The sequence below is a fragment of the Streptomyces sp. NPDC024632 genome, from assembly GCF_055559175.1.
In genome coordinates this window covers 20,575-76,993 of sequence record NZ_JBVHLD010000005.1, presented here as the reverse complement: position 1 = coordinate 76,993, position 56,419 = coordinate 20,575, and the positions used below count along the sequence as shown (strand labels likewise).

Genomic DNA, 56,419 nt, shown 5'->3' with positions numbered 1-56,419 from the left:
AGCCGCCGCTCGGGTGTGGGGACAATGGCTCCATGAGCGGGGACGAACCCACAGCGTCAGAGAACCTGATCATGAACGTCCAACTAGGCGGCCACCCCGTCGAATTGGCCGCCGAGGCAGACCGCAGAGACGCCGCGCAGCGGTACGGGCACTACATCGTCCGCGGCCCGCTCTTCGCCCTGGCGGCGTGCGCACCGGGCGACGTCGGATGGCGATTGCTGACCCCCATGACGGACGGCTTCCCCCAGGCGTCGCGCGACGCCCTCAACTCCCGCCTCTGGTTCCGGGCCAAGGAGGACACCGACGACCCGGCGCTGCGCCGGGAACTGCTGTCGGCGGTCGACCGCCTGGAGTCGGAACCCCTCGACGAGCTGACCGTGGCCGGGACCCGCTACCGGGTCGTCCGCGGCGACGAGTTCTTCTACACCCACGACGGCAAGGTCGAGCCGCCGCGCCCCACCGACCCCGATCCCGCGGTCCTGGACTGGGACGACCGCGCCGCGGACCCCGAGCTGGACGGCGACGTCGTCATCGACCACGCCGCCGCGACCGGGGTGATGGCGAGCGCCGAACGCCTCGCGCTGCGCGACCTGCACTACCGCAGCCTCCGCTACCCCGCCGACGTACGGGCCGACTCGCGGTCCGCGCTGCGGACGCATCCGGGAGTCGTCCTGCTCCCGGCGGCGTTCCGGGTGGTCGAGCGGACGGACGTCGGCTGGGAACCGGCCATCAACATCCTGGCCACCCCGCACGCCGCCCGCCGGGCCCTGGCCGACGCGCTGACCACCATGTGGCCCCGGATGTACGAGCTGGACGCGGACGAGGAGGCCGACTACGCCCGCGCCGCCGAGGAGTTCCGCGCCGCCGGCCGGGCGAACGAACTCGAGGTCGGCGGCCGGCAGTTCTCCGTGGCCCGCGTCGCGCGGCTGATCCGGGTCGGCGCCGACGGCCCCGAGCCGCCCCGCCCCTCCGACGTCGACCCGTACGGCCCGTCGAAGATCCACCCCACGATGGACGAGCACGGGAACATCACCTACGACGAGTGACCACCGGCCCGGTGCGGTGACGTGCCCACCGGGCCGCCGGGGATTCGTGTGACGGATGCGACGACCGCATTCCGTCTGTCTTGATCATGCTTCTCGCATGTCACGGGGGCGTCCCGGTGGGATTCCCCGCGCAACCGCCGCCCCTGCCGGGTGCCTCCATCAGCGCAGAAGGTCCGCGACGGGCGGGCCGGCACCCGACTTACGGAGTAGCAATGCGCAGCAGCAAGAGGCTCTCGGTTCTCGCCCTCGTCGTCGTGGCCGCCGGAATGTCGCTCACGGCCTGTGGCCCCGACGACTCCAGCGCCTCCGGTACGACGGCGTCGCCCAGTGCCCCCGGCGCCACGTCGTCGCCCAGTGCCGCGCCCGGCCAGGACAGCTCCTCCGGTGGTTCCGGTGACGGCTCCAGCAGCGGTTCCGACAGCGGCTCCAGCGGCGGTTCCGGCGGTACGACCGGAGGCTCCGGCTCGTCGAACGGCGGCTCCTCGAACGGCGGGTCGGCGGCCGGCGCCATGTGCACGACCTCGAACCTGGCCATCTCGGCCGAGCACGGCATCTCGGGCGAGGGCATGGAGCTGATCCACTTCAAGAACACCGGCTCCGGCTCCTGCACGATGCACGGCTTCGCGGGCATCGACCTGAAGAGCGGCACGGACACCGTGAACGTCGCCCGCCGCCCCGGCAGCGAGGTGCCCACCGTCACGCTGGCTCCCGGCGAGCGCACCGAAGCCGTCCTGTACTACCCGTTCAACAACAGCGGCGGCAGCGGCTACACCTTCACCACGATGACCGTCACGCCGCCCAACGAGACCCACTCCACGAGCGTCGGCGCGACCATCAACATCCCGCTCGACAACCCCGACGAGAACGTCCAGACCGCTCAGATCCACATGAACGCGGTCGGCGCGGGCAAGTGACCGCATGCTGTCTCCGGTTCAGCCCAGCGACGCGCTCGCCGCGCGCAGCTCATCGAGGGCCGTGACGAGGTGCCCGCCCAGGTCGTCCCCGGCGTCGCGGTCGCCCTCGGACCAGACCGCGTAACCCCGCTTGAAGGCGAGGAGGCCGAGTTCGCCCGCGAGGGCGGCGGTCGGACCGGGAATCCCGCGCGCCGCCAGGGCGCTGGTCATCGCGTTGGCGAGGCTGACGCTCTTGAGCGCGTCCCGTTCCTGGAGCTCGGCGCTGGCGGCGACGGCCGCCTTGAGGCGGGGGGCGAAGTCGCGGTTCATGGGGCCCATCGCGGTCGAGGCGCGCGCGAGACCGGCGGCGACCGCCTCCAGCGGGCTGGCGTCCGCGGGCGCCTCGGCGATTCCCTCGGCCAGCAGCCGGCTCAGCGTCTCCTGCCCCGCGACCAGCAGCTCGCGCTTGTCGGGGAAGTGCCGGAAGAAGGTGCTCTTGGTGACCCCGGCACGCTCGGCGATCTGCGTGACGGTCGTGGCGTCGTACCCCTGCTCGGTGAACAGGTCGACGGCGGCCACGACGAGGCGTTCGCGCGCCCCTGGTTCCCACCGGCTCATGAGGTCATCCTATCTGACGGGACTCTTGTCCCATCAGTCTGTTACGGTGATGGGACAAGAGTCCCGTCACTTGTGGGAGTGTTTCCATGCGCGTCTTCGTCACCGGCGGCACCGGTCTGATCGGCTCCGCCGTCGTCGCCGAACTGCTCGGCAACGGCCACACCGTCCTCGCACTCACCCGTTCCGACGCGTCCGCGCGAGCCGCGGAGGCGGCCGGGGCCGAGGCGATCAGGGGAGACCTCGCCGACCTGGACGCCCTGCGCACCGGCGCCGGGCGCGCCGACGGGGTGGTCCACCTGGCGTTCGCCAACGACTTCAGCAGCGCCGAAGCGGTCGCGAACGCGGTCGCCGAGGAGACCGCCGCCCTCGCGGCCCTCGGCGAGGCGCTGGTCGGCAGCGACCGCCCCTTCGTCACCGCCTCCGGCACGCCCTACGTGCCGGGCCGCGCCTCCGTCGAGAGCGACCCGGTCCCGACCGAGGGACCCGTCGGCGGTCGCGGTCGCGCGGTCACGGCGGTCCTGGACCTGGCCTCGCGCGGGGTCAGGAGTTCGGCCGTGCGCCTGCCGCGTACGGTCCACAACGAGGGCACGGGCGGCTTCGCCGGTCTGCTGACCCACATCGCGCGCCAGAGCGGCGTCTCCGGCTACCCGGGCGACGGCACCCAGCGCTGGCCCGCCGTGCACGCGCTCGACGCGGCGGTGCTCTTCCGGCTCGCGCTGGAAGGCGCGGAGGCCGGGACCGCCTGGCACGCCGTGGCCGACGAGGGCGACCAGGTCCGGGACATCGCCGCGGTCATCGGCCGCGGGCTGAACCTGCCGGTCGAGTCCGTGCCCGCCGAGACGTACGGCACTCTCGGCCCGATCTTCGCGGCCGACCAGCCCTCGTCCAGCGCCCACACCCGCAAGGTGCTCGGCTGGGAGCCGAAGCACCCCGGTCTCCTGGAGGACCTGGAGAACATCCAGCCCTGAGCGGGCGGCGCCCCGGTCGGCTTCCCGGTCCGAGGTACGCCAAGGCACTCAGCGACCTCGGCAGCCTCAGGGTTTCCGGGCTCAGGGTTTGCAGGTCTCGTCCCGGTTGGTGCCCGTCCCTACGCCTCGGCCGCTCCGAGCAGTCCCCGGACCTCCTCCGCGGTGGTCTCCTGGAGCTCGTCCGTGACGAGGAGCCAGCGCGTCACGCCGATCGACTCCAGGAACGGCAGATCGTGGCTGGCGACGAGCAGGGCGCCCTCGAAGGAGTCCAGGGCGCCGGTGAGTTGACGCAGGCTGGCCAGGTCGAGGTTGTTGGTGGGCTCGTCCAGCATGAGGAGTTGGGGCGCGGGAGCGGCGAGCATCGTCGCGGCGAGCGCGGCGCGGAAGCGTTCGCCGCCGGAGAGGGTGCCCGCGCGCTGCTCGGCCCGCGCGCCCTTGAAGAGGAACCGCGCGAGCTGGGAACGGATGTGGTTGTCGGTGACGCCGGGCGCCCGCCGGGCCACATTCGCCGCGACGCTCAACTCCTCGTCCAGCACGTCGAGTCGCTGCGGCAGGAACCGCAGCGGTACGTGACCGACCGCCTCGCCGGACAGCGGCGCCAGCTCACCGGCGAGGGTGCGCAGCAGCGTGGTCTTCCCCGCCCCGTTGCGTCCGACCAGCGCGACGCGCTCGGGGCCGCGTAGCTCGAAGGTGCCGTCGAGCAGCCGGCCGTACCGGGGGCGCAGCGCGCGCAGGCTCAGGACCGTACGGCCGGCGGGCACGGCGGTGTGGGGGAGGTCGACCCGGATCTCGGCGTCGTCACGGACCGCGTCCGCGGCCTCCTCGCGCCGCTCGCGCGCCTCGTCGAGCCGGTCCTCGTGCACGCCGCGGAGCCTGCCCGCCGACTCCTGCGCCGACCGCTTCTTCTCGCCCGCGACGATCCGCGGCGCCCGCCGCTGGGCGTCCAGCTTCTTGTCCTGCTTCTGGCGCCTGGCCACCTTGATCTGCGCCTCCTCCAACTCCCGCTTCTGCCGCCGCACATCGGCCTCCGCGGCCCGCAACGTCCGTCCGGCCGCCTCCTGTTGCGCGGCCAGTGCCTCCTGGTACGCCGACCAGCCGCCGCCGTACCAGTTCACGGAACCCGTCCGCAGTTCGGCGATCCGGTCCACGCGCTCCAGCAGTTCACGGTCGTGGCTGACCACGACCAGCACGCCGGAGCGCCAGGAGTCGACGGCCTCGTAGAGCCGCCGCCTGGCCACCAGGTCCAGATTGTTGGTGGGCTCGTCGAGCAGCAGCACATCGGGGCGCTCCAGCAGGAGCGCGGCCAGCCGCAGCAGTACGGTCTCGCCGCCGGACATCTCGCCGACGGCCCGGTCGAGGCCGATGCCGCCGAGACCGAGCGTGCCGAGCGTCGCCAGCGCCCGCTCCTCGACGTCCCAGTCGTCGCCGACCGTCTCGAAGTGCTCCTCGTCCACGTCCCCGGCCTCGATCGCGCGCAGGGCGGCCCGCCGCTCCGCGATGCCGAGCGCCTGGTCGACGCGGAGGCCGGTGTCGAGTGTGATGTTCTGCGGCAGGCAGGCGAGGGTGCCGCCGACGCTCACCGAGCCCCGCGCGGGGCGCAGTTCGCCGGAGAGCAGCCGCAGCAGCGTGGACTTGCCGGTGCCGTTGGCGCCGACGAGCCCGGTCCGGCCGCGGCCGATGGTCAGGGACAGGCCGTCGAACACGGGCGTGCCGTCCGGCCACTGGAAGGACAGCCCCGAGCAGGTCAGGGACGCGCCGGGCGGGGTGGCGGTGGGATGGGCCATGGTGGGTCTCGCAGTCGAAAGCGCGGTGGATGGGGGGCTTCGTATGCGAGCACCACGCGGCGACCTGGCCGGACAGCGGGAGGGTGCGGGCCTCCGTGAGGTGACGGACGGCCCGGGGCACCGAGGTCGCATCTGCGCGGACGTCACGGCGCGGCGGGAACGCCGACTGCCACGTGACGCGTATACGGCGAAGCGAAGGCCGTACCGCGCGATGATCGCGGACCTCAGATGCGCAACGTCCACCTCTATCGGAGACAACAGGACCTGATCACGGTACCGCAGAGGTCCGGCACGACGAACCCGATTTACGGCCCCCGGCCCCCCGCGCCTCCCAGCCCCCGCGCCTCCCGGCCCCCCGCGCCTCCCGGCCCCCGGCGGGCTCGGCCTCCCGGCGACGCTCGCCCCCCTCGGCCCCCGGCTTCCTCGGGCGCCCTCTACGGCGCCACGCCGCGCGCCCCCGTCACTTGGTGAGGGACAGCCTCATCTGCTCCTCCTCCACGATCCGCCGCGCGAGCGACTGCTCCGAGATGTCGACCGCGTCGGGAGTCGACTCCGCGAGGTCGCTGCGGCGCGCGTAGGCGTCGAAGAGCACCTGCTTGGTGCCGAGGATGTCGAGCATGCGCTGGTCGACGCTGTCGGCGATCAGCAGCCGGTGCACGCGCACGTGGCGGATCTGGCCCATGCGGTGGGCGCGACCGATGGCCTGGGCCTCCAGGGTCGGCTTGACCTGCGGCTCGCAGAGGATCACCACCGAGGCGGCCTGCATGTTCAGCCCGGTGCCGCCCGCCTGGATCTGGCTGAGCAGCACCGCGTGGCCGGGCACCGCCGCGAAGGCGTCGACCATCTCCTGGCGCTCGGTGGCGGCGACCGCGCCGGTCAGCGGGCCGAAGGCGGCCGGCCCGAGCGCGTCGTGCACGGTGGTCAGCACGTCGCGGAAGAAGGAGAAGACGACGACCTTCAGCTCGTTCTCCTCGGCCTCCTTCACCAGTTCGCGCAGCCGCTGGAGCTTCGCCGAACGATGGGGCGCCGCGTAGGCGGCGCGCCGCATCGCCATGAAGTTCCCCTCCGCGACCGCCGTCCGGTAGGCGGCCAGATCCGTACGGCTGAACTCCTCCCACTCGTCGGACTGCGCCAGCTCCGGCAGTTCGGTGAGCACGTCCTGCTGATTGCGGCGCAGATAGGCCGGGGCGACGGCCCTGCGGAACGCCTGCGAGCCCGCGACCGCGTCGCTGTGCCGGATGTGGGGGAGCAGATCGGGCTGGAGGTGGTGCACCAGACTGCGGAATTCCTCGACGCGGTTCTCCATCGGGGTGCCGGTAAGGAACAGCACGCGGTCGGTCCTGGCCGTCCACAGCGCGACGGTCCGCGACCTGCGCGTGTCCGGGTTCTTCACGTAGTGCGCCTCGTCCACGACGAGCATCCCCAGCGGCACCCCCTCGGGCACGTCCAGCGAACTCAGCGCGTCGTACGTGGTGACGGCGACGCCGCCGTCCCGCACCCAGTCCGCCAGCGCCGCTTTCCGGTACGGGCCGTGCAGCCGGTACGCGTCCAGGGCGCTGCGCGACTCGATCTCCCGCGACCAGTTGACCAGCACGCTCGCCGGGCAGACGACGAGGAAGTGCGTACGGCCCTCCGCCCGCAGGTGGGCCAGGGCCGCGATGGCCTGGATGGTCTTGCCCAGGCCCATCTCGTCGCCGATGATCACCCGCCGCTGGGCCAGAGCGAAGCGCGCGCCGAACGCCTGGTAGCCGCGCAGCGACACCCGGCGGTGCGTGTCGTCAAGTCGCTGTCCGCGCACCCGCTCGGAGACCGACGACGGCAGGAAGCCTTCCGCCGCGTCGATGTCCGGGGCGAGTTCGGCGATCTCCGCGAGCAGGACGGTGTACTCCGACGGCCTGACCTCGAAGTCCAGCCACGCCTCGGCGGCGGGCGCCGCCGGGCGCAGCAGGTCGGTGCTCGCCTGGGTCAGCAGCAGCCCGGTGCCGTCGGCGGTGTGCTCCGCCAGCAGCTCCTCGATCCGCCGCACGGCGTCCTGCGCGCGCAGCCGCCCGAGCCTGCCCGCCAGCAGCATCCGCAGCCGGGCGCCCGCCGGGCGGCCGGCGGCCAGCAGCGGTGTCAGCTCGGCGTCCACGCGCGCGGCGGTCTCCACGGCCCGCGGAATCTCGGGACCCGCGTTGACCAGCCGGTTGAGCGCCATCACCAGGGCGGTGGTGTCCGGGTCGTCCCGGTCGGCCGGATCGATACGGACGGCCACGTGCTCCTCGGCCGCCGACGCGATCTGGCGCGCCGCCGCTATGGCCTGGTCCGCGCTCTGCGCGCCCACGCCGGGGACCTGCCGCAGCTCGTACGACCGGGCGCCGTAGACCTTGCCGACCGTGTCGTACCCGGCCTGTTCCATGGCGCCGAGGCGCAGCCTGCCCTCGGTGACGTCCTTGAGCCGGGCGACCGGGATGCCGTCCAGCTCGCGGCGGACCCGTACCTCCCGCAGCGGGACCAGCGCGGCCCGCACGTCGGCGCGCACCCGTGTGTGGTCCGCGGTGACCGTACGAGCCGAGGCGACGAGCTTCGCGGCCTGGCCGGACACCTTCCGCGCCTGCTTGCCGACCGGCGCCTGCCGCGCACCCGCCTCTTCCTGTCCGACACCCCCGTCCGCGTCCATGGCTCCCCGTCTCCCGCCGATTCCGATTCCGATGCCGGTCCCGATGCGGCCGATGCGCGTGTCACCACGGATGCCGGGCCCGTCCGCTGCGGCACATGATTCCACCCCCCACCGACACCGCGACGGCCCCCGGCCAAATCTCCGGTGGCCGGGCTGCCCGGACTCCCGGACCGCCCGAGCCGCCCGCGCGGTCCGGGAGCCGAAAACGGGTGGGCCCGGGCCCCCGCGCCCCGGCAGACTCACCACCCATGAGCGCCCACATCACCCGCGTCAATCCTCCCGCCCTCCACCAGACCCCCGGCTACCACCACATCACCGTCGTCGAGGCCGGGCGGACCGCCTACCTCGCCGGTCAGTGCCCGCTCGACGCCGAGGGCCGGATCGTCGGCCGCGGCGACTACGCCGCCCAGGCCCGCCAGGTGGCCGCCAACGCCCTGACGGCGCTCGAAGCCGTCGGCGCCGGGCCGGGCGACGTCGTGCGCTCGGTCATCTACGTGGTGAGCGACGACCGCGAGACGCTGTCCACGGTGTGGGACGCGCTGAACGCCTCGCCGCTGGGCGGCGCCTTCGACACCGCGAGCACCCTGCTCGGGGTGGCACAGCTCGGCTTCACCGCGCAGTTGGTCGAGCTGGACCTGACGGCCGCGCTGGCCGGCTGACGGGCCTGTGTGCCGGAAGGGCGGGCGTGCCTAGGGTGAGGTCATGACGCAATCACCGTTCATCGAGATCGACGGCCGGGCCGCGACGGTGGAGGCCATCGCGCCCGCGCTCGGCGGCTACGGCCACTTCACGGCGATGCAGGTACGCGGCGGAAAGGTGCGCGGCCTGGCGTTCCACGTCGAACGCCTCGACGCCGCCACGCGGGAGCTGTTCGGCGCGGGCCTGGACGGCGGGCGCGTACGGGCGCACGTGCGGCACGCGCTGGCCGGGTCGGGGCGCGCGGACGCCTCCGTGCGGGTCAACGTCTTCCAGCCGGTGGAGGGCGCCGACGAGCCGGTCGCCGTCATGGTCGCCGTCCGCCCGCCCGCCGGTGTCGAACCCGGCCTCAAGCGCCTCAAGTCGGTGCCCTACCAGCGCCCGGCCGCCCACCTCAAGCACGTCGGCGGCTTCGGGCAGGCGTACTTCGGCCGCCAGGTGGCCGCCGCGGGGTACGACGAGGCGCTGTTGGCCGGTCCCGGCGGCGAGATCGCCGAGGGCGCCATCACCAACGTCGGCTTCATCGACGGCGACACCGTCGTCTGGCCGGACGCCGCCCCGCATCTGCGCGGCATCACCCTCCAGGTCCTGGAGCGTGAACTCGTACGGGCCGGTGTCCCGCAGGACCGCCGCCCGCTGCGGCTCACCGACGTGGGGTCGTACGACGGCGCCTTCCTGGCCAACTCGCGCGGCACGGCGGTCGTTTCGGAGATCGACGGCGTCCCGCTGCCCACGCGGGCCGAACTCCTGGCGCGGGTGGGGGAGTTGTACGAATCCGCGCCGTGGGACGCCATCTGACGGCGCCGGTCGGGCGCTCCGCGACGTGACGGCGGGGGCGCGGTCAGACGGCCCCCATTACGTCTCCGGCCGCCCGCCGACCACGGTCACCGCCTCCGCTCCGGTGCGGCAGCCCGCCGCGAGCGACGCGGCGAGGTCCGCGCCCGCGAGACGAGCGGCCAACAGGCCGCCGGTGAAGGCGTCTCCGGCGCCCGTGCTGTCCACCGCGACGGCCGGGACGCAGGGCACCCGTACCGTCACCTCGCCGTTCACGGCGGCCAGCGCGCCGCCCGCGCCGAGGGTGACCACGACCGTGCCGCCGCCGCGCGCCGCGCTCAACTCGGCCGCCGCGCGGGCCGGTTCGGGCGCACCGGACAGCAGCGCCGCCTCCGCGTCGTTGGGCAGCAGCAGATCCGTACCTGCCACGTCGGCCAGGAAACGGGCCACGCCGGCCTCGCGCAGGAAACCGGCGGAGGCCGGATCGACGCTCACCGGCAGCGCCCGGGCACGCGCCGCCTCGGTGACCACGGCCGCCAACTCGCGTCCCCACTCGGAGAAGTAGAGATAGCCGGAGAGGTGGACGTGCCCCATGCCGTCCAGCAGCGCCTCGTCCCAGTCGGCGGGGCCGAGCCGGAAGGCGGCGCCGCTGTCGGTGACCAGGGTCCGTTCGGCCGCCGCGTCGACCAGGGCGATCACCACGGCCGTCGGCGCCTCGTCGTCGACCCGCAGCGCCGGCTCCACGCCCGCGGCCTCAAGGGCGGCGCGGTGCCAGTCGGCGGAGTCGGCGCCCGCGCGGGCCAGCAGCCGCACCCGCGCGCCCCGACCGGCCGCCCAGCAGGCCACGTTGGCCCCCGCGCCGCCCGGCCGCACCGCGATCCGGGCGGCGGTGTCGGTGTCGGCGGCGAGGGGCCGCGCGTGCCGCGCCACCACGTCGGTGACGACATCGCCGACGACGAGGAGTCCGGGAGGCACCGGCTCCACGGCGGCGGCTCCGGCGCTGTCGGACGGTCTCGCGCCATCCGACCGTCCCGTGCCGTCCGACCGTCTCATGTCGTCCGCCGGTCCCGTCCCGTCGCCCGTCCCGTCGCCCGGTCCGGCGCTGTCGCCGGTCATGCGCGCTGCGACCAGCGCACCGCGATCCCGGCCGCGAGCCGGACATTGCCGCGTACGGCCGCGAGGTTGGACTCCAGGGACGCGCCGCCGGTGTGCTCGGTGAGGTAGCCCAGCAGGAACGGCGTGATCGCCTGTCCCGTGACACCCCCGGCCTCGGCGGCGGCGAGCGCGTCCGCCAGCACCCGGTCGTGCAGCTCCGGGTCGAGCTGAAGCTCCCGCGGCACCGGATTGGCGACGATCAGCGCCGAGTCGTGCCCGCCCAGCGCGTCCTGCGCGGCCATCACGTCCGCGACCTGCCGCGCGGACTCGACCGTCCAGTCCACGGGCTCACCGGAGTCGCTGAGGTAGAAACCGGGGAAGCGGTCGGTGCCGAAGCCGAGCACGCCGATGCCCAGGGTCTCCAGCCGCTGGAGCGTCGCGGGCACGTCCAGGATCGACTTCACGCCCGCGCACACCACCGTGATCCGCGTCCTGGCCAGCAGCCCCAGGTCGGCCGACTCGTCCTGCACGGTCACCCAGTCGCGGTGCACCCCGCCGAGGCCGCCCGTACCGAACACCCGGATTCCGGCCCGCGCGGCCAGGAACGCCGTCCCCGACACGGTCGTCGCCCCGCTCGCACCCGCCGCCAGCGCGGGCGCCAGGTCCCGGAACCCCAGCTTGCGCAGCGACGCGTCCTCGGCGACCCGCTCCACCTGCTCCTTGGTGAGCCCCACCCGTGGCACCCCGTCGAGTACCGCCACGGTCGCGGGCACCGCGCCCTGCTCCCGGACGATCTCCTCCAGCTCGCGTGCCACCCCCAAATTGCGCGGCCGCGGCAGGCCGTGCGCGATGATCGTCGACTCCAGCGCCACCACGGGCGCGCCGCTCGCGACGGCGTCCCGCACCTCGTCGGAGAGGGTGACGGCCGGGATTGCGTTCGCTGCCGTGTTCGGTCCTGATCCAGATGTGCTCATGATCCCTACCTGGCGCGGCGGCGCCCCCGCCAAACCTCCCGGCGCCCTGTGCGCGCGGCGGGCATCGCATCGATTTGGTGTGAGCGCCGGCACCCCGTAGGGTGGTGTTCATCGACGCGGGGTGGAGCAGCTCGGTAGCTCGCTGGGCTCATAACCCAGAGGTCGCAGGTTCAAATCCTGTCCCCGCTACTGAAGAGGAAGGGTCCGGCACTCAGGTGCCGGGCCCTTTCGCTTGTCCCGGGCGCGCGCCCGCGGTCGCCGGACCGGTTCTCAGTGCTTTCCCGCGTGCGGCGCCGCCGGGCGGTACGGCGGGGTCGTGCGGCTCGGCTGGTAGCGCGAGCCCTGCCGCATGCGGCGGACGACCAGGACGGCGTCGATCGCGGCCAGCAGCGCGACGGCGGCCAGCACCGCGGCCCAGACCGGCAGACCGGCGAGCGCGAAGCCCACGGCCGCCGCGGTGCCCCAGACCACACCGCACAGCGCGAGCCCCAGCCGCAGCCGCAGTGGGCTGCGCGCCTGGACGGGTTCGTATCCGCTTCTGCGCATCCGTGCCATCTCCCTCACCTCCAGCATCCACCTCGGACGGGCCCGGCGGGAGCCTCTGCCCAGGTGAGCCGGAAATTCGGGGGCGGTACGCGGCGGCGCCGCGTAGGGTGCGGGACCGTGAAGGTGATCATCAGACAGTACGGCCCGGCGGACGCCGAAGCCGTCGCCGCCGTGGGCCGCGAGACCGTCCCGTACATGGTGACGACCGCGCGGACCGTGCACGCGCAGGTCACCGACGCACCCGAGAAAACACGTTTCCTGATGCTCGTCGCGGAGACCGGCGACGGCCGGATCGTCGGCAGTGCGAGAGCCGGGCTCTTCGCGGACAACGACACCCCCGGAATGGCCTTCGTCAATCTGAACGTGCGCGCGGGGGAGCGCGGCCGGGGCATCGGCAGCGCCCTGCTGGCCGCCGCCGAGTCCCATGTCGCCGGCCTCGGGGCGAGCACCGTCTACGCGTGGGCGATCGACGAGCCCTCGGCGCACGCCTTCGCCGCCCGGCACGGCTACCGGCGCGGCCGGTCCGCGAGCTTCCTCCGCCTCGACCTCACCCCCGGCGCCCCGCTGCCCGGCGTGCCCCCGCTGCCGCCCGGCGTGCTGCTGCGCCCCGCGTCGGACTACGCCGCCGACCCGCGCCCGGTGTACGAGGCCGACGCCGAGACCATCGAGGACGAGCCGGGCGATGTCGCCACCGGCGTCCCCGGCTACGCGGACTGGCGCGCCACCTCCTGGGACCGGTCCGACTACGACCACGACCTGACGACGGTCGCCGTCGTGGACGGTGTGGTCGCCGCGGTCGTCAACGTCCAGACCGACGGCCACGACCGCTACTGGTCGGGGGGCACCGGCACCCGCCGGGCCTTCCGGGGCCGCGGACTGGCCAAGGCCGCCAAGGCCCACTCCCTGCACCGAGCCCGCGCCGCGGGCTACACCGAGGCGTTCACCAGCAACGACGACGGCAACGCCGCGATGCTGGCCGTCAACCGGTGGCTCGGCTATCGACCCTGTGGCAACGAATGGCGGTACTTCCGTGACCTCTCCGATCGACCATGACATCCCCTGGTCCGACGCGACCTGGCTCAACCCGCCCGCCGAGGCCGTCGCCGACAGCACCGGTCTGCACGTCACCGCCAACGAGGGCAGCGACTTCTGGCGCACCACCAGCTACGGCTTCGTCCGCGACGACGGCCATGCGCTGCTCACCCCCTTCCCGTCCGGCACCGCCATCGAGGTCACCTTCGTCGCCGACTTCACCGAGCTGTACGACCAGGCCGGTGTCCTGGTGCGCGTCGACGCCGAGTCCTGGATCAAGGCGGGCGTCGAGATCTCCGACGGTTCGCCCCAGGTCGGCGCCGTCGTCACCCACGGCACCTCCGACTGGTCCCTCGCCCCGGTCCCGGACTGGGCGGGCCAGGAGGTGACCGTCCGGGTCAGCCGCTCGGGCGACGCCGTGACCGTCCGCGCCCGCCGCGCCGACGACCCCTGGCGCACCATCCGCCTGGCCTGGCTCGACCCCGCCGCCGACGCCCGCGCGGGTCTGTTCTGCTGCGCACCCCAACGCCCCGGCCTGCGCGTCCACTTCACCCGCCTCTCCTCGGGGCCCGCCGACACCTCCCTGCACTGATCCCTGCCCCCATCCGCAAGCCGGGCGCCGACTCCGGCCGCCGCTAGGGCTGTTCGCGCAGGACCGTGTCGAGGACGCGGGACCACTGGCGGACGATTCCCGCGCGGCGGGCGGAGTCGTCGCTGAGGAGGTTGGCGAGGCCGAGGCCGCGGGCCATGTCGAGGGTGGCCTGGACGGTCTCCCTGACGCCGGGCAGGGATTCGTCGGCGCCGAGGAACTCGACCGCCAGGCGGTGGGCCTCGCGGCCGATCCGGGACTCCAGCGCGGCGACGCGGGGGCGGAGCTGTTCCTCGTCGGAGGCGGCCACCCACAGGTGGAGAGCGGCCCGGAACAGCGGGCCGGTGTGGACCGCGACCAGCATGTCGACGACGGCGTAGGTGCGGTCCTGGCCCGCGCGGGGGAGGGCCAGGGCGCGCTCTCTGACGGCGGCGACCCACTCCTCGGCCATGTGCGCGATGGCCGCGGTGAACAGCTCCTCGCGGGTGCGGAAGTGGTGCTGGGCCGCCCCTCTGGAGACACCGGCGCGGGCGCACACCACGGCGACGGTGCTGCCCGACCAGCCGTGCTCGGCGAGGCACGAGACGGCGGCCTCCAGTATCCGCCGACGGGTGGCGCGGCTGCGGTCCTGTTTGGGGGAGCGGTCGGTCACCAGGTCCATGACGGGTCCGGCCGTTCGGTGCTGGTGGCGGCGCCTTCTGAGGTCTGCGCGACCGCGCGGAAGGGCGCTGCGGCGCGGGTGCGAAGTGGTGCGGTGGTCACGGGCGCCTCCTCGGCGGTGTGTCGTCAGTAGGACTTCGGCAGTCCCAGTGTGTGGTGCGAGACGAAGTTGAGGATCATCTCCCGGCTGACCGGGGCTATCCGGCCGACACGGGACGCGGTCAGCAGCGAGGCGAGACCGTACTCGGCGGTGAGGCCGTTGCCGCCGAGGGTGTGCACGGCCTGGTCGACGGCCTTGGCGCCGGCTTCGGCAGCCGCGTACTTCGCCATGTTCGCGGCCTCGCCCGCGCCCATGTCGTCGCCCGCGTCGTAGAGGTAGGCGGCCTTCTGCATCATCAACCGGGCCAGTTCCAGCTCGATGTGGGCCTGGGCGAGCGGGTGCGCTATCGCCTGGTGGGAGCCGATGGGAGCCTGCCACACCTGCCGGGACTTGGCGTACTCGACCGCCTTGTCCAGGGCGTAGCGGCCCATCCCGATGGAGAAGGCGGCGGTCATGATCCGCTCCGGGTTGAGCCCCGCGAAGAGCTGGAGCAGGCCGGCGTCCTCGTCGCCGACGAGCGCTTCCGCAGGTAGCGCGACATCGTCGAGGAAGAGCTGGAACTGCTTCTCGGGTGCGGCCAACTCCATCTCGATCTGCCGGAATTCGAAGCCCGGTGTCTCCCGGTCCACGATGAACAGGCAGGGCTTGAGCTTGCCGGTGCGGGCGTCCTCGGTGCGGCCGACGATCAGTGTGGCGTCGGCGATGTCGACACCGGATATGAAGACCTTGCGGCCGGTCAGCCGCCACCCGCCGGTGTCGGGGTCGCGCCGCGCGGTGGTGGTGATGCGGTGCGAGTTGGACCCGGCGTCCGGTTCGGTGATGCCGAAGGCCATCCGCAGCGAGCCGTCGGCGATCCCCGGCAGCCAGCGCCGCTTCTGCTCGTCGGTGCCGAAGCGGGCGATGACCGTGCCGCAGATCGCGGGGGAGACGACGAGCAGCAGCAGCGGGCAGCCAGCCGCCCCCAACTCCTCCAGCACGATGGACAGTTCCGCCAGACCGCCGCCCCCGCCGCCGTACTCCTCAGGCAGGTTGACCCCGAGGTATCCGAGGCCGCCCGCCTCCTGCCACAACTCGTCGGTGTGCTTGCCCGCACGTACGGTGGCCGAGAAATATTCACGACCGTAGCGGCGGGCGAGGTCCCCGACGGCCTTGCGCAGGGCGCGCCGCTCGTCGCTTTCCAGCAAGGCGCTGTCGAAGGTTCCCTGAACGGTGCTCATGGCGTGGTTTCCTCCTTGACGACGGCGAGTACGGCGCCGACGTCGACCTGTCGGCCGACCTCGGCGGTGAGCTCCGTGAGTGTCCCGGTGGCGGGAGCGGCGATCACGTGTTCCATCTTCATCGCTTCGAGCCAGAGCAGCGGGCGGCCTTTTTCGACCCGGTCGCCCGGTGAGAATTCACCTATCCGGATGACCGTGCCGGGCATCGGCGCAAGCAGCGAGCCCCGCGGCGTCAGATCCTCCGGGGCGGTGAAGCGGGGCAGAGCGGTCAAAGCGCATGACACGAACGGGGAATCGACGAACACCCGTTCGGCGTAGGCGGCGACGTCGAACACCCGCCGCACACCGTCGATGTCGAGGACGACACGCCGGGCCGACGCCGACACCAGCCGGACACCGTCGGCGCCGGTCGCCTCCAGACCGGCGCGGCCGAGCCGGTAACCGACCTCGTACTCCCGGCCGTCCGGCTCGCTGCGGAAGCGTTTCACCTGCGGCTGCGACGGAACGTTCCGCCACCCGCCGAGCCGGACCGGCACCGGCCCGCGCGCCGACGTACGCCCGGCCGCGTCGGCGAGCGCGGCGGCCAGCGCCGCGAACCGCACGGGACCGCCGTCCCCGTCGACCGGCCCCGGCGCGTCCGTGGTCGCCCCCGACGCCCCGATGAGCGCGTCCAGGCGGCGCTCCAGGAAGCCGGTGTCCAGCCGCGCGGCGGCGAAGTCCGGGTGCCGCAGCACCCGTACGAGCAGGTCGCGGTTGGTGACGGGGCCGTGCAGCCGGGCCCGCTCCAGCGCGTACGCGAGACGGCGTACGGCCTCGGCGCGGGTCGGCGCCCAGGCGATCACCTTGGCGAGCATCGGGTCGTAGTGGACGCCGATCGTCTCGCCGCCGCTCACCCCCGCGTCCAGCCGCAACCCCGCGTCGAGCCCCGGCGCCACGGCGAATTCGGCGTCCACGCCCGGCAGTTCGAACAGATGCAGCGCGCCCGGCTGCGGCTGCCAGCCGCGGGCCGGGTCCTCCGCGTAGAGCCTGGCCTCCACCGCGTGGCCGTGCGGCCGCGGGGGCGAGGGCGGCAGCGCGGCCCCCTCGGCGACACGGATCTGGAGCGCCACGAGGTCGAGCCCGGTGACGCACTCGGTGACCGGATGCTCCACCTGGAGACGGGTGTTCATCTCCAGGAAGTACGGACGCCCGTCCCGCGCGACCAGGAACTCCACGGTGCCCGCGCCCGTGTAGCCGATCGAGCGCGCCGCGCGGGCGGCGGACTCGTGCAGCGTACGGCGCACCTCGTCGCCCAGACCCGGGGCCGGGGTCTCCTCGATCACCTTCTGGTGCCGCCGCTGGAGCGAACAGTCGCGCTCGCCCAGCACCCACACCGTGCCGTGCGCGTCGGCCAGCACCTGCACCTCGACGTGCCTGGCGCCCTCCGCGTACGGCTCGACGAACACCTCGCCGTCACCGAAGGCGGCTGCGGCCTCCGACCTCGCGGCGGCCAACTCGCTCTCCAGTGCGTCCAGTTCGCGTACGACCCGCATGCCGCGACCGCCGCCGCCCGCGGACGCCTTCACCAGCAGCGGCAGGTCCGCGGCCGTGACCCGCGCCGGATCGAGCGCGGAGAACAGCGGTACGCCCGCCGCGGCCATCAACTCCTTGGCCCGCGTCTTGGACCCCATCGCCTCGACCGCGTCCGGTGGCGGACCGATCCACACCAGCCCCGCCGCCTCCACCGCACGCGCGAACTCCGCGTTCTCCGACAGGAATCCATAGCCGGGATGCACGGCGTCCGCGCCCGCCGCGAGCGCCGCCGCGATCAGCAGATCGGCCCGCAGATACGTGTCGGCGGGCGCGTTTCCCGGCAGCCGTACCGCCGCGTCGGCCTCCGCGACGTGTGCCGCGTCCGCGTCGGCGTCCGCGTACACCGCCACCGTGGCGATGCCGAGCGTGCGGCAGGTCCGGAAGACACGGCGCGCGATCTCGCCCCGGTTGGCCACCAGCACGGAGCCGATGTCCTTGTGGCGCATTGGAGGTGACTGCCCGACAGCGGTGAAGTCCCCGCTCGGCGAAGCGCTGCTCGAATCGGTCATCGGAAAGGGACCCCTCACATCCGGAAGACGCCGAAGCCGCCCCTGGCGCCCTCGATCGGCGCGCCATGGACGGCGGAAAGGCACAGGCCGAGCACCGTACGGGTGTCGCGCGGGTCGATCACGCCGTCGTCGTAGAGCCGTCCCGACAGGAACATCGGCAGCGACTCGGCCTCGATCTGCTGCTCCACCATCGCCCGCAGCGCGGCGTCGCCCTCCTCGTCGTAGGGACGGCCCTTCGCCGCCGCCGACTGCCGGGCCACGATGGACAGCACCCCGGCGAGCTGCGCGGGACCCATCACCGCGGACTTGGCGCTCGGCCACGCGAAGAGGAACCGCGGATCGAAGGCCCGGCCGCACATGCCGTAGTGCCCGGCGCCGTAACTCGCCCCGATCAGAACCGAGATGTGCGGGACGCGCGAGTTGGCGACCGCGTTGATCATCATCGCGCCGTGCTTGATGATGCCGCCCTGCTCGTACTCGCGGCCCACCATGTAGCCGGTGGTGTTGTGCAGGAAGAGCAGCGGAATGTCGCGCTGGTTGGCGAGTTGGATGAACTGCGCCGCCTTCTGCGACTCCTCGCTGAACAGCACGCCCTGCGCGTTGGCGAGGATTCCGACCGGATAGCCGTGCACCTCCGCCCAGCCGGTGGCCAGGCTCGGCCCGTAGAGCGGCTTGAACTCGTCGAAGGCCGAGGCGTCCGTGATCCGCGCGATGACCTCGCGGGGGTCGAAGGGGGTGCGCAGATCGCCGGGCACGATGCCCAGCAGCTCCTCCTCGTCGTACGCGGGGGGCAGCGGGTCAGGACGCGGATCGGGCCCGGATTTACGCCAGTTGAGGCGGGCGACGACGCGCCGGGCGGTACGCAGCGCGTCCGGCTCGTCCAGTGCGAAGTAGTCGGCCAGGCCGGAGCGCCGGGCGTGCATGTCGGCGCCGCCGAGCGATTCGTCGTCGCTCTCCTCGCCGGTCGCCATCTTCACCAGGGGCGGCCCGCCGAGGAAGACCTTGGACCGCTCCTTGACCATGATGACGTGGTCGGACATGCCCGGGATGTACGCGCCGCCCGCCGTCGAATTGCCGAACACCACGGCCACCGTGGGGATTCCGGCCGCCGACAGCCGCGTCAGGTCGCGGAAGAGGGCGCCGCCGGGGATGAAGATCTCCTTCTGGCTGGGCAGGTCCGCGCCGCCCGACTCCACCAGGCTGATCACCGGCAGGCGGTTGGCGAAGGCGATCTCGTTCGCCCGCAGCGCCTTCTTCAGCGTCCACGGGTTGCTGGCGCCGCCGCGCACCGTCGGGTCGTTGGCCGTGATCAGGCACTCCACGCCCTCGACCACGCCGATGCCGGTCACGAGGGAGGCGCCCACCGCGAAGTCGCTGCCCCAGCCGGCCAGCGGGGACAGTTCGAGGAACGGTGTGTCCGGGTCGAGCAGCAGCTCGATCCGCTCCCGTGCCAGCAGCTTGCCGCGATTCCGGTGCCGCTCCTGGTACTTCTCGCCGCCACCGGCCAGCGCGGCGGCGTGCCCCGCCTCGACCTCGGCCAGCCGTTCCAGCATCGCGGCCCGCCGCTCGGCGAAGTCCGCTCCGCGTATGTCGACCTGCGTCATGACGTGCTCCCCTCCGCGCCGCCGCGCGGCGGCCGTCCCTTGCCCGGCGGGCCCGCGAATGCCTGCACGATCGACAACCACGCGTCCGCGTCCGGGCCTTGGGCCCGTACCGCCACGTCGTCGCGGTGCCTGCGCCGCACCGCCAGCAGGCAGAAGTCCAGTGCGGGGCCGGTCACGCGCTGCTCGGCGTCGTCCGGGCCGAACGCCCACAAGGTGCCGTCGGGTGCCGTCAGTTCGAGGCGGAATTCCGTGCCGGGCGGGGTGCGGCCGTGCACCGCGAAGGCGAAGTCCCGTGCCCTGAAGGCGATTCGGGCGACGTGCCACAGGCGGTGGGTCGGTGGGCGCTCGACGCCGAGCGCGTCGGCGATGTCCTCGCCGTGGGCCCATGTCTCCATCAGGCGGCCCGTCGCCATCGACGCCGTGCTCATCGGCGGCCCGTACCAGGGGAAGCGGCTGCCCGGCGGTTCGCCGGTCAGGGTCGCCCAGAGCCGGGCTCTGCCCGACCGCCACCTCTCCAGCAGCTCCGGCGGCGCCAGCGTCGCGCCCTCCCGGGCGCCGTCCTCCACGTACGCGTCCAGCCGCGCCGCCGCGTCGCCGACCTCGCGGGCGAACGCCTCCGCGTCCTTGACCGCCAGCAGCGCCTGGGCGTCCGTCCAGGCCAGATGTGCGATCTGGTGTGCAACGGTCCAGCCTTCGGCCGGTGTCGGCCTCGCCCACTGCTCGGGCTCCAGCCCGGCCACCACGTCGTCGAGCGCGTCGCTCTCCGCTCTCAGATCGGCCAGGACGGTACGGACGGACTGCGGATCGGCCATGGCCATGAGGGTGGCAGGCGGGGCCCGCAACAATCAAGCATGCGTGCATGATTGTTTCCCGGCCCCGCTGGGGCCGGTTCTCAGGCCGCGCCACCGTCGTGGCTGGTCGCGCCGTTCCCCGCGCCCCTGAAAAGACCGGGCGTGCCGCCTAGGGCCCGCACGGCTCTCGGGAGCCGGGTCCCGTCAGGGGGCGCGAGGAACTGCGCGACCGGCCCCCGCCGGGCCTGGGGCCCGAAAACTGACAGCAACTGCCCCGCTGGGGCCGGTTCTGAGGCCGCGCCACCGTCGTGGCTGAGCGCGCCGTTCCCCGCGCCCCTCAAAAGACCGGGCGTGCCGCCCAGGGCCCGCACGGCTCTCGGGGAGCCGGGTCCCGTCGGGGGCGCGAGGAACTGCGCGACCGGGCCCCGCCGGGCCTGCGGCCCGAGAACCCACAGCAACTGCCCCGCCGGCGCCGGTTCTGAGGCCGCGCCACCGTCGTGGCTGGTCGCGCCGTTCCCCGCGCCCCTCAAAAGATCGGGCGTGCCGACCTCGGTGAGACAACCGCGCGGGGCCGCGCCCCCAGAGCGCCCACCTTCGGGAGGTGGACGTCGTAGGGGCGCGGCCCGAAGGGGATTAGGCGCGGGCGGCGCGGCGGGCGAGAAGGGCTTCGCGGCGCTCGTCGAAGCGGGTGGCCTGTTCGTTGAGGCCGCCCATGAAGAGGCCGAGCTCCTGCTGGGCCTGGAGGCCCTCGGGGCCGAGACCGGAGATCTCGAGGACCTTGAGGTGGCGCAGGACGGGCTGGAGGACGTCGTCGTGGTGGATGCGGAGGTTGTAGATGCCGCCGATGGCCATGCGGGCGGCGGCCCGCTCGAAGCCGGGCATGCCGTGTCCCGGCATGCGGAATTCGACGACGACGTCACGGATGGCCCGCATGGCGAGGTCGGGAGCGAGCTCGAGGGCGGCGGCCAGGAGATTCCGGTAGAAGACCATGTGCAGGTTCTCGTCGGTGGCGATCCTGGCGAGCATCCGGTCGCACACGGGGTCACCCGACTGGTGTCCGGTGTTGCGGTGCGAGACGCGGGTGGCCAGCTCCTGGAAGGCGACGTACGCCACGGAGTGGACCATGCTGTGCCGGTGGTCGTGCTCGAAGCCCTCCGACATGTGCTGCATGCGGAACCGTTCCAGCTCGACCGGGTCGACGGCGCGGCTGGTCAGCAGGTAGTCGCGCATGACGATCGCGTGCCGGCCCTCCTCGGCGGTCCAGCGGTGCACCCAGGTGCCCCAGGCGCCGTCACGGCCGAAGAGTGTCGCGATCTCGTGGTGGTAGCTGGGCAGATTGTCCTCGGTGAGCAGATTGACCACGAGGGAGATCCGGCCGACGTCCGTGACCTTGGACTGCTCGGGGGCCCAGGCTTCGCCCCCCATTATTCCGTCGAAATTGCGGCCGTCGCTCCACGGCACGTACTCGTGGGGCATCCACTCCTTGGCCACGCCGAGGTGCCGGTTGAGCTCCCGCTCGACGACCTCCTCCAGCGCGTAGAGCAGCGTCGCGTCGCTCCAGACGTCGGGTTGGGCACGGTCGGGCGAGGTCAGGGTCACGGGGGCTCCTGGGGACGGGAGAGGGGACGGACATGGGACGGGGGTGTACGGGACCCGCACGGGCTGTACGGATCGTACGGACGTACGTACGCGACATGCGGTCGGTCGGTCGTACGGCGCCGCGGACGGATCCACGGGCACATACGCACGGCCTGCGGGTGCAGCGGAGATTCGCACCTACGCCTACGTAAGTTACGCAACCGTAGGTTAAGGCGGCGTAAGAAGGCAACCAGCCAATATGGCTGCACCGGCCACCCACCTCGCGTCGAGCCGGACCCGGCGGCACGGCGAGACCCGGCGACAGCCCTTGGCCCGACCGGAGGCACGCCCTCCGCCGACCGGAGGGCAAGCCTCCGCCGCCCGCCGTGAAAGCCCTTCGCCCGCCTCCCGTCGCACCCGATAAACTCCGCCCTCTTATGAGTGCCACTCTCGTCGCCAAGAATCTCGCCGCCGGACACGGCGACCGTGTCCTGTTCTCCGGCCTGGACCTGGTCGTCGCCCCCGGCGACGTCATCGGTCTGGTCGGCGCCAACGGCGCGGGCAAGTCCACGCTGCTGCGGCTGCTCGCCGGGCTCGACACGCCCGAGGACGGGACGCTGCGGCTCAGCCCGGCCACCGCCACCGTCGGGCATCTGCCGCAGGAGCCCGAGCGGCTGCCGGGCGGGGAGAGCGTGCGGGAGTTCCTGAGCCGCCGCACCGGGGTCACCGCCGCCCAGGCGGCCCTGGACGCCGCCACCCAGGCGCTGGTGGACGAGGCCCCGGGCGCCGACGACGCGTACGCGACCGGACTCGACCGCTGGCTGGCGCTCGGCGGCGCCGACCTGGACGAACGCGCCGAGGAGGCCGCTGCCTCGCTCGGCCTGGGCGTCGACCTGGACCAGCCGATGTTCTCGCTCTCCGGCGGCCAGGCCGCCCGCGCGGGACTCGCCTCGCTGCTGCTCAGCCGCTACGACGTCTTCCTGCTGGACGAGCCCACCAACGACCTCGACCTCGACGGCCTGGAACGGCTGGAGAAATTCGTCGGCGGCCTGCGCGCCGGTACGGTCCTGGTCAGCCACGACCGCGAATTCCTCACCCGCACCGTCACCCGCGTGGTGGAGCTGGACCTCGCCCAGCAGCAGGTCAGCACCTTCGGGGGTGGCTACACCGCCTATCTGGAGGAACGCGAGACGGCCCGGCGGCACGCCCGCGAGGAGTACGACGAGTACGCCGACACCAAGGCCGGACTCGAAGCGCGGGCGCGGATGCAGCGCGGCTGGATGGACAAGGGCGTCAGGAACGCCATGCGCAAGGCGCCCGACCACGACAAGATCGCCCGCAAGGCGCGCGCCGAGGGCAGCGAGAAGCAGGCCGCCAAGGCCCGGCAGACCGACCGGATGATCGAGCGCCTGGACGTGGTCGAGGAGCCGCGCAAGGAGTGGGAACTGCGGATGGAGATCGCCGCCGCGCCCCGCTCGGGCGCCGTGGTGGCCACCCTGCGCGGCGCCCGCGTGCGCCGCGGCGACTTCGCCTTCGGGCCGGTCGACATCCAGATCGACTGGGCCGACCGGGTGGCCATCACCGGCGCCAACGGCTCGGGCAAGTCCACCCTGCTCGCGGCGCTGCTCGGCCGCCTCCCGCTGGACGAGGGCCACAGCGCGCTCGGCCCCGGCGTCCTGGTCGGCGAGGTCGACCAGGCCCGCGGCCTCTTCCGCGGGCAGGAACCGCTCCTCGACGCCTTCCGCGCCCCGGCGCCCGACATGGATCCGGCCGAGATCCGTACGCTTCTCGCCAAATTCGGCCTTAAGGCCGCCCATGTGCTGCGCCCCGCCGCGACCCTCTCGCCCGGCGAGCGCACCCGCGCCGCGCTGGCGCTGCTCCAGGCCCGCGGCGTCAATCTCCTGGTCCTCGACGAGCCGACCAACCACCTCGACCTGCCCGCGATCGAACAGCTCGAAGCGGCGCTGGCCGCGTACGAGGGCACGCTGCTGCTGGTCACCCACGACCGGCGGATGCTGGACGCCGTGCACACGACCCGCCGCGTCGAGGTCGCCGACGGCCGCATCACCGAGCGCTGAGCGAACCTTCGAGCGCGCTTGGCCCCGATTTCCCGAGGCGGCCCGCGCCGCGTTCCCGACGGCGCCCCCGGACCCTCCGGGCGGGAGGGAACCCGGTGGCGTCCGGCTGCGTCCCATCCATGACCGGACCCCGAACCGGCCGCCGGAGGAGGACACGATGCGCGCTCGGACATTCGCCGCTGCCGCCGCCGTACTGCTGGTGGCCGGTTGCGGAAGCGCGAGCGGCGTACGTGTCGGGTCGCCCGATCCGAGCGACAGCAGCACCCGGCCGGTCTGCGGTGACGTCACGGTCACGCCCGGCGGCGGGGCCGAAGGCCGCGAGGTCTGCCTGAGTGTCGGCAGCACCCTGCGGGTCGCCACCGCCCCCGGCGACCGGCCGCCCGGCGAGCGGGGCGCCGCCCTCTCCGAGATCTCTCCCGGCGTCTACCGAGGCGCGCGGGTGGGCACCGCCGAACTGAGCGGGTTCCGGCGCGCCTGCCCCGGCGCCACCCCCGGTGTCATGTCCTGCCATGCCATCGCGGGGTGGAAGATCACCGTCGACGTACGGTGATCGGCACCATCGCGGGACCCCGGGTCGGCAGTGGGGGCCGGCCCGGGTCCCGCGATCCCTTCGGTGCGGCACACCGGCGAGGTTGACCCGGTCAGCCTGCGGCGCGGCACGCCGACACGGCTGACGCCGACTCAGGCATCGGCGCGGCCCGGCCGGGCGGCGGGCGACAGGCCGTCCATCAGCAGGTCCAGCAGGCGGCCGGCCTTGGCCGCGCGCCCGGGCCGGGGGGCCACGGTGAAGATGCCGATGAGGGCGGCGGCGATGTCCTCGGCGGTGACATCGGAACGGAGGTCGCCCGCCGCACTGCCCGCGTCGAGCATCGTCGTGATGGCCGTCAGCAGCTCGGTCCGGGTCCGCGCATGGGTGATCTCGCCCGACTCGATCATCGCGAGGAGCGTGTCGAGCATGCCGTTCTTGGTCGCGATCCAGTCCCCGAACAGGTCCGTCCAACGCCGCATCGCCGCGGCCGGGGGCAGCTGACCGAGCAGCTCGCGGGCACCGGTCGTCAATCGTACGACTTGATCCTGGTAGACCGCGTCGACCAGCGACTCGCGGGTCGGGAAGTGCCGGTAGAGCGTGGCGATCCCGACCCCGGCCTCGCGGGCGATCGCCCGCATCGACGACTCGGCGTCGGCCGACATGAACACGCGGGTCGCCACCGCGAGCAGCTGGTCGCGGTTGCGGGCCGCGTCCGCCCGTGGCGCGCGGGGCTCCGCGTCCGCCAAAACGGATCGCGCTCCGTTTATGTTACGGTCATTCATGTAAACGGAGCATAGTCCGTTTCGGTGTGTTCCCTCGGTCCCAAGGAGACAGGCGCACATGAAGGCACAGAGCGATCAGCCTCCCACGGGCGGGAGCAGGGCGGTCCGGCTCGAGTCGTTCGGCGGCCCCGAGGCCCTGGAGGTCCGCGAGGTTCCCGTCCCGCAGGCCGGTCCGGGACAGATCCGCGTACGGGTCACCGCGGCCGGTCTGAATCCGATGGACTGGATCATGACCGCCGACGCGGACACCGCCGCCCGGTTCGGCCTGAGCCTGCCGGCCGGGTTCGGAACCGACTACGCCGGAGTGGTCGACCTGGTCGGTGCCGAGGTGAGCGGGTTCGCCCCCGGCGACCGGGTGTTCGGGGGCGCCCTGTCCCGCGCGGTCGCCGACTTCGTGGTGATCGACCCGGCCGGGGGGACGGCGGCGAACGAGGCCCACCACACGCCCGACGGCGTCGACGACCGTACCGCCGCCACCCTCACGATCGCCGGCCGTACGGCATCCGCCGCCCTCGCCGTCATCGATCCGGGCCCGGGCGACACCGTGCTGATCGGCGGCGCGGCGGGCGGGGTCGGGGTCTTCGCCGTCCAACTGGCCCGGATCGCGGGAGCGCGCGTGATCGGGACGGGATCGGCGGCGTCGGCCGACTATCTGCGCGAGCTCGGGGCGGAGCCGGTCGTCTACGGCGACGGCCTGGCCGACCGGGTCCGATCGCTCGCTCCCGGCGGCGTCACGGCCGCCGTCGACCTGCACGGCGTGGAGACCGTGCACGCCGCCAGGGAACTCGGCGTCCCGGACGGTCGCATCTGCGCCATCGCCGCGCAGGTCGACGGGGTGCCCGCGGCCAACGGCGCGAACGCGGCTCCCGGCGCTCTGGAGGAGATCGCCCGCCTGGTCGCCGCGGGCCGGCTCCGGGTGCCGATCGCGGAGACCTTCCCGGTCGAGCGGATCCGCCGGGCTGCCGAGCTCCAGGCCGGCAGGCACGTGCGGGGCAAGGTCGTCATCGACCTCTAGGGCCTGGCCGTGGCGACGGCGAACGTGGTGCCGCCTTCACCGATGCGGCGGGGAGGGCTTCCCGCCCCTGTGGGGCCGGGGCGGGAAGCCCTCCCGTCGCCGGGTATCGCCGATCCGGAGGACCCCGGCGGACGACGGGCTAGCCGACGTTGACCGCCGCGTCGTCGATCAGGAACGACGTCGCGAGGCTGGAGTCCTCGGTGCCGGTGAACTTCAGAGTGACCGTCTGTCCCGCGTAGGACGACAGGTTGACCGACCGCTGCACGTAGCCGGTGCCCTTGTTGAGGTTGGAGTACGAGGCCAGCGTGGTGCTGCCCGCGGCGACGGTGAGCTTGTCGTACGCCGTGGTGGTGCTGGTCTCCTGGCTGCTGACGTAGAGGTAGAAGGTGAAGGTGGCGCTGGTGCAGGAGGCGGGGATCGTGACCGACTGGGAGAGCGTGTCGGTGTGGGTGGTCCCGTAGCCGTTCAGCCACGCCTTGTACGAGCCGCTGTGGGCGGGGGCGCCGGTGCTGTTGTCGATGACGCCGGAGGACGTCGTCCAGCCGGTGTTGCCGCTCTCGAAGCCGGGGTTGGTCAGGAGCTGCGCGCTGGTGCAGCCGCCGCCGCCCGACCCGGTGACCGTCCAGGTGAAGGACGCGCTGCCGGAGGCGCTGGTGGTGTCCGTGGCGGTGACGGTGACGTTGTACGTGCCCGCCGCCGTCGGGGTGCCGCTGATCAGACCGGTGGAGGAGTTGATCGACAGACCCGTCGGCAGGCCGGAGGCGCTGTAGGTGAGGGTCTGGCCCGAGGCCGAGTCGCTGGCGCTGATCTGGAGCGAGGCCGCGGTGTTGACCGCGGTGGACTTGGCGCCCGGGTTGGTGACCGTCACCGTGTTGCCGCCGGTCGAACCGCCGTTGGTGAAGGCGGCCGTGCCGTTCGGCGTGCCCAGCCCGGTCGGCCCGTCGTATCCGGCCTTCGCGGTGCACAGGTAGGAGCCGCCGCACGAGCCGTTGGAGCCGCTGGTGACGTCGTTCAGCGAGCCGGTGTGGGAGTACGGGTAGGAGGCGGGGGTGGTCCCGGCCGCGGGGGTGCCGGCCAGGGCGTAGACGGAGGCGATGATCGGCGACGAGGCGCTCGTGCCGCCGTAGACCTGCCAGCCGGACGCCTGGTAGCTGTCGTAGACGGCCAGGCCGGTGGCCGGGTCGGCGACGGCGGAGACGTCGGCGATGGTGCGCTTGGCGCAGCCGGTGTCGGTCTGCCAGGTGGGCTTGGCGTCGTAGGCCGAGCAGCCGGAGCCGGTGCCCTCGGTGCTCGAGGTGTTCCAGACGGACTCGGTCCAGCCGCGGGTGGTGCCGCTGGCCCGGCTGAGCGCGGTGCCGCCGACGGCGGTGACGTACTTGGACGCGGCCGGGTACTCCGCGCCGTAGCCCTCGTCGCCGGAGCTGACGGTGATGGCGACGCCCGGGTGGTTGAAGTACTGCGAGTCGGCGGTGGTGTCGGAGGAGTCCTCGCTGCCGCCGTAGCTGTTGGAGACGTACTTCGCGCCCTGCGTGACCGCCTGGTTCACCGCGGTGCCCAGGTCGTCCATGCTCGCCGAGGTGGCCTCGACCAGCAGGATGTGGCACTGCGGGCAGACCGCGCTGACCATGTCCAGGTCGAGTGAGATCTCACCGGCCCAGCCGGAGTCGGCGCTCGGCAGCGACGTGGTCGAGCCGTTCTGGTTGATCTTCTTGAAGCAGCCGTTGGCGGTGGTGCAGGCCGGCAGCCCGTACTGCGCGCGGTACGTGCTCAGGTCGGCCGCGGCGTTGGGGTCGTCCTGCGCGTCCACGATCGCGACGGTGGCTCCGGCGCCCGCGGACGACGGCAGTGCGTACGCGCTCTGGAGGTCGGTGGGGCCGTAGCCGGAGGGGGTGGCGTTCGGGGTGATGCCGAGGTGGTGGACGACGTCGGTACGGGTCAGCGCCATGCAGGCCATCTGGCCCTTCTTGGCGGGAACGGCGCACAGGCGCTGGGTGGGAGCGGCCGACGACGCGGACGCGGACGCGCCGGACGACGTGCTCGCGGCCGTGCTCGACGACGCGGAGGTGTGCGACGACGCGGCCGTGCTCGACGACGCGGAGGTGGCTGCCGCGCCCGACGCCGGGGTGCTGGCGACGGACGGCGCCGCGGTGGCCAGCAGACCGCCGGTGACGAGAGCCGCCGCCGACAGTACGGCGACCGCCGTGCGGCGGACGGCCCGTCTGGCCCGGCCGGGGTGTGACGACTTCAATGAACTGCCCTCCATGGGGGGATCGGCTCCCGAGGGCGTCCGCCGCTGACCTTCATGTCAAGGTCATGACAACCGATCATGCGACGGCGACGCCTGGGACTTCGTGTGGCGCACGTTCACTGGTGATCCGGATGTCATCTACTGCCGACTGCCACCACCGTGAGTGGTGACCGATGCTGAACGTAGTGACCGAGGGCCCAAGTAACTACCGGCCTATGGCAAAGAGTTGCCCTCGGATCGGCCTGGATCCGACCCCGGCTCGCTTCCGCAAGTCGATCTCCGCCGTATACCTTGTGGCGCCATGGAGACGGAGGAAGAACCGGTCAACGACCTTGTCGCGCTGGGTCTCGCGCGGTACGAGGCGCGGGTCTATCTCGCCCTCGTGCGACGCGAGTCGTACACGGCGGCGGAGGTCGCGCGGGCGGCGGACGTACCCCGGCAGCGGGTGTACGACGTGCTCGACACGCTGGTACGGCGGCGGCTGGCGACCGCGCACCCCGGCCGGGTCGCCACCTTCTCGGCCGTCGCGCCGGAACTGGCCGTCGCCCGCCTCATGGCCCTTCAGCGCGAGACCCTCGAACGCCTCGACCGCGTCTCCTCCGCGCTGACCGCCGCCCTCGTCCCGGTCTGGGCCGACGGCCGCACGCAGACCGTGCCGATCGACTACGTCGAGATCCTGCGCGACCCCAAGTCGATAGCCGAGGCGTTCACCGACATCCAGGGCCAGGCCAAGACCGAACTGCTCAGCTTCTGCAAACCGCCCTTCGTCGCCCCCGCCGCGAACACCCCCGGCATCAAGGTGGTACGTCGGCTGCGCCGCTCGGGCGGCTCGGTGCGGGCGATCTACACCCACGACTCGCTCGACGACACGGAGGTGCTGGAGAACGTACGGCGCTTCGGCGCGGCGGGCGAGGAGCACCGTTTCACCTCCGCGCTGCCGCTGAAGCTGGTGGTCGCCGACGCGTCGCTGGTGCTCTGCGACATGCCGGACCCGGTGGCCGGGACCGGCGCGACGACCGCGCTCTACATTGAGCACCCGGCGCTCGCCGCGTGCCTGCGGCTGGCGTTCCTCACCGTGTGGGAGAGCGCGGAAACGGTTCCGAACGCGCGGCCGTGACCCGTACGGCGGCTGCGGGGCGCCCTGTCGCCCGGCTGTCGGCCGGGCGGCGCTCGGCTGTCCGCCGGGCCGGCCGGCTCCCGTGGGACCGCTGTCCGCGAGCTGTCGGTGAGCTGTCGGTGAGCTGTCCGCGTCGCTGTCCCGAAGGCGACGCGGACCTGTGGCGAAGCCCACGGAACCCCTCGATCGCGCGGTCAGTGCCTATACAGTGACCGCGTGGCCGTGTTCCTGCTGGGAGTCAGTGCCGCGTGCTGCCTCGGCCTCGGTTTCGTGTTGCAGCAGCGTGCGGCCGCGCGTGCCTCGCTCGCGGACTTCCTGTCCTTCCGGCTGCTGCTGCACCTGGTGCGGATGCCGGACTGGCTGCTCGGTGTCGGCCTCATGGTCTGCGGCCAGGTGCTCGGAGCCGTCGCCCTCGTCTACGGCGAGGTCTCCCTGGTCGAACCGCTCACCGCCACCAATCTGCTCTTCGCCATGGCGCTCGCCCGCTGGCTCACCCCACGCCAGTCCCTCGGCCTCAGCGGCTGGGGCGGCGTCGTCCTGCTCGCCCTCGGCGTGACCGCCTTCATCGTCGCGGGCCAGCCGGAGGGCAGCGCGGCCGAGGCGGGGGCGCTGCGGCACTGGCTGGTCTTCGGCATCGTCGCCGGGCTCGCGCTGCTGCTCACCGGCGCGGCCAAGCGGCTGCCGCCGTCCTCCGAGGCCACGCTCCTCGCGCTGGCCGCGGGCCTGCTCTACGGGCTCCAGGACGCCCTCACCCGGATCTGTAGCCAACTGGCCGGTGACGAGGGTGTGGCCGCCCTCGCCGTGCACTGGCAGCCGTACGCCATCGCCGTCATCGGCCTCACCGGCATGCTGCTCGTCCAGAGCGCCTTCGAGACCGCCTCGCTGCGGATGTCGCTGCCCGCGCTGACCGCCGCCCAGCCGCTGGCCGGAATCGCCTGCGGCATAGGTTTCCTCGGCGACCGCCTGCGCGTCACCCCCGGCGCCCTCGCCTGGGAGGCCGCCGGTCTCGCCGCCATCACCATCGGCGTGATCCTCCTCGGCCGCCACCCGGCCATGCCGCCGGGCGCCGCCGACCGCGTGGCGGTGGGCGCGACCCGCATGCGCTGAAGCCTTCAGCCGGGCCGTGAGGGGACGCCCGCGACCCCTGCCTCCACTCCGCCGGGGACCGCGTGCGGGTGACCCGTACGCGCTGAGCCCTGAGGGCGACGCCCGCGACACCAGCCTCCACTCCGGCGCGGACCGCGTGCCGGTGTGACCCGTGTGCGCTGGGCGTTCAGCCGGGCCGGTCATGGGGACGCCTACAGTCCCCGCGCCCACTCCCACGCGGCCTCCGTGCCCAGGAAGCGGCCGATGTCGGCGACCTCGGCCGTGATGCCGGCGGCGACCGGGGCGGGGAGGGGGCCGGTCAGCGGCTCGACGCGGAGCGTGAGACGGCGGCCCTGCCAGGTGTGGCGCCAGGTGGCGACCACCGCGCCGTCGCGCAGCACGCAGGGCATGAGCATGCCGCCGCCCGTGGCGATACGGGTCGCGAAGGCCGGGTCGAGCAGGGCGTCGCGGTCCTGGTAGCCGAGCAGATACGGGTCGAAGTGCCCGGTCAGCCGTACCTGCGGCCGGTCCGCGGGCCGCGCCGGAGGCGGCGCCGTGCCGGCCGCCGCCCACAACGGCTCGCCGTCTGGGCCCGCGACCTGCGCGAGCCGGTCCGTCGCCGCGCGGTGGCCGCGCCTGGCCTGGCCCAGGGACAGGCCGGACCAGCGCGCGAAGTCGGCGACCGACGCGGGGCCGTAGGCGGTGGCGTGCCGGACGGCCAGTTCGGCCAGCGCGTCGTCGCCGGTCGGGCCGTCGTCGGGGACGTCTTTCAGCCACCGCTCACGCAGGACATACGTGGACACGTCGGCCGCCGCCTCGGGGCCGCGGCACAGCACGCCCCTGGCCGCCGCGAAGAGTACGAGGTGCGCCGGGGCCTGGCCGCCCGGGTCCACGGCCACCCCCTCCGCCGCGAGCAGGTCGACCAGTTCGGCGCGCGGTACGGGCGGCCGGTCGGCCAGCACCCGCTCCAGGGCGGGCAGCGCCCGCTCGCACAGCTCCTCGTCGAGGCCCAGCCGGGCGCGGCGCCCGCGGTACGCGTCGGCCGCGCGCGGGCCGAGCAGCGCGGTCAGCCAGCGGACGTCCTCGGCCGCCACCGCGTGCAGGGTGCCGCGCATGAGCCAGGTGCGGACGACGGCGCGGCGGTCCGCGCCGCACGCCGTGTCCACGTCGGCCGCGGTCGGCGCTCCGTGGGTGCCGCCGGTCCGCGCCCTGACCTGGAGGCGGCACGCCTTCGCGTCCTGCGCCTGGAGACCGGCCGAGAGCCGGACGGCGTCCGCCACCGTACGATCGCTGCCGCTGCCGCTGCCGCTGCCGCTGCCGCTGCCGCTGCCGCTGCCGCTGCCGTCGCTTTCGCCCGCGCTGCCGCCCGCGCCGTCGCTTCCGTCCTCGGTCAGGCCCTGGGAGCGGGCCCGCCAGCGGCGGACCTCGGCCGTCGTGAGCCGTGCCATCGACTTCGTTCCTCCGCTCGGTCGGCCGCGCAATTGCTTCAGTCCGCTGCCGGGGTCCAGGTGAAGCGCGGCTCGCGGCGTTCGAGGAATGCGGCGACGCCCTCGGCGGTGTCGCCGCTGAGGGCGGCCTGCCGGGCCCAGTGGGCGGCGCGGGCCGTGTCGTCCGACGCGTCCGCCGTCGCGGTGAACTCCTTCGCGGCGGCCTGCGTGAGCTGCGAGCGCGACCGCAGCACCCCGGCGAACTCCGTGACCCGCTTGTCCAGCTCGTCCTCCGGCAGCACCTCGTCCACCAGGCCGGTGCGCAGCGCCCGCTCGTCGTCGATCAACTCGGCCGAGAACAGCAGGTATTTGGCGGTACCGGGCCCCGCGAGCCGCACCAGGCGCCGGGTGGAGGCGGCGCCGTAGACGATGCCCAGGCGCGCGGGCGTGATCCCGAAGCGGGCGCCCCGCGCGGCGAAGCGCAGGTCGCAGGCGACGGCGAGCTGGCAGCCGCCGCCCACGCAGTAGCCGCGTACGGCCGCGATCGTCGGCTTGGGGAAGGCGGCCAGCGCCTCCTCCGCGGCCATGGCGGCGGACTGCGCGCCGCTCGACGAGACGGGGTCGGCGAGGTCGGTGATGTCGGCGCCCGCGCAGAAGGTGTCGCCCGCGCCGGTGAGGACCAGCACGCGGACGGCGGGATCGACCGCGAGGTCGTGGAGGAGTCCCGGCAGCGACTGCCACATGGCCGTCGTCATCGCGTTGCGCCGGGCCGGATTGCTGATCGTCACGGTCGCGGTGCCGTCCGCGGCGCTGACGAGCAGCCCAGGGCCGGAGGTGGACATGCGTGCTCCTTCACGGGGGCGACATGCGCTGGCCGGTGCCGACAGATCCTATCGACCGGCGCGCGGCCGGCCGGGGGCGCACGGCGCCCGCGCCAGGACAGACCGGTACGCCGTGCACGTGCAGATGATCTCGGTCGAAGAGTTCGGGAAGCGTCCGAAGACTGCCGCGAATCGATCGAAAAAACGAAGTCGGCGATCGTTTCCGGTCAAAAATTACTGAAAGGTGCGGACTTACGGTTTCCTGCCTGTTCGGCTCCCGCCGTTACGGACACTCGACCTGTGAGGCGGAAGCTGCCGGGGTTGTCGGCAGGGGCCGCGGGGACACGTCACGCGAAAGCGACGGTGGGTGCGGTCATGGAGGTGCGCGGGAGCGTCCCGCCCGATCAGGCTCCGGCTCCGAGACCGTACGAGGGGGTGTGGCGGTTCACCACCCCGGCTCTCGACTCGTCCGTGCCCCAGGTGCGGCGCGGGGTGCGCGCCCTCGTCGCCGACCAGGGGGTGCCGATCGACGAGGACCTGCTGTACGGACTGCTGGTCATCGTCTCGGAACTGGTCACCAACGCGGTGAAGCACGCGGCCGTGCTGTCGCCCGAGATCACCGTCGAGGTCGCGGTCGGCGCCGACTGGATCAGGATCGCCGTCGAGGACAACCACCCGTACCGCCCCAGGGCGCTGGAGGCCGACCACGGGCAGACCGGCGGGCGCGGGCTGCTGCTGGTGAAGACGATCACCGCGGAGGCGGGCGGCCAGTGCGACATCGCGCAGACCGAGACCGGCGGCAAGGTGATCTGGGCGGCGCTCCCGCTGCGGACCACCGCCCTCTGAAACCCCCCGGCCCGTCCTGCGCTGACCTGCCTGCCTGCCCGTCCTGACCTGCCTGCCCGTCCTGACCTGCGTGCCTGTCCCGCGCTGCCCTGCCCGTCCTGCCCGGTGCCGGACGGGGCCCCGCCGGACGGGGGCTACCAGCCCGCCGTACCGCCGGTGACCTCGCGCACGGTCGGCAGCGCCGCGTCGAGCACCGTCTGGAACCACGCCGAGAAGGGTCCGTCCGCGCGCAGCCGCGCCAGCTCCTGCGGGCCCACGAACGCCGTGTCGTCGATCTCCTCGGGGTCCGGCCGCAGCGCGTCGCCGATCAGCCCGACGAACAGGTGGTTGTACTCCTGCTCCACCAGACCGGAGGCCGGGTCCGGGTGGTTGTAGCGGACCGTGCCCGCCTCGCGCATCAGCACCGGCGCCGCGCCCAATTCCTCGGCGGTGCGCCGGGCCGCGGCCACGAACGGCTGCTCACCGGGGTACGGGTGCCCGCAACAGGTGTTGGACCAGACACCGGGGGAGTGGTACTTGCCCAGCGCGCGGCGCTGCAACAGCAGCCGGCCCTCGCCGTCGAAGAGGAACACCGAGAAGGCGCGGTGCAGGCGTCCGGGTGCCTGGTGCGCGGACAGCTTCTCCGCGGTGCCGATGGTCCGGCCGTCCTCGTCGACGAGTTCGAGCAGGATCGGTTCCGCCACGGCTTGACCCGCCGGGGTCTGCTCGGCATCTGCCAGGGTCTGCGCGGCAACACCATTGGGCGACGGTACGGCGGTGGGGGAGCCGGGTCGGCCGGTGGCAGGACTGGTGGGCATGTCCATCCTTCGCTTTCGACGACAGGCCCTCAGTCTGCCTCACTTCGCGTGCCGCTCAGTGGCAGAGCCGCGCCTCGTGCTCCGCGTGCCCGACCGGCTCCAACTGGAAGGTGCAGTGCTCCACATCGAAATGCGTGCCGAGGCAGCCCTGAAGGTCGTGCAGCATCTTCTCGTAGCCGACGGCCTCCAGGACCTCCTGGCTGACCACTACGTGCGCCGACAGCACGGGCATCCCCGAGGTGATCGTCCACACATGCAGATCGTGCAGGCCCTCCACACCGGGCAGCCCCTCGATGTGGCTGCGGACATCGCCCATGTCAACGCCCTTGGGCGCGGCCTCCAGCAGGACGTCGACGGCCTCGCGCAGCAGCTTCCACGTGCGCGGCACGATCATCAGACCGATCAGCAGCGACGCCACCGGGTCGGCCTGCCGCCAGCCGGTGGTCATGAACACCACGGCCGCGACGATCACCGCGAGCGACCCGAGCGCGTCCGCCATCACCTCGAGGAAAGCGCCCCGCACATTGAGGCTCTCGCGCTGCCCGCGCATCAGCACAACGAGTGACACGGAGTTCGCGACCAGACCGATCGCGCCGAAGACGACGGTGCCGCCGGCGTCGATGTGCTGCGGGCTGATCAGCCGCCGTACGCCCTCGTAGAAGATGAACGCGCCGACGCCGAAGAGCAGCACCGCGTTGAGGACCGCCGCCAGGATCTCGGCGCGCGCGAAGCCGAAGGTGCGGCGCTCGCTGGCGGGGCGGTTGGCGATGTGGATGGCGAGCAGCGCCATCGCGATACCGGCCGCGTCGGTCGCCATGTGACCGGCGTCGGCGAGCAGCGCGAGGGAGTCGGTGACCGCGCTGCCGACCACCTCAACCGCGAGCACGAAGAGCGTGATGCCGAGCGCGATCCGCAGCCGGCCGCGGTACGCGGAACCGGCCGTGCCGTCGGCGCCCGGCCGCAGACCATGGCTGTGGTCGTGACCGTGGCCCTTCTTCCGGCCGCCGTCGCCGCCGTCCTTCCGCTCGCCGCCGCGCTCCTGGCCGCCGCTGCGCGTGCGACCTTCGCCGTGGCCGTGCGCGTGGCCTGACCCCATGGCCGCGTCCCCCTCTCGTCGGACCGCCGTGCCATCCGGTGTGCGGCGGTCAGTCAACACCGGTTACCCACCGTGGGCAAGCCGGTACTGGAGACCGTTGTCATGTGCGGTGACCTGCGGTGATGAGGCGCGCAGAAGGGGCGCGGGGAACACCGCCCACCTCACTCGTACGGGTGAGCGCGTCCGTCGTTTGTCCGGGCGCCCGTGATCAACGATGATGATCACGCCGGGCACGCCAAGTTCAGGCGAACGGGCGGTGAACGGTGGCGGACGTGGATCCGATAGCCTCTGCCGTCGTGCCTGGCCCGGACTTGCCGACCGCGGCCCTTACAGGCAAGCCCTTCGCACGCATCCAGGGAGTGAGTTCCTCTGTCGACCGCCATTCTCACCGGCCCGCCCGCCGCGGGATCAGCGTCGCCGCTCGCGGACGACCTGCGGGCGCTGGGATTCCAGGTGGTCGAGGCGGACACGCCCGTCGCCGTCGCCGCGCGGCTCGCCCAGGTGCCCGCCGCCGACCGGGTCGCCGTCGTCGACCGCCGCTTCGTCGGCCACCGGCACGCGCTGCGCCTGGCCCTGACCGACCCGCGCTTCGACACCGCCGCGATTGCGGGCGCCGTGTCCGCGAAGGCCGCAGGCCGCCAGGCGCTCACCGCCGCCGTCACCGGGCTGACCGCGCAGGGCGGCGCCACCGTCCCGTCGCAGACCGCTCCCTCCGTACCGGCCTCGTCCGTATCGGCCCCCGGCGGCACCCTGCTGTCCGCCGCCGACGGCGACACCGCCCCCGCCGCCCGCGCGGCCACCTCGGCCGCCGTCGTCCCCGACGCGCTGGCCGCCGCCCTCGACGCGCAGGGCGCCGCCCCGCACCGCCCCGAGCTGGGCGTCCTCGTCGCGGCCGTCCCCGCCGACGCCGCCGAGCGCACCGCGACGGCCGAGGCCGTCGCCGCCGTGGACGAGGAGGCGGTACGGCTGCGCAGCGCCGTGAAGTCCCGCGACGGCTTCTTCACCACCCACTGCATCAGCCCGTACTCGCGCTACCTGGCCCGCTGGTGCGCACGCCGCGGCCTCACCCCGAACCAGGTCACCACCGCGTCGCTGCTGGTCGCGCTGATCGCCGCGGGCTGCGCGGCCACCGGCACCCGGACCGGATACGTCGCGGCGGGCGTCCTGCTGCTCGCCTCGTTCGTCCTGGACTGCACCGACGGCCAGCTCGCCCGCTACTCGCTCCAGTACTCCACGCTCGGCGCCTGGCTCGACGCCACCTTCGACCGGGCCAAGGAGTACGCCTACTACGCGGGCCTCGCGCTCGGCGCCGCCCGCGGCGGCCACGACGTATGGGCGCTCGCGCTCGGCGCGATGGTCCTCCAGACCTGCCGCCATGTCGTCGACTTCGCCTTCAACGAGGCCAACCACGACGCCACCGCCAACACCAGCCCCACCGCCGCGCTGTCCGGCAGGCTCGACAGCGTCGGCTGGACGGTGTGGGTACGGCGGATGATCGTGCTGCCGATCGGCGAGCGCTGGGCGCTGATAGCCGTGCTCACCGCGGTCACCACCCCGCGCGTCACCTTCGTCGTCCTGCTGGTCGGCTGCGGCCTCGCCGCCTGCTACACCACCGCGGGCCGCGTCCTGCGCTCACTCACCCGCAAGGCCCAGCGCACCGACCGGGCCGCCCAGGCGCTCGCCGACCTCGCCGACAGCGGGCCGCTCGCCGAGGCCGGGGCCCGGATCCTGCGCCCGCTCGCCGGTCGTATGCCGTCCTTCGCGGCGCCCGCGGTCGCCCTGCTCGGCGCCGCCGCGGTCACCGCCACCGCCGCGCTCTCCTCCCGGGGCAGCTGGTGGCCGCCGCTGGTGGCCGTGGTCTACGTCCTGACCTCGTCCTTCGCCGTCTCCCGGCCGCTCAAGGGAGCCCTGGACTGGCTGGTCCCGCCGATCTTCAGGGCCGGTGAGTACGGCACGGTGCTGGCCCTCGCGGCCGTCTCCGGGGTAAACGGGGCGTTGCCCGCTGCTTTCGGCCTGGTGGCCGCGGTCGCCTACCATCACTACGACACGGTGTACCGCATCCGCGGCGGCACCGGGGCGCCGCCGCGGGCCCTGGTACGGGCGGCCGGCGGACACGAGGGCCGCACCCTGGTGGTCGCCCTCCTGGCCGCCGTCGCACACCACACAGGCTTCACGGTCGCGCTGACGGTGCTCGCCGCGGCGCTCGCGCTGCTGGTCCTCACCGAGAGCGTCCGCTTCTGGGTGTCCGCAGGGGCTCCCGCTGTACACGACGAAACAGGAGAACCCGCATGATCGGCCTCGTGCTGGCGGCCGGCGCCGGAAGACGCCTGCGCCCCCACACCGACACCCTGCCCAAGGCACTGGTGCCGGTCGTCGGTCCCGAAGGGGCTGCGGACAGCCTGACCGTCCTGGACCTCACCCTGTCCAACTTCGCGGAGATCGGCCTGACCGAGGTCGCCGTCGTCGTCGGCTACCGCAAGGAAGCGGTCTACGCGCGCAAAACGGCGCTGGAGGAGAAGTACGGCCTCACCCTCACCCTGATCGACAACGACAAGGCCGAGGAGTGGAACAACGCCTACTCCCTGTGGTGCGCGCGCGATGTCCTCAGGCACGGGGTGATTCTGGCCAACGGCGACACCGTGCACCCGGTGTCGGTGGAGAAGACCCTGCTGGCCGCGCGCGGCGGCGGCAAGCGGATCGTGCTGGCCCTGGACACCGTCAAGCACCTCGCCGACGAGGAGATGAAGGTCGTCGCGGAGCCCGGCAGGGGAGTGCGGCGGATCACCAAGCTGATGGACCCGGCCGAGGCCACCGGTGAGTACATCGGCGTCACCCTCATCGAGGGCGAGGCGGCGGCCGAGCTGGCCGACGCGCTGAAGACCACCTTCGAGCGCGACCCCGACCTGTACTACGAGGACGGCTACCAGGAGCTGGTCAACCGCGGCTTCACCATCGACGTCGCCCCGATCGGTGACGTCGCCTGGGTCGAGATCGACAACAACGACGACCTCGCCAAGGGGCGGGTGATTGCGTGCCAGTACTGACCAGGCTCATCCCCTCCCCGGTCGTCGTCGACATCAGGGGCGGCGCGATCGCCGACCTGGCCGTACTCCTGGCCGATCAGCGGATCTCCACCTCCGGCAAGCTCGCCTTCGCCGTCAGCGAGGGCTCCGGGCTCAAGCTGCGCGACCGGCTGGCCCCCGAGCTGCCCGGCGCGGACTGGTACCCGGTGCACGGCGGCACCATCGACGCGGCCGTGAAGCTCGCCGACTCCATGCGCGGCAAGCGCTACGACGCGGTCATCGGCCTCGGCGGCGGCAAGATCATCGACGTCACCAAATACGCCGCCGCGCGGGTGGGCCTTCCCATGGTCGCGGTCGCCACCAACCTCTCGCACGACGGCCTGTGCTCACCGGTCGCCACCCTGGACAACGACAACGGGCGCGGCTCCTACGGTGTCCCGACGCCGATCGCGCTGGTCATCGACCTCGACGTGATCCGCGAGGCGCCCGCCCGCTACGTCAGGGCCGGCATCGGCGACGCGATCTCCAACCTCTCCGCGCTCGCGGACTGGGAGCTGTCCCACCGCGAGAACAGCGAGCCGATCGACGGCCTGGCCGCGGCGATGGCCAGGAGCGCCGGCGAGTCCGTGCTGCGGCACCCCGGCGGCATCGGCGACGACGACTTCCTGGTCACGCTCTCCGAGGGCCTGGTGCTGACCGGTATCGCCATGTCGATCAGCGGTGACACCCGCCCGTCGTCCGGCGCGTGCCACGAGATCAGCCACGCCTTCGACCTGCTCCACCCGCAGCGGGCCGCCGCCCACGGCGAGCAGGTCGGCATCGGCGCCGCCTTCGCGATGCACCTGCGCGGCGCGCGCGAGGAGTCGGGCCTCATCGCCGAGACCCTGCGCCGCCACGGACTGCCCGTTCTCCCCGAGGAGATCGGCTTCACGGAACCGGAGTTCGTCGAAGCGGTGCGCTACGCGCCGCAGACCCGCCCCGGCCGCTTCACGATCCTGGAACACCTGGACCTCTCCGCCACCGAGATCAGGGACGCATACGCCGACTATGTCAAAGCCATCAGTAGCTGAACTGCGCCCGGTCGTTCACCCCCCGGGGGTCAAGGACCGCCGCAGCGGCGAACACTGGGCCGGCCGGCTCTACATGCGTGAGCTGTCGCTGCGCATAGACCGGCACCTCGCGCCCACCCGCGTCACGCCCAACCAGTTGACGTACCTCATGACCGTCTTCGGCGTCCTCGCCGCCCCGGCGCTGCTGGTGCCCGGGATCGCGGGCGCCGTCCTCGGCGTGCTGATGGTGCAGCTCTACCTGCTGCTGGACTGCGTGGACGGGGAGATCGCCCGCTGGAAGCAGCAGTTCTCGCTGTCCGGCGTCTACCTCGACCGCGTCGGCGCCTACCTGTGCGACGCCGCCGTCCTGGTCGGCTTCGGGCTGCGCGCCGCCGACCTGTGGGGCAGCGGCCGGATCGACTGGCTGTGGGCGTTCCTCGGCACCCTCGCCGCGCTCGGCGCGGTGCTGATCAAGGCCGAGACCGACCTCGTGGGGGTCGCCCGGCACCAGGGCGGGCTCCCGCCGGTCAAGGAGGCGGCGTCCGAGCCGCGCTCCTCCGGAGTGGCGCTGGCCCGCAAGGCCGCCGCCGCGCTGAAGTGGCACCGCCTCGTGCTGGGCGTCGAGGCGTCCCTGCTCATCCTGCTGCTCGCGATCGTGGACCAGGCGCGCGGCGACCTGTTCTTCACCCGGCTCGGCGTCGCCGTGCTGGCCGGCATCGCGCTGCTCCAGACCCTGCTGCACCTGGTCTCCGTCCTCGCCTCCAGCAGGCTGAAGTGAGCACGCAGGGGACGCCGCTGCGCGTCGGCGCGGTCATCATCACCATGGGCAACCGCCCCGCGGAGCTGAACGACCTGCTGGACTCGGTCGCCAAGCAGCAGGGCCCGCCGGTGACGGTCGCCGTGGTCGGCAACGGGTCACCGCTGCCGCCGCTGCCCGCCGAGGTGCGCACCGCGGAGCTGCCCGAGAACCTGGGCATCCCCGGCGGGCGCAACGTCGGCATCGAGATGTTCGGCCCCGGCGCCGAGGAAGTGGACGTCGTCCTCTTCCTGGACGACGACGGGCTGCTGCCGGGCGACGACACCGCGGAGCTGGTCAGGCGGGCCTTCGAGGCCGACCCCGAGCTGGGCATCATCAGCTTCCGGATCGCCGACCCCGAGACCGGGCAGACGCAGCGCAGGCACGTCCCCCGGCTGCGCGCCGCCGACCCGATGCGGGACTCGCGGGTCACCACCTTCCTGGGCGGCGCGTGCGCCGTGCGCAGCCGCGTCATCCAGCAGGTCGGTCCGCTGCCCGCCGAATTCTTCTACGCGCACGAGGAGACAGATCTGGCCTGGCGCGCTCTTGACGCGGGTTGGTTGATCGACTATCGGCATGACATGGTGCTGTTCCACCCGGCGACCTCGCCCGCCCGGCACGCGGTGTACCACCGGTTGGTGGCCCGTAACCGGGTGTGGCTGGCCCGGCGTAATCTGCCCTGGCCGCTGGTCCCGGCGTACCTCGGCGTCTGGTTCGCGCTGACGCTGGTGCGCCGGCCGTCCGGGCCGGCGCTGCGAGCGTGGCTCGGCGGATTCCGTGAGGGATGGACAACTCCCTGCGGTCAACGGCGGCCGATGCGCTGGCGGACCGTCTGGAGGTTGACCCGGCTAGGCCGACCCCCGATCATCTGACAAGCTCGGACCTGAGAGCATCAGGCGCAGCCCGGGATTCCCCTGCCCCGGCGCGCACCTTGAGGACGAAAGTGTCAACTGTGAGCGAGACAACGCACAATGGTGCGGTCGCCGTCGGTGTCCCCCCGGCACCCACGGCCGATGACGGCCTCAGCCCCGCCCAGGTAGCGGCCAAGTACGGCTTGTCCGTCAGTGGCGCCCGGCCTGGCCTGGTGGAGTACACGCGGCAGCTCTGGGGCCGTCGACATTTCATCAACGAGTTCGCCAAGGCGCGCACCCAGGCGCAGTACACCCAGGCCCGCCTCGGCCAGCTCTGGCAGGTGATGACGCCCCTGCTGAACGCGGCGGTGTACTACCTGATCTTCGGTCTGCTGATCGGCACCAGCAAAGGCATCGACAACTTCATCGCCTTCCTGGTCACCGGCATCTTCATCTTCACCTTCACGCAGTCCTCGGTACTCAGCGGCGTGCGCGCGGTGTCCGGCAACCTCGGTCTGATCAGGGCGCTGCACTTCCCGCGCGCCTCGATGCCGATCGCCTTCACGCTGATGCAGCTCCAGCAGCTCATCATGTCGATGTTCGTCCTGCTGGCGATCGTGCTGATGACCGGTGAGGTGCCGAACGCCTCCTGGCTGCTGATGTTCCCCGCGCTGATCACGCAGTGGGTCTTCAACACCGGCCTGGCGCTGATCGTGGCGCGGCTGGGCAGCAAGATGACGGACCTGGCGCAGCTCATGCCGTTCATCCTGCGCACCTGGATGTACATGTCCGGCGTCATGTACAGCATCGAGAAGCTGACCAGCGACGCGCCGCACTTCGTACGCATCCTGCTCGACATCAACCCGGCCGCGGTCTACATCGATCTGATGCGCTTCGCGCTCATCGACAGCGTGACCTCCTCCCAGTTGCCGCCGCACGTGTGGGCGTCCGCGGTCGGCTGGGCCGTGCTGGTGGGCGTCGGCGGCTACGTCTACTTCTGGAAGGCGGAGGAGCAATATGGCCGTGGCTGAGCAGCAGAGCGTCGAGAGGGCACAGCAGCCCTCCGACAGCCGCGTTCCCACCGTGATAGTGGACGACGTGCACATCGTCTACACGGTGCACGGCGCGGGCACCGGCAAGGGCAGCGCGACCGCCGCCCTGGGCCGGCTGATCTCCCGCAAGGGCTCGCCGAACGTCCGCCGGGTGCACGCGGTCAAGGGCGTCAGCTTCACCTCGTACCGCGGTGAGGCGATCGGCATCATCGGTTCCAACGGCTCCGGCAAGTCGACGATCCTGCGCGCCATCGCGGGTCTGCTGCCGCCGGAGCGCGGGAAGATCTACACCGACGGCCAGCCGTCGCTGCTGGGCGTCAACGCGGCGCTGATGAACGACCTCACGGGTGAGCGCAACGTCATCCTGGGCGGTCTGGCCATGGGCATGACGCAGGACGAGGTGCGCCGCCGCTACCAGGGGATCGTCGACTTCTCGGGCATCAACGAGAAGGGCGACTTCATCTCGCTGCCGATGCGGACGTACTCCTCCGGCATGGCGGCGCGCCTGCGGTTCTCGATCGCGGCGGCCAAGAACCACGACGTGCTGATGATCGACGAGGCGCTGGCCACCGGCGACCGCGCGTTCCAGCGCCGGTCCGAGGCCCGGATCAGGGAACTGCGCAAGGAAGCGGGCACGGTCTTCCTCGTCAGCCACAACAACAACTCCATCCGCGACACGTGCGACCGCGTGGTGTGGCTGGAGAAGGGCGAGCTGTTGATGGACGGTCTGACCGACGACGTGCTCAAGGCGTACGAGGAGCACACCGGCAAGTAGCGTTCCCTGCCTGCTCGCAGGCGTACGAGGTCCCCGTCGGACGATCCGGCGGGGACCTTGTATGTCAATCCCACCACGTGTCACGCCCCCGGCGTACGCCGCAGCATCACCGGTCGTAAGCTGTACCGGTGCTGGGAGCCTGGAGATGATCGAAACCGCTGACCGACACCCGGGTGCGACACCCGGTGCGGCGTGTCCGAAATGGGAAGTATCTGCTGGGCGGTGTAGAACGGGGGGTGTGGCGGCCATGATGATCGGGACCATCCTGCTCCGGGGCACGCTCGCCGCCTGTGTGCCGGGAAGAGCATGGTGACCGGGGACGCCGAGTCCCGGGCCGTCCTGGACAAGGCCGCGCGCGAGAACTTCCCCGTGGCACCGGTGTTCCTGCCGCGTGCCTGGCGCCGGGACCTGATGGCGGTGTACGGATTCGCCCGGCTGGTGGACGACATCGGCGACGGCGACCTGGCGGGGGGCGGCCGGGAGGACGCGCTGCGACTCGGACTGTCCGCCGACTCCGCCGACGACCGGCTCGCGATGCTGGACGCCTTCGAGGCCGACCTCAACCGCGTGTTCGACGGCACTCCCCGGCATCCGCTGCTGCTCGCGCTCCAGCCCACCGTCCGCCGCCACCACCTCAGCCCCGAGCCCTTCCTCGGTCTGATCGCCGCCAACCGGCAGGACCAGCAGGTGCGGCGGTACGCGACCTACGACGACCTGCTGGCGTACTGCGAATTGTCCGCCAATCCGGTCGGCCGGCTGGTGCTGTCCATCACCGGCACCTCGACGCCCGAGCGCGTCCGGCGCTCGGACGCGGTCTGCACCGCGCTCCAGATCGTGGAGCATCTCCAGGACGTGGCCGAGGACCTCGGCCGCGACCGGATCTATCTGCCCGCCGAGGACATGAAGCGTTTCTCGGTCGAGGAGACCGATCTCGCCGCCGCGACGGCCGGCGCACAGGTGCGCGCCCTGGTCGCGCACGAGGCGGAACGCGCCGGATACTTGTTGGATGAAGGTACCCCCCTGGTGGGCAGCGTCCGTGGCAGGCTCAGGCTGCTGCTCGCCGGATTCGTCGGCGGCGGCCGTGCCGCGCTGAAGGCGGTCGAAGCGGCGGGGTACGACGTACTGGCGGTATCGCCGAAAGCCACCAAGCCCAGCCTGCTGCGCGAGGTGGGGTCGACATTGCGAAGAGAGGGGTGAGCCGGACCGTGAACGGTTCCGCCCACACGTCCGGTCCCGTGCTCGCGGCCTACCGCTACTGCGAGGCTGTGACCGGCCACGAGGCCCGCAACTTCGCGTACGGCATCCGCCTGCTGCCCGCCCCCAAACGGCAGGCGATGTCCGCGCTGTACGCGTTCTCCCGCCGGGTCGACGACATCGGCGACGGTGAACTGCCGCCGCGGGAGAAGGCCGAGCGGCTCGACGGCACCCGCGCGCTGCTCACCCGCGTCCGCGCGGGAGAGGTCGCGGAGGACGACACCGACCCGGTGGCGGTCGCGCTCGCCGACTCCGCGCGCCGCTTCCCGCTGCCGCTCGAAGGGCTCGACGAACTCATCGACGGCGTCCTGATGGACGTCCGCGGCGAGACGTACGAGACCTGGGACGACCTCGCCGTGTACTGCCGTTGCGTGGCCGGCGCGATCGGACGGCTCTCGCTTGGCGTGTTCGGCACCGCGAATGGGCACGATCATGCGCGTGCCGCAGAATATGCCGACACGCTCGGCCTCGCCCTACAACTCACCAACATCCTCCGGGACGTCCGTGAGGACGCCGCGAACGGACGGACGTACCTGCCCGCCGAGGATCTCGCCAAGTTCGGCTGCGCGGCCGGTTTCCACAGCGATACCGCGCCGCCCGGCTCCGACTTCCCCGGCCTGGTGGAATTCGAAGTACGGCGCGCCCGCGCCCTGTTCGCCACCGGATACCGGCTGCTCCCGATGCTCGACCGGCGCAGCGGCGCCTGCGTCTCGGCCATGGCCGGGATCTACCGCAGGCTGCTCGACCGGATCGCCGCCGACCCCGAGGCCGTCCTGCGCGGCCGGGTGTCACTGCCCGGACGGCAGAAGGCGTACGTCGCCGTCCGCGGCCTCGCGGGGCTCGACGCCCGCCGTACCGCCCGCTCCCCACGAGGTGACGCGTGAGACCGTCCCGCGACGGCGCGGGTCCGCGCGCACGGCACGGGGCACGGTACGCGCACGACGAGGCAACCACCGGGACACGTACGGCGTCACTGCCAGCAACGGTTCGCCGTGCTGGACACGGCGGGGCCGAAGGGGGGAGGACGCATGACCGCGCATGAGCGGATCACCACCGACGGCGGCGGCATGCGCACCGCCGTCGTGGTCGGCGGCGGACTCGCCGGTACGACGGCCGCGCTCGCGCTGGCCGACGCCGGGGTGCGCGTCACCCTCGCCGAGGCCAGACCCCGACTCGGCGGCCTCGCCTTCTCCTTCAAGCGCGGCGAGTTGACCGTCGACAACGGCCAGCACGTCTTTCTGCGCTGCTGCGACGCCTACCAGTGGTTCATCGACCGGATCGCGGCCCGCGACCTGGTGACCCTTCAGGACCGGCTGGACGTACCGGTGCTGGAGGCCGACACGCTCCGGCTGGGGCGGCTGTCCAGGACCGCGCTGCCGGTGCCCCTGCACCTGGCCGCGAGCCTGCTCCGCTACCCGCATCTGAGCCCGCGTGAGCGGGCCTCGGTGGGCCGCGCCGCGCTCGCGCTGGGCCGCCTCGACCTGGACGACCCGGCCCTGGACCGTACGGACTTCGCGAGCTGGCTCAGTGCGCGCGGGCAGTCGGCGCGCACCATCGAGGCGCTGTGGGACCTGGTCGGTGTGGCCACGCTCAACGCGCGGTCGGCCGACGCCTCGTTGGGCCTGGCCGCGAAGGTCTTCAAGACCGGACTGCTCTCCGACCCGGGGGCCGCCGACATCGGCTGGGCCTCGGCGCCGCTGGGCGACCTGCACGACGGCCGGGCCCGCGCCGCGCTGGACACCGCGGGTGTACGCACCATGCTGCGCTCCCGTACCACCGGCATCAAAGAGGCGGCGGACGGCGGCTGGCACGTCTCGATCGAGACCGGACCGGGACGCGGCGAGCAACTCGACGCGGACATCGTGGTGTTGGCGGTCCCGCAGCGCGAGGCCCACGGCCTGCTGCCCGCCGGATCGCTCGAAGATCCGGAAAAGCTCTTGCGCATCGGTACCGCTCCGATCCTCAATATGCATGTGATCTACAACAGACAGGTGCTCCGACAGCCGTTCTTCGCGGCACTCGGCAGCCCCGTCCAGTGGGTCTTCGACCGCACCGTCAGTTCCGGGCTCACCGGCGGCGGTCAGTACGTGGCCGTGTCCCAGTCGGCGGTGGAGGACGAGATCGACCTCCCCGTGGCCGAGTTGCGCGCCCGCTACCTGCCCGAGCTGGAACGGCTGCTGCCCGCGGCCCGCGGCGCGGGCGTCCGCGACTTCTTCGTCACCCGGGAACGCACCGCGACCTTCGCGCCCACTCCGGGTGTCGGGAGCTTGCGGCCCGGTCCGGTGACCCGCGCCCCCGGCCTCTACCTGGCCGGGTCGTGGACCGCCACCGGCTGGCCCGCGACCATGGAGAGCGCGGTGCGCAGCGGCCTGCACGCCTCCCGAGAAGCGTTGTCCGCGCTCGGGATGCCATTCGACAACGGCGTCCTGGAGGCGGCATGAGTGCTATTGGTGCAACCAGAGGAGAGAACGTGACCGCCACCGGCGTCATCGAACTGCTGGAAAACGGCCGCATCCTGACCACACCCGTACTGCGCGCGGCCGTGGCCCGCCTCGCACCCCCGATGGACACCGTCGCCGCCTACCACTTCGGCTGGATCGACGAGGCGGGCCGCCCCGCGGACGGCGACGGCGGCAAGGCCGTACGCCCGGCGCTGGCCCTGCTGTCCGCGGAGGCCGCGGGCGCCTCGGCCGAGACGGGCGTACCCGGCGCCGTCGCCGTGGAGCTGGTGCACAACTTCTCGCTGCTGCACGACGACCTGATGGACGGCGACGAGCAGCGGCGGCACCGCGACACGGTATGGAAGGTGCACGGTCCCGCCCAGGCGATCCTGGTCGGCGACGCGCTCTTCGCGCTCGCCAACGAGCTGCTGCTGGAACAGGGCACGGTCGACGCCGGCCGGGCCACCCGCCGGCTGACCACCGCCACCCGCAAACTGATCGACGGTCAGGCGCAGGACATCTCCTTCGAGCACCGCGAGCGGGTCACCGTCCAGGAGTGCCTGGAGATGGAGGGCAACAAGACCGGCGCGCTGCTGGCCTGCGCGTCCTCCATCGGCGCGGTGCTCGGCGGGGCCTCGGAGTCCGACGCCGACGCGCTGGAGGAGTACGGCTACCACCTGGGGCTCGCCTTCCAGGCGGTGGACGACCTGCTGGGCATCTGGGGCGACCCCGCGGCCACCGGCAAGCAGACCTGGAGCGACCTGCGGCAGCGCAAGAAGTCGCTTCCCGTGGTCGCCGCGCTCGCCGCGGGAGGGTCCGCGTCGGAGCGCCTGGGTGAACTGCTCGCGGCGGACGCGAAGAATCCTGAAACCGGTGCCTTCAGCGAGGAAGAGTTCGCTATGCGCGCGGCGTTGATCGAAGAGGCCGGTGGACGTGAGTGGACCTCCCAGGAGGCCAGGAGGCAGTACGCGACCGCCATCGCCGCGCTGGACAAAATGGACATGCCGGAACAAATTCAACGTAAGCTCGTTGGTCTCGCGGATTTTGTGGTGGTCCGCGAGAAATAAAGAGAACGACAGAACGAAACGTGGAGCGCTAACGTCGCCGGTCCCTCTTATGTGACGGCCGACGGCCGCCCCAACACCGCAGATAGTCTCAACTGCAAAGGGGAAGCCATGACAGCGACGACCGATGGCAGTCCAGGGACGCCAACCCACCGGACACCTTCGGCCAGCAGCACCTCGGAGCCGGACCCTGTTCCAGCCGACGGCACCGAGGCGGCGGCGCAGCGTGCCGTGCAGCGCGCCGCAGACCACCTTCTGGCACGGCAGCACCCCGACGGATGGTGGAAGGGCGACCTCGAAACGAACGTGACGATGGACGCCGAGGATCTGTTGCTCCGACAGTTCCTGGGTATCCAGGACGAGCAGACCACCGCGGCCTCCGCCCGGTGGATCCGCTCGCAGCAGCGTGAGGACGGCGCCTGGCCCACCTTTCACGGCGGGCCGGGCGACGTGTCGGCCACCATCGAGGCGTATGTCGCGCTGCGACTCGCCGGGGACTCCCCGGACGAGGCGCACATGGCACTCGCCGCCAAGTGGTCGCGCGGCGAAGGGGGAGTGGCGGCCAGCCGGGTCTTCACCCGCATCTGGCTGGCCCTGTTCGGCTGGTGGAGCTGGGACGACCTCCCGGAACTGCCGCCCGAGATCATCTACCTGCCCAAGTGGATGCCGCTGAACATCTACTCGTTCGGCTGCTGGGCGCGGCAGACCATCGTGCCGCTCACCGTCGTCGGAGCCCACCGCCCGGTCCGCCCGGCGCCGTTCGGCATCGACGAGCTGCACATCAACCCCAAACAGCCCAACCCCAAGCGGCGCAGAGCCTCCATCAGGACCTGGGACGGTGTCTTCGAGCGGCTCGACCAGGTGCTGCACGTCTACCGCCGCTTCAGCCCGCGCATGGTGCGGCGCAGCGCCATGCACGCCTGTGCCCGCTGGATCATCGAGCGTCAGGAGGCCGACGGCTGCTGGGGAGGAATCCAGCCACCCGCCGTCTACTCCGTGATCGCCCTGCACCTGTTGGGCTACGAGCTCGACCACCCGGTGGTCAAGGCCGGTCTCGACTCGCTGGATCGTTTCGCCGTATGGCCGGAAGAGGGCGTCCGGATGATCGAGGCGTGCCAGTCCCCGGTCTGGGACACCTGCCTCGCCGCCATCGCGCTCGCCGACGCGGGCGTCCCCGCGGACGACCCGGCGCTGGTCAAGTCGGCCGAATGGATGCTCGGCGAGCAGATCACCCGGCCGGGTGACTGGTCCGTGCAGCGGCCCCAGCTCGCCCCGGGCGGCTGGGCGTTCGAATTCCACAACGACATCTACCCCGACATCGACGACACCGCCGAGGTCGTCCTCGCCCTGCGCAGGATCGACCACCCGGACCGGGCGCGCGTCGACTCCGCGGTGGAGAAGGCCGTGCGCTGGAACGTCGGGATGCAGTCGCGGAACGGCGCGTGGGGCGCCTTCGACGCCGACAACACCAGCAGGTTCCCGAACCGGCTGCCCTTCTGCGACTTCGGCGAGGTCATCGACCCGCCGTCGGCCGACGTCACGGCGCACGTGGTGGAGATGCTCGCCGCGCTCGGTCTCGAGCACGACGAGCACGCCCGCCGCGGCATCGAGTGGCTGCTGGCGGAACAGGAGGACAACGGCGCCTGGTTCGGCCGTTGGGGGGTCAATTACATCTACGGCACGGGGTCCGCCGTCCCCGCGCTGGCCTCGGCCGGTCTGCCGTCGAGCCACCCGGCGATCCGCAAGGCGGTGAGCTGGCTGGAATCGGTGCAGAACAACGACGGTGGCTGGGGCGAGGACCTGCGTTCCTACTCCGACCGGGAATGGGTGGGCCGCGGTGCCTCCACCGCCTCGCAGACCGCGTGGGCCCTGATGGCGCTGCTGGCGGCGGGCGAACGGGACGGTGACGCGGTCGCGCGCGGGGTGCGCTGGCTGACCGACACCCAGCTCCCCGACGGGTCGTGGGACGAGCCGTACTTCACCGGTACGGGCTTCCCTCGCGACTTCTCGATCAACTACCACCTCTACCGCATGGTCTTCCCGCTGACCGCCCTCGGGCGATACGTACGCGACGAGCCGTTCGGTACCGCGGGTGCCCCGGCCGTCACCGCCGGAACCGCCGCTGGAAAGGGGGCCTAGTTCGTGGGCCATACAGGACCGCCGCTGCTGGTGGTGTGCGCCCTGCGCATCGAGAAGGTCGCGCTGCGCAGGGGAGCGGCCCGGAACGCCGCCGAAAGGGTCACCGTGCTCAGGACCGGCATGGGACCCACGGCCGCCGACCGGGTGGTCCGTGAGGCCCTGCACCAACCGGAGCTGCGCGGCTCGGCCGTCCTCACCACGGGCTTCTGTGCCGGGCTCGCGCCCGGCATGCGCCCCGGTGACGTCGTGGTCGCCGAGGACGGCCACGAGAGCGAGGCGCTCGCCGCCGCGCTCAAGGCGGCCGGTCACACCGTGCACACCGGCCCCCTCGCAGAATCCGACCATGTCGTGCGGGGCGCCGAGCGCACCGCACTGGCGGCGACCGGTGCCATCGCCGTGGACATGGAATCGGCCGCGATGCGACGCGCCGCGCTCGCCGAAGGCGCGCGCCACATCGCGGCGGCCCGAGTCGTCGTCGACACGCCCGAGTTCGAACTCGTACGTGTCGGAACGCTTCGCACCGGGATCATCGCATTCCGGGTGCTCAGAGATCTTGTTCCTGCCTTTCTTGATTGGCACCGCACTACCGTGCTCCCCTGGAGGTGAGCTAGATGGCTATGCCGCTCCGTCAGACCATCCGTGTCGCGTCGTACCTCTTCGAACAGAAAATGGTCAGGCGCCGCGAAAAGTTCCCGCTCATCGTCGAGCTCGAACCGCTCTTCGCCTGCAACCTCAAATGTGAGGGCTGCGGCAAGATCCAGCACCCCGCCAACGTGCTGAAGCAGCGCATGCCGGTGGCCCAGGCCGTCGGCGCGGTGCTGGAGTCGGGCGCGCCGATGGTGTCCATCGCGGGTGGTGAGCCGCTGATGCACCCCCAGATCGACGAGATCGTCCGGCAACTCGTCGCGAAGAAGAAGTACGTCTTCCTCTGCACCAATGCCCTTCTGCTGCGCAAGAAAATCGAGAAGTTCACACCTTCTCCTTACTTTGCCTTTACCGTTCACATTGACGGTATGCGCGAGCGGCACGACGAGTCCGTGGCCAAGGAAGGCACCTTCGACGAGGCCGTGGCCGCGATCAAGGAAGCCCAGCGCCGCGGTTTCCGGGTCACCACGAACTCGACTTTCTTCAACACCGACACGCCGCAGACGATCATCGAGGTGATGAACTACCTCAATGACGATCTGAAGGTCGAGGAGATGATGCTGTCTCCCGCGTACGCCTACGAGAAGGCGCCCGACCAGGACCACTTCCTGGGCGTGACGCAGACCCGTGAGCTGTTCAAGAAGGCGTTCGACGACGGCAACCGGCGCAAGTGGCGGCTCAACCACAGCCCGCTCTTCCTGGACTTCCTGGAGGGCAAGGCGGACTTCCCCTGCACCGCGTGGGCGATCCCCAACTACTCGCTCTTCGGCTGGCAGCGCCCCTGCTACCTGATGGCCGACGGGTACGTGGCCACGTACCAGAAGCTCCTGGACGAGACGGACTGGGACAAGTACGGCCGGGGCAAGGACGACCGGTGCGACAACTGCATGGCGCACTGCGGTTACGAGCCCACGGCCGTCATGGCCACCATGGGCTCCCTGAAGGAGTCCATCCGCGCCGCCCGTGAGACGGTCGCCTCCAACAGGGCGAAGTGACCTGACGATGACAGCAGTCGAGCCGGTCGCGCTCGGCCTGCCCTCCCTGCCGGCCCGGCCTCTGGCGACGCGTCGTGTTTCGCGTCGTATCCAGGTCGGGTCGGTCCCGGTGGGCGGGGACGCGCCTGTTTCCGTCCAGTCGATGACGACGACCCGTACCTCTGACATCGGTGCCACTCTTCAGCAGATCGCGGAGCTGACGGCTTCGGGCTGTCAGATCGTGCGGGTGGCGTGTCCGACGCAGGATGACGCCGACGCGTTGGCGACGATCGCGAAGAAGTCGCAGATTCCGGTGATCGCGGACATTCATTTTCAGCCGAAGTACGTGTTCGCGGCGATCGATGCCGGGTGTGCGGCGGTTCGGGTGAATCCGGGGAACATCAAGCAGTTCGACGACAAGGTGAAGGAGATCGCGCGGGCGGCTTCGGACGCGGGGACGCCGATCCGGATCGGTGTGAACGCGGGGTCGCTGGACGCGCGGCTGCTGAGGAAGTACGGGAAGGCGACGCCTGAGGCGCTGGTGGAGTCCGCGCTGTGGGAGGCGTCGCTGTTCGAGGAGCACGGTTTCCGGGACATCAAGATCTCGGTGAAGCACAACGACCCGGTGGTGATGGTCAACGCGTACCGGCTGCTGGCCGCGCAGTCGGACTATCCGCTGCATCTGGGTGTGACGGAGGCGGGTCCGGCGTTCCAGGGGACGATCAAGTCCGCTGTGGCGTTCGGCGCTCTGCTGTCGGAGGGTATCGGGGACACGATCCGGGTGTCGCTGTCGGCTCCTCCGGCGGAGGAGGTCAAGGTCGGTATCCAGATTCTGGAGTCGTTGAATCTGCGGCAGCGGCGGCTGGAGATCGTGTCGTGTCCGTCGTGCGGGCGTGCGCAGGTGGATGTGTACAAGCTCGCGGATCAGGTGTCGGCGGGTCTTGACGGTATGGAGGTCCCGCTGCGGGTCGCGGTGATGGGCTGTGTCGTCAACGGTCCGGGTGAGGCCCGTGAGGCCGACCTCGGTGTCGCGTCGGGCAATGGCAAGGGTCAGATCTTCGTCAAGGGTGAGGTCATCAAGACCGTGCCGGAGTCGAAGATCGTCGAGACGCTGATCGAAGAGGCGATGAAACTCGCCGAGCAGATGGAGGCCGACGGCACCACGTCGGGTGAACCCTCCGTGACCGTCGGCGGCCAAGCCGTCGCGGGAACGGTCGGCTGAACATAGCAATCCCGGCAGGGGGAACGAGGTCCACTTATGTCGATGCTGGAGAACATCCGAAGCCCGCGCGACCTGAAGGCACTGCCCGAAGGCCGGCTCGACGAACTGGCCGCCGACATCCGGCAGTTCCTGGTCCAGGCCGTGGCCAGGACCGGCGGCCACCTGGGACCGAATCTGGGGGTGGTGGAGCTGACGATCGCGCTCCACCGCGTCTTCGACTCGCCCGTCGACCGGATCCTGTGGGACACCGGCCACCAGTCCTACGTCCACAAACTGCTCACCGGCCGCCAGGACTTCTCCAAACTGCGCAGCAAGGGCGGCCTGTCCGGCTACCCCTGCCGCGCCGAGTCCGAGCACGACGTGATCGAGAACAGCCACGCCTCCACCGTCCTCGGCTGGGCCGACGGCCTCGCCAAGGCCAACCAGGTCAAGGGCGGCGACGACCATGTGGTCGCCGTCATCGGCGACGGCGCGCTCACCGGCGGCATGGCCTGGGAGGCGCTGAACAACATCGCCGCGGGCCGGGACCGCCCACTGATCATCGTCGTCAACGACAACGAGCGGTCGTACGCCCCGACCATCGGCGGTCTGGCCAACCACCTCACCACGCTGCGCACCACCGACGGCTACGAACGCTTCCTGTCCTGGGGCAAGAGCGTCCTCCAGCAGACCCCGGTCATCGGGCAGCCGCTCTACGAGTCGCTGCACGGCGCGAAGAAGGGCTTCAAGGACTCCTTCGCCCCGCAGGGCATGTTCGAGGACCTGGGCCTGAAGTACGTCGGCCCGATCGACGGCCACGACATCGCCGCCGTCGAGACCGCGCTGCGCCGCGCCAAGCGGTTCAGCGGCCCGGTGCTGGTGCACTGCCTCACCGAGAAGGGCCGCGGCTACCCGGCCGCCGAGCAGGACGAGGCGGACCGCTTCCACACCGTCGGCGCGATCAACCCGCTCACCGGCCGCCCGCTCGCCCCGGTCGGCGGCCCGTCGTGGACCTCCGTCTTCGGCAAGGAGATGGTCCGGGTCGGCGCCGAGCGGCCCGACGTCGTGGCGATCACCGCGGCCATGCTGCAACCGGTCGGACTCGAAGCCTTCGCGAAGGCGTACCCGCACCGGGTCTACGACGTCGGCATCGCCGAACAGCACGCCGCGACCTCGGCCGCGGGCCTGGCCACCGGCGGACTGCACCCGGTGGTCGCGGTCTACGCGACCTTCCTCAACCGTGCCTTCGACCAGGTCCTGATGGACGTGGCCCTGCACAAGTGCGGAGTCACCTTCGTCCTGGACCGGGCCGGGGTGACCGGGGTCGACGGCGCCTCGCACAACGGCATGTGGGACATGTCGATCCTCCAGGTCGTGCCGGGGCTGCGGATCGCCGCGCCGCGCGACGCCGACCAACTGCGGGCCCAACTGCGCGAAGCCCTCGACGTGGACGACGCGCCCACCGTGATCCGCTTCCCGAAGGAGACCGTCGGCGAGCCGCTGCCCGCCGTCGACCGGGTCGGCGGCATGGACGTGCTGCACCGGCCGTCCGAGGGCGAGACATCCGATGTGCTGCTGGTCTCGGTCGGCGCGCTCGGCGCCACCTGCCTGTCGGTCGCGGAACTGCTGGCCGGCCGCGGTATCGGCGTCACCGTCGTCGACCCGCGCTGGGTCAAGCCGGTCGACCCGGCGCTGCCCGAACTGGCCGCGCGCCACCGCATGGTGGCCGTCGTGGAGGACAACGGCCGCGCGGGCGGCGTCGGTTCGGCCGTCGCGCAGGCGCTGCGCGACGCGGGCGTGGACGTGCCGCTGCGCGACTTCGGCATCCCGCAGCAGTTCCTCGCGCACGCCAAGCGCGCCGAGGTGCTGGCCGACATCGGACTGACCCCCGCCGAGATCGCGGGCCGGATCGGCGCGGCCCTGACCCGTATCGACACCCGTACCGGCACCCGGAACGGCGGCGCGCGTACGGTGACGGTCGGGGAACCGGCCGGGGCCGCGGACGACACCGCGCGGGAGGCCGTACCCATTCACGTACGCAAGGAGCAGGTGAGCGATGACATCGTCTGAGAGCAGCGTGGGCGAAGGGCCCGCCCCGCAGGCCGGCGGCGGCGAAGTGCCCGGCCCGGCCAAGGGGTTCGACCTGGCGACGCTGCTCGCCGAGCGCGGCGGCGAGCGCTACGACCTGCACGCCAAGCACCTGAACCACCAGCTTCCGCGGATGCTGCACACCATCGGCTTCGACAAGGTCTACGAGCGGGCCGAGGGCGCGCACTTCTGGGACGCCGACGGCAACGACTACCTGGACATGCTCGCCGGATTCGGCGTGATGGGCGTCGGACGCCACCACCCGGTGGTCCGCAAGGCGCTGCACGACGTGCTCGACGCGGGGCTCGCCGACCTGACCCGCTTCGACTGCCAGCCGCTGCCCGGCCTGCTCGCCGAGAAGCTGCTCGCCCACTCGCCGCACCTGGACCGGGTGTTCTTCGGCAACAGCGGCACCGAGGCCGTCGAGACCGCGCTGAAATTCGCCCGGTACGCCACCGGCAAGACGCGCGTCCTGTACTGCAAGCACTCCTTCCACGGGCTGACCACCGGGTCGCTGTCCGTCAACGGCGAGGCCGGATTCCAGGACGGCTTCGCACCGCTGCTGCCCGACACCCCGATCGAGGTGGGCGATCTCGAAGCGCTCGCAAAGGAGTTGAAGCGCGGCGACGTGGCCGCGATGATCATCGAGCCGATCCAGGGCCACGGCGTCTATATCCCGCCGCCCGGATACCTGCGCGCCGCCCAGGAGTTGCTGCACAAGCACAAGGCGCTGCTCATCTGCGACGAGGTGCAGACCGGCATCGGCCGCACCGGCACCTTCTACGCCTACCAGCAGGAGGAGGGCGTCGAGCCCGACCTGCTGACCGTCGCCAAGACGCTCTCCGGCGGATACGTGCCGGTCGGCGCGACGCTCGGCAAGGACTGGATCTTCAAGAAGGTCTACTCCTCCATGGACCGGGTCCTGGTGCACTCCGCCAGCTTCGGGTCCAACGCCCAGGCGATGGCGGCGGGACTGGCCACGCTGTCGGTGGTGGAGGACGAGCGGCTGGTCGAGAACTCCCGGCTGATGGGCGACCTGCTGCGCACCCGGCTGGCCGCGCTCACCGACCAGTACGAGTTCCTGAAGGACGTCCGCGGTCGCGGCCTGATGGTCGGCATCGAATTCGGCCGCCCCAAGTCGCTCGGCCTGCGCAGCCGTTGGACGATGCTCCAGGCCGCCCGCAAGGGGCTCTTCGCGCAGATGGTCGTGGTGCCGCTGCTCCAGCGGCACCACATCCTCACCCAGGTCTCCGGCGACCACGTCGAGGTCATCAAGCTGATCCCGCCGCTGGTCGTGAACGAGGCGGACGTCGACCGCTTCGTGACGGCCTTCACCGCCGTCATGGACGACGCGCACGGCGGGGGCGGCCTGATGTGGGACTTCGGCCGCACGCTGGTCAAGCAGGCGGTCGCCAACCGCTGAGGCGCACCGCCGGGACACGGACGGGGGGGGGGGGGGGGGGGGGGGGGGGGGGAAGGGGGGTTTCCCCCCTCGCTCCGCCCCCCCCCCCCCATCCCGT

General features: G+C 72.3%; 47 protein-coding genes, 1 tRNA gene and 2 pseudogenes. 31 read left to right on the top strand and 19 right to left on the bottom strand.

The window, feature by feature from the left end:
* Nucleotides 1-32: 32 nt before the first annotated feature.
* Both ACZ37P_RS11985 and ACZ37P_RS11980 read left to right on the top strand, forming a co-directional pair.
* The gene (locus ACZ37P_RS11985) at nucleotides 33-1,046 is read left to right on the top strand and encodes a DUF5954 family protein (protein WP_355339361.1); all 1,014 of its coding nucleotides are present in this window, start codon (nucleotides 33-35) and stop codon (nucleotides 1,044-1,046) included.
* A gap of 212 nt (nucleotides 1,047-1,258) precedes the next feature.
* Entirely contained in the window at nucleotides 1,259-1,960 is a 702-nt protein-coding gene (locus tag ACZ37P_RS11980) for a DUF4232 domain-containing protein (protein ID WP_467346273.1), read from the top strand.
* Between the two features lie 18 nt (nucleotides 1,961-1,978).
* Here the strand turns inward: ACZ37P_RS11980 and ACZ37P_RS11975 are convergent, their stop codons facing one another.
* Nucleotides 1,979-2,557, bottom strand: a complete 579-nt coding sequence (locus ACZ37P_RS11975) for a TetR/AcrR family transcriptional regulator (protein WP_391163728.1) — start codon at nucleotides 2,555-2,557, stop codon at nucleotides 1,979-1,981.
* A gap of 86 nt (nucleotides 2,558-2,643) precedes the next feature.
* On the opposite strand from ACZ37P_RS11975, the gene ACZ37P_RS11970 reads away from it, so the two are divergent.
* Nucleotides 2,644-3,525, top strand: coding sequence for an SDR family oxidoreductase (locus ACZ37P_RS11970; RefSeq protein WP_467346272.1), 882 nt, complete (start codon nucleotides 2,644-2,646; stop codon nucleotides 3,523-3,525).
* Between the two features lie 301 nt (nucleotides 3,526-3,826).
* Here the strand turns inward: ACZ37P_RS11970 and ACZ37P_RS11965 are convergent.
* From ACZ37P_RS11965 to ACZ37P_RS11955, 3 genes and pseudogenes are all read right to left on the bottom strand, one after another.
* A pseudogene (locus tag ACZ37P_RS11965) lies at nucleotides 3,827-4,286 on the bottom strand (ATP-binding cassette domain-containing protein); the annotation flags it as partial.
* Nucleotides 4,287-4,691: 405 nt separating this feature from the next.
* Nucleotides 4,692-5,309 (bottom strand): annotated as a pseudogene (locus tag ACZ37P_RS11960) (ATP-binding cassette domain-containing protein); the annotation flags it as partial.
* A gap of 460 nt (nucleotides 5,310-5,769) precedes the next feature.
* On the bottom strand, nucleotides 5,770-7,968 hold the full coding sequence (locus tag ACZ37P_RS11955; protein WP_467346270.1) for a DEAD/DEAH box helicase: 2,199 nt from the start codon (nucleotides 7,966-7,968) through the stop codon (nucleotides 5,770-5,772).
* 248 nt (nucleotides 7,969-8,216) lie between these two features.
* On the opposite strand from ACZ37P_RS11955, the gene ACZ37P_RS11950 reads away from it, so the two are divergent.
* Both ACZ37P_RS11950 and ACZ37P_RS11945 read left to right on the top strand, forming a co-directional pair.
* Complete coding sequence (locus ACZ37P_RS11950) at nucleotides 8,217-8,627, top strand: RidA family protein (protein ID WP_391051369.1); 411 nt, start codon at nucleotides 8,217-8,219, stop codon at nucleotides 8,625-8,627.
* A gap of 43 nt (nucleotides 8,628-8,670) precedes the next feature.
* Nucleotides 8,671-9,462, top strand: coding sequence for an aminotransferase class IV (locus tag ACZ37P_RS11945; RefSeq protein WP_467346269.1), 792 nt, complete (start codon nucleotides 8,671-8,673; stop codon nucleotides 9,460-9,462).
* A 57-nt stretch (nucleotides 9,463-9,519) separates the two neighbouring features.
* Here the strand turns inward: ACZ37P_RS11945 and ACZ37P_RS11940 are convergent, their stop codons facing one another.
* Nucleotides 9,520-10,413 (bottom strand): carbohydrate kinase family protein, encoded by an 894-nt coding sequence (locus ACZ37P_RS11940; protein WP_467346546.1) that lies wholly within the window; start codon nucleotides 10,411-10,413, stop codon nucleotides 9,520-9,522.
* Nucleotides 10,414-10,550: 137 nt separating this feature from the next.
* Entirely contained in the window at nucleotides 10,551-11,507 is a 957-nt protein-coding gene (locus ACZ37P_RS11935) for a pseudouridine-5'-phosphate glycosidase (protein ID WP_391051373.1), read from the bottom strand.
* A 115-nt stretch (nucleotides 11,508-11,622) separates the two neighbouring features.
* On the opposite strand from ACZ37P_RS11935, the gene ACZ37P_RS11930 reads away from it, so the two are divergent.
* A tRNA-Met gene (locus ACZ37P_RS11930) sits at nucleotides 11,623-11,696 on the top strand.
* Nucleotides 11,697-11,777: 81 nt separating this feature from the next.
* Here ACZ37P_RS11930 and ACZ37P_RS11925 read toward each other — a convergent pair.
* Nucleotides 11,778-12,053 carry a DUF6343 family protein gene (locus ACZ37P_RS11925; protein WP_355339386.1) on the bottom strand — a complete coding sequence of 92 codons (276 nt, stop codon included), beginning with the start codon at nucleotides 12,051-12,053 and terminating at the stop codon, nucleotides 11,778-11,780.
* Between the two features lie 117 nt (nucleotides 12,054-12,170).
* Between ACZ37P_RS11925 and ACZ37P_RS11920 the strand changes: the two genes are divergently transcribed.
* Nucleotides 12,171-13,106: a GNAT family N-acetyltransferase gene (locus ACZ37P_RS11920; RefSeq protein ID WP_467346268.1), complete on the top strand. Its 936-nt coding sequence runs from the start codon at nucleotides 12,171-12,173 to the stop codon at nucleotides 13,104-13,106.
* Nucleotides 13,084-13,677, top strand: a complete 594-nt coding sequence (locus ACZ37P_RS11915) for a DUF1349 domain-containing protein (protein WP_355339392.1) — start codon at nucleotides 13,084-13,086, stop codon at nucleotides 13,675-13,677. Before ACZ37P_RS11920 ends, ACZ37P_RS11915 begins: the two co-directional genes overlap by 23 nt.
* A 43-nt stretch (nucleotides 13,678-13,720) precedes the next feature.
* Here the strand turns inward: ACZ37P_RS11915 and ACZ37P_RS11910 are convergent, their stop codons facing one another.
* The 6 genes from ACZ37P_RS11910 to ACZ37P_RS11885 all read right to left on the bottom strand — a co-directional run bounded on the left by ACZ37P_RS11910 (nucleotide 13,721) and on the right by ACZ37P_RS11885 (nucleotide 21,726).
* Nucleotides 13,721-14,335, bottom strand: a complete 615-nt coding sequence (locus ACZ37P_RS11910; protein ID WP_355339395.1) for a TetR/AcrR family transcriptional regulator — start codon at nucleotides 14,333-14,335, stop codon at nucleotides 13,721-13,723.
* Nucleotides 14,336-14,460: 125 nt separating this feature from the next.
* Complete coding sequence (locus ACZ37P_RS11905) at nucleotides 14,461-15,651, bottom strand: acyl-CoA dehydrogenase family protein (RefSeq protein ID WP_355339398.1); 1,191 nt, start codon at nucleotides 15,649-15,651, stop codon at nucleotides 14,461-14,463.
* On the bottom strand, nucleotides 15,648-17,669 hold the full coding sequence (locus ACZ37P_RS11900) for an acetyl/propionyl/methylcrotonyl-CoA carboxylase subunit alpha (RefSeq protein WP_467346265.1): 2,022 nt from the start codon (nucleotides 17,667-17,669) through the stop codon (nucleotides 15,648-15,650). Before ACZ37P_RS11900 ends, ACZ37P_RS11905 begins: the two co-directional genes overlap by 4 nt.
* Before the next feature lie 77 nt (nucleotides 17,670-17,746).
* Nucleotides 17,747-19,336: an acyl-CoA carboxylase subunit beta gene (locus ACZ37P_RS11895; protein WP_467346263.1), complete on the bottom strand. Its 1,590-nt coding sequence runs from the start codon at nucleotides 19,334-19,336 to the stop codon at nucleotides 17,747-17,749.
* Nucleotides 19,333-20,148, bottom strand: coding sequence for a TIGR03084 family metal-binding protein (locus tag ACZ37P_RS11890; RefSeq protein ID WP_467346261.1), 816 nt, complete (start codon nucleotides 20,146-20,148; stop codon nucleotides 19,333-19,335). Before ACZ37P_RS11890 ends, ACZ37P_RS11895 begins: the two co-directional genes overlap by 4 nt.
* A 612-nt stretch (nucleotides 20,149-20,760) precedes the next feature.
* Nucleotides 20,761-21,726: an acyl-ACP desaturase gene (locus ACZ37P_RS11885; protein ID WP_355339410.1), complete on the bottom strand. Its 966-nt coding sequence runs from the start codon at nucleotides 21,724-21,726 to the stop codon at nucleotides 20,761-20,763.
* 416 nt (nucleotides 21,727-22,142) lie between these two features.
* Between ACZ37P_RS11885 and ACZ37P_RS11880 the strand changes: the two genes are divergently transcribed.
* The gene (locus tag ACZ37P_RS11880) at nucleotides 22,143-23,783 is read left to right on the top strand and encodes an ABC-F family ATP-binding cassette domain-containing protein (protein WP_467346259.1); all 1,641 of its coding nucleotides are present in this window, start codon (nucleotides 22,143-22,145) and stop codon (nucleotides 23,781-23,783) included.
* A 157-nt stretch (nucleotides 23,784-23,940) separates the two neighbouring features.
* Entirely contained in the window at nucleotides 23,941-24,333 is a 393-nt protein-coding gene (locus tag ACZ37P_RS11875; protein ID WP_391051392.1) for a hypothetical protein, read from the top strand.
* Nucleotides 24,334-24,464: 131 nt separating this feature from the next.
* Here ACZ37P_RS11875 and ACZ37P_RS11870 read toward each other — a convergent pair whose 3' ends face one another.
* Entirely contained in the window at nucleotides 24,465-25,094 is a 630-nt protein-coding gene (locus tag ACZ37P_RS11870; protein ID WP_467346257.1) for a TetR/AcrR family transcriptional regulator, read from the bottom strand.
* A gap of 58 nt (nucleotides 25,095-25,152) precedes the next feature.
* Here ACZ37P_RS11870 and ACZ37P_RS11865 point away from each other — a divergent pair, with 58 nt between their 5' ends.
* On the top strand, nucleotides 25,153-26,109 hold the full coding sequence (locus ACZ37P_RS11865) for an NADP-dependent oxidoreductase (protein WP_467346256.1): 957 nt from the start codon (nucleotides 25,153-25,155) through the stop codon (nucleotides 26,107-26,109).
* Between the two features lie 139 nt (nucleotides 26,110-26,248).
* Here the strand turns inward: ACZ37P_RS11865 and ACZ37P_RS11860 are convergent, their stop codons facing one another.
* Complete coding sequence (locus ACZ37P_RS11860; RefSeq protein ID WP_467346254.1) at nucleotides 26,249-28,357, bottom strand: putative Ig domain-containing protein; 2,109 nt, start codon at nucleotides 28,355-28,357, stop codon at nucleotides 26,249-26,251.
* Between the two features lie 301 nt (nucleotides 28,358-28,658).
* Between ACZ37P_RS11860 and ACZ37P_RS11855 the strand changes: the two genes are divergently transcribed.
* Complete coding sequence (locus tag ACZ37P_RS11855) at nucleotides 28,659-29,474, top strand: TrmB family transcriptional regulator (protein WP_355339430.1); 816 nt, start codon at nucleotides 28,659-28,661, stop codon at nucleotides 29,472-29,474.
* A 216-nt stretch (nucleotides 29,475-29,690) separates the two neighbouring features.
* Nucleotides 29,691-30,581 carry a DMT family transporter gene (locus tag ACZ37P_RS11850; RefSeq protein WP_355339433.1) on the top strand — a complete coding sequence of 297 codons (891 nt, stop codon included), beginning with the start codon at nucleotides 29,691-29,693 and terminating at the stop codon, nucleotides 30,579-30,581.
* Between the two features lie 191 nt (nucleotides 30,582-30,772).
* On the opposite strand, the gene ACZ37P_RS11845 is transcribed toward ACZ37P_RS11850, so the two are convergent.
* Together ACZ37P_RS11845 and ACZ37P_RS11840 are read right to left on the bottom strand one after the other, a co-directional pair.
* Nucleotides 30,773-32,008, bottom strand: coding sequence for a winged helix DNA-binding domain-containing protein (locus tag ACZ37P_RS11845; RefSeq protein WP_467346251.1), 1,236 nt, complete (start codon nucleotides 32,006-32,008; stop codon nucleotides 30,773-30,775).
* Between the two features lie 38 nt (nucleotides 32,009-32,046).
* Nucleotides 32,047-32,829, bottom strand: coding sequence for an enoyl-CoA hydratase/isomerase family protein (locus tag ACZ37P_RS11840; RefSeq protein ID WP_467346249.1), 783 nt, complete (start codon nucleotides 32,827-32,829; stop codon nucleotides 32,047-32,049).
* Nucleotides 32,830-33,183: 354 nt separating this feature from the next.
* Between ACZ37P_RS11840 and ACZ37P_RS11835 the strand changes: the two genes are divergently transcribed.
* Complete coding sequence (locus ACZ37P_RS11835; RefSeq protein ID WP_467346248.1) at nucleotides 33,184-33,654, top strand: ATP-binding protein; 471 nt, start codon at nucleotides 33,184-33,186, stop codon at nucleotides 33,652-33,654.
* Between the two features lie 134 nt (nucleotides 33,655-33,788).
* Here ACZ37P_RS11835 and idi read toward each other — a convergent pair whose 3' ends face one another.
* Nucleotides 33,789-34,451 carry an isopentenyl-diphosphate Delta-isomerase gene (idi, locus tag ACZ37P_RS11830; RefSeq protein WP_355339441.1) on the bottom strand — a complete coding sequence of 221 codons (663 nt, stop codon included), beginning with the start codon at nucleotides 34,449-34,451 and terminating at the stop codon, nucleotides 33,789-33,791.
* A 55-nt stretch (nucleotides 34,452-34,506) separates the two neighbouring features.
* Nucleotides 34,507-35,547, bottom strand: coding sequence for a cation diffusion facilitator family transporter (locus ACZ37P_RS11825; protein ID WP_467346247.1), 1,041 nt, complete (start codon nucleotides 35,545-35,547; stop codon nucleotides 34,507-34,509).
* 369 nt (nucleotides 35,548-35,916) lie between these two features.
* Here ACZ37P_RS11825 and ACZ37P_RS11820 point away from each other — a divergent pair, with 369 nt between their 5' ends.
* The 17 genes from ACZ37P_RS11820 (at nucleotide 35,917) to ACZ37P_RS11740 (ending at nucleotide 56,322) form a co-directional block, all read left to right on the top strand.
* Complete coding sequence (locus ACZ37P_RS11820) at nucleotides 35,917-37,839, top strand: DUF5941 domain-containing protein (RefSeq protein WP_467346544.1); 1,923 nt, start codon at nucleotides 35,917-35,919, stop codon at nucleotides 37,837-37,839.
* Nucleotides 37,836-38,591: a phosphocholine cytidylyltransferase family protein gene (locus tag ACZ37P_RS11815; protein ID WP_355339445.1), complete on the top strand. Its 756-nt coding sequence runs from the start codon at nucleotides 37,836-37,838 to the stop codon at nucleotides 38,589-38,591. Before ACZ37P_RS11820 ends, ACZ37P_RS11815 begins: the two co-directional genes overlap by 4 nt.
* Nucleotides 38,579-39,640 carry an iron-containing alcohol dehydrogenase family protein gene (locus ACZ37P_RS11810; protein WP_355339448.1) on the top strand — a complete coding sequence of 354 codons (1,062 nt, stop codon included), beginning with the start codon at nucleotides 38,579-38,581 and terminating at the stop codon, nucleotides 39,638-39,640. Before ACZ37P_RS11815 ends, ACZ37P_RS11810 begins: the two co-directional genes overlap by 13 nt.
* Complete coding sequence (locus ACZ37P_RS11805) at nucleotides 39,618-40,397, top strand: CDP-alcohol phosphatidyltransferase family protein (protein ID WP_188282694.1); 780 nt, start codon at nucleotides 39,618-39,620, stop codon at nucleotides 40,395-40,397. The genes ACZ37P_RS11810 and ACZ37P_RS11805 overlap by 23 nt, the downstream gene beginning before the upstream one ends.
* Nucleotides 40,398-40,441: 44 nt before the next feature.
* On the top strand, nucleotides 40,442-41,287 hold the full coding sequence (locus ACZ37P_RS11800; RefSeq protein WP_355339541.1) for a glycosyltransferase family 2 protein: 846 nt from the start codon (nucleotides 40,442-40,444) through the stop codon (nucleotides 41,285-41,287).
* Nucleotides 41,288-41,367: 80 nt separating this feature from the next.
* A complete protein-coding gene (locus tag ACZ37P_RS11795) occupies nucleotides 41,368-42,297 on the top strand; it encodes an ABC transporter permease (protein ID WP_355339451.1) in 930 nt (309 codons plus the stop codon).
* Nucleotides 42,284-43,093, top strand: a complete 810-nt coding sequence (locus ACZ37P_RS11790) for an ABC transporter ATP-binding protein (RefSeq protein WP_355339454.1) — start codon at nucleotides 42,284-42,286, stop codon at nucleotides 43,091-43,093. Before ACZ37P_RS11795 ends, ACZ37P_RS11790 begins: the two co-directional genes overlap by 14 nt.
* 306 nt (nucleotides 43,094-43,399) lie before the next feature.
* Complete coding sequence (gene hpnC / locus ACZ37P_RS11785) at nucleotides 43,400-44,290, top strand: squalene synthase HpnC (protein ID WP_467346245.1); 891 nt, start codon at nucleotides 43,400-43,402, stop codon at nucleotides 44,288-44,290.
* Entirely contained in the window at nucleotides 44,287-45,231 is a 945-nt protein-coding gene (gene hpnD, locus ACZ37P_RS11780) for a presqualene diphosphate synthase HpnD (protein ID WP_355339460.1), read from the top strand. The genes hpnC and hpnD overlap by 4 nt, the downstream gene beginning before the upstream one ends.
* A gap of 144 nt (nucleotides 45,232-45,375) precedes the next feature.
* Entirely contained in the window at nucleotides 45,376-46,788 is a 1,413-nt protein-coding gene (gene hpnE, locus ACZ37P_RS11775) for a hydroxysqualene dehydroxylase HpnE (protein WP_391051414.1), read from the top strand.
* Nucleotides 46,785-47,855, top strand: a complete 1,071-nt coding sequence (locus ACZ37P_RS11770; RefSeq protein WP_188282688.1) for a polyprenyl synthetase family protein — start codon at nucleotides 46,785-46,787, stop codon at nucleotides 47,853-47,855. Before hpnE ends, ACZ37P_RS11770 begins: the two co-directional genes overlap by 4 nt.
* Before the next feature lie 108 nt (nucleotides 47,856-47,963).
* Nucleotides 47,964-49,991, top strand: coding sequence for a squalene--hopene cyclase (shc, locus tag ACZ37P_RS11765; protein ID WP_391051416.1), 2,028 nt, complete (start codon nucleotides 47,964-47,966; stop codon nucleotides 49,989-49,991).
* Nucleotides 49,992-49,994: 3 nt separating this feature from the next.
* On the top strand, nucleotides 49,995-50,597 hold the full coding sequence (locus tag ACZ37P_RS11760; protein ID WP_355339469.1) for a phosphorylase family protein: 603 nt from the start codon (nucleotides 49,995-49,997) through the stop codon (nucleotides 50,595-50,597).
* Nucleotides 50,598-50,602: 5 nt separating this feature from the next.
* Complete coding sequence (hpnH, locus tag ACZ37P_RS11755) at nucleotides 50,603-51,631, top strand: adenosyl-hopene transferase HpnH (RefSeq protein ID WP_355339472.1); 1,029 nt, start codon at nucleotides 50,603-50,605, stop codon at nucleotides 51,629-51,631.
* A gap of 7 nt (nucleotides 51,632-51,638) precedes the next feature.
* Nucleotides 51,639-52,832 carry a flavodoxin-dependent (E)-4-hydroxy-3-methylbut-2-enyl-diphosphate synthase gene (ispG, locus tag ACZ37P_RS11750; protein WP_391051419.1) on the top strand — a complete coding sequence of 398 codons (1,194 nt, stop codon included), beginning with the start codon at nucleotides 51,639-51,641 and terminating at the stop codon, nucleotides 52,830-52,832.
* 36 nt (nucleotides 52,833-52,868) lie between these two features.
* Complete coding sequence (gene dxs / locus ACZ37P_RS11745) at nucleotides 52,869-54,881, top strand: 1-deoxy-D-xylulose-5-phosphate synthase (protein WP_467346240.1); 2,013 nt, start codon at nucleotides 52,869-52,871, stop codon at nucleotides 54,879-54,881.
* Nucleotides 54,868-56,322 (top strand): aspartate aminotransferase family protein, encoded by a 1,455-nt coding sequence (locus ACZ37P_RS11740; protein ID WP_467346239.1) that lies wholly within the window; start codon nucleotides 54,868-54,870, stop codon nucleotides 56,320-56,322. Before dxs ends, ACZ37P_RS11740 begins: the two co-directional genes overlap by 14 nt.
* Nucleotides 56,323-56,419: the final 97 nt, after the last annotated feature.

Excerpts from the sequence above, each read along its gene's own strand:
- ACZ37P_RS11985 (WP_355339361.1), top strand. The coding sequence starts at position 33 with ATGAGCGGGGACGAACCCACAGCGTCAGAGAACCTGATCATGAACGTC.
- ACZ37P_RS11980 (WP_467346273.1), top strand. The coding sequence starts at position 1,259 with ATGCGCAGCAGCAAGAGGCTCTCGGTTCTCGCCCTCGTCGTCGTGGCC.
- ACZ37P_RS11975 (WP_391163728.1), bottom strand. The coding sequence starts at position 2,557 with ATGAGCCGGTGGGAACCAGGGGCGCGCGAACGCCTCGTCGTGGCCGCC.
- ACZ37P_RS11970 (WP_467346272.1), top strand. The coding sequence starts at position 2,644 with ATGCGCGTCTTCGTCACCGGCGGCACCGGTCTGATCGGCTCCGCCGTC.
- ACZ37P_RS11955 (WP_467346270.1), bottom strand. The coding sequence starts at position 7,968 with ATGGACGCGGACGGGGGTGTCGGACAGGAAGAGGCGGGTGCGCGGCAG.
- ACZ37P_RS11950 (WP_391051369.1), top strand. The coding sequence starts at position 8,217 with ATGAGCGCCCACATCACCCGCGTCAATCCTCCCGCCCTCCACCAGACC.
- ACZ37P_RS11945 (WP_467346269.1), top strand. The coding sequence starts at position 8,671 with ATGACGCAATCACCGTTCATCGAGATCGACGGCCGGGCCGCGACGGTG.
- ACZ37P_RS11935 (WP_391051373.1), bottom strand. The coding sequence starts at position 11,507 with ATGAGCACATCTGGATCAGGACCGAACACGGCAGCGAACGCAATCCCG.
- ACZ37P_RS11925 (WP_355339386.1), bottom strand. The coding sequence starts at position 12,053 with ATGCGCAGAAGCGGATACGAACCCGTCCAGGCGCGCAGCCCACTGCGG.
- ACZ37P_RS11910 (WP_355339395.1), bottom strand. The coding sequence starts at position 14,335 with ATGGACCTGGTGACCGACCGCTCCCCCAAACAGGACCGCAGCCGCGCC.
- ACZ37P_RS11905 (WP_355339398.1), bottom strand. The coding sequence starts at position 15,651 with ATGAGCACCGTTCAGGGAACCTTCGACAGCGCCTTGCTGGAAAGCGAC.
- ACZ37P_RS11900 (WP_467346265.1), bottom strand. The coding sequence starts at position 17,669 with ATGCGCCACAAGGACATCGGCTCCGTGCTGGTGGCCAACCGGGGCGAG.
- ACZ37P_RS11895 (WP_467346263.1), bottom strand. The coding sequence starts at position 19,336 with ATGACGCAGGTCGACATACGCGGAGCGGACTTCGCCGAGCGGCGGGCC.
- ACZ37P_RS11890 (WP_467346261.1), bottom strand. The coding sequence starts at position 20,148 with ATGGCCGATCCGCAGTCCGTCCGTACCGTCCTGGCCGATCTGAGAGCG.
- ACZ37P_RS11880 (WP_467346259.1), top strand. The coding sequence starts at position 22,143 with ATGAGTGCCACTCTCGTCGCCAAGAATCTCGCCGCCGGACACGGCGAC.
- ACZ37P_RS11875 (WP_391051392.1), top strand. The coding sequence starts at position 23,941 with ATGCGCGCTCGGACATTCGCCGCTGCCGCCGCCGTACTGCTGGTGGCC.
- ACZ37P_RS11870 (WP_467346257.1), bottom strand. The coding sequence starts at position 25,094 with ATGAATGACCGTAACATAAACGGAGCGCGATCCGTTTTGGCGGACGCG.
- ACZ37P_RS11865 (WP_467346256.1), top strand. The coding sequence starts at position 25,153 with ATGAAGGCACAGAGCGATCAGCCTCCCACGGGCGGGAGCAGGGCGGTC.
- ACZ37P_RS11855 (WP_355339430.1), top strand. The coding sequence starts at position 28,659 with ATGGAGACGGAGGAAGAACCGGTCAACGACCTTGTCGCGCTGGGTCTC.
- ACZ37P_RS11845 (WP_467346251.1), bottom strand. The coding sequence starts at position 32,008 with ATGGCACGGCTCACGACGGCCGAGGTCCGCCGCTGGCGGGCCCGCTCC.
- ACZ37P_RS11840 (WP_467346249.1), bottom strand. The coding sequence starts at position 32,829 with ATGTCCACCTCCGGCCCTGGGCTGCTCGTCAGCGCCGCGGACGGCACC.
- ACZ37P_RS11835 (WP_467346248.1), top strand. The coding sequence starts at position 33,184 with ATGGAGGTGCGCGGGAGCGTCCCGCCCGATCAGGCTCCGGCTCCGAGA.
- idi (WP_355339441.1), bottom strand. The coding sequence starts at position 34,451 with ATGCCCACCAGTCCTGCCACCGGCCGACCCGGCTCCCCCACCGCCGTA.
- ACZ37P_RS11825 (WP_467346247.1), bottom strand. The coding sequence starts at position 35,547 with ATGGGGTCAGGCCACGCGCACGGCCACGGCGAAGGTCGCACGCGCAGC.
- ACZ37P_RS11815 (WP_355339445.1), top strand. The coding sequence starts at position 37,836 with ATGATCGGCCTCGTGCTGGCGGCCGGCGCCGGAAGACGCCTGCGCCCC.
- ACZ37P_RS11805 (WP_188282694.1), top strand. The coding sequence starts at position 39,618 with ATGTCAAAGCCATCAGTAGCTGAACTGCGCCCGGTCGTTCACCCCCCG.
- ACZ37P_RS11800 (WP_355339541.1), top strand. The coding sequence starts at position 40,442 with ATGGGCAACCGCCCCGCGGAGCTGAACGACCTGCTGGACTCGGTCGCC.
- ACZ37P_RS11790 (WP_355339454.1), top strand. The coding sequence starts at position 42,284 with ATGGCCGTGGCTGAGCAGCAGAGCGTCGAGAGGGCACAGCAGCCCTCC.
- hpnC (WP_467346245.1), top strand. The coding sequence starts at position 43,400 with ATGGTGACCGGGGACGCCGAGTCCCGGGCCGTCCTGGACAAGGCCGCG.
- hpnE (WP_391051414.1), top strand. The coding sequence starts at position 45,376 with ATGACCGCGCATGAGCGGATCACCACCGACGGCGGCGGCATGCGCACC.
- ACZ37P_RS11770 (WP_188282688.1), top strand. The coding sequence starts at position 46,785 with ATGAGTGCTATTGGTGCAACCAGAGGAGAGAACGTGACCGCCACCGGC.
- shc (WP_391051416.1), top strand. The coding sequence starts at position 47,964 with ATGACAGCGACGACCGATGGCAGTCCAGGGACGCCAACCCACCGGACA.
- hpnH (WP_355339472.1), top strand. The coding sequence starts at position 50,603 with ATGGCTATGCCGCTCCGTCAGACCATCCGTGTCGCGTCGTACCTCTTC.
- ispG (WP_391051419.1), top strand. The coding sequence starts at position 51,639 with ATGACAGCAGTCGAGCCGGTCGCGCTCGGCCTGCCCTCCCTGCCGGCC.
- dxs (WP_467346240.1), top strand. The coding sequence starts at position 52,869 with ATGTCGATGCTGGAGAACATCCGAAGCCCGCGCGACCTGAAGGCACTG.
- ACZ37P_RS11740 (WP_467346239.1), top strand. The coding sequence starts at position 54,868 with ATGACATCGTCTGAGAGCAGCGTGGGCGAAGGGCCCGCCCCGCAGGCC.